This window comes from Micromonospora sp. NPDC049175 (genome assembly GCF_043197345.1).
GTDB lineage: Bacteria > Actinomycetota > Actinomycetes > Mycobacteriales > Micromonosporaceae > Micromonospora.
Genome location: NZ_JBICSY010000004.1, coordinates 519,044 through 574,555 on the forward strand (window position 1 = coordinate 519,044; position 55,512 = coordinate 574,555).

Annotated in this window: 54 protein-coding genes and 2 riboswitches (2 of these 56 only partly in view); of the genes, 27 read left to right on the forward strand and 27 right to left on the reverse strand. The window is 71.6% G+C overall.

Translation table 11 applies throughout. The features are described from left to right. The 3 genes in view from ACGFH8_RS19370 to ACGFH8_RS19380 are tightly spaced (each overlapping or abutting the next) and all read right to left on the reverse strand, a layout consistent with a single transcriptional unit that may run on beyond the window. Positions 1 to 421, reverse strand: the 5' portion of a protein-coding gene (locus ACGFH8_RS19370; RefSeq protein WP_393368680.1) for a histidine phosphatase family protein. Its footprint begins 164 nt before the window's first position; 421 of the gene's 585 nt are visible here — the first part of the coding sequence; its start codon is at positions 419 to 421; the stop codon falls past the left edge of the window. After that, on the reverse strand, positions 418 to 1,188 hold the full coding sequence (locus tag ACGFH8_RS19375) for a CbtA family protein (RefSeq protein ID WP_393368682.1): 771 nt from the start codon (positions 1,186 to 1,188) through the stop codon (positions 418 to 420). Before ACGFH8_RS19375 ends, ACGFH8_RS19370 begins: the two co-directional genes overlap by 4 nt. Then, the gene (locus ACGFH8_RS19380; RefSeq protein WP_393368685.1) at positions 1,179 to 1,382 is read right to left on the reverse strand and encodes a CbtB domain-containing protein; all 204 of its coding nucleotides are present in this window, start codon (positions 1,380 to 1,382) and stop codon (positions 1,179 to 1,181) included. The genes ACGFH8_RS19375 and ACGFH8_RS19380 overlap by 10 nt, the downstream gene beginning before the upstream one ends. Positions 1,383 to 1,439: 57 nt before the next feature. Further along, a riboswitch (cobalamin riboswitch) is annotated at positions 1,440 to 1,514 on the reverse strand. A gap of 292 nt (positions 1,515 to 1,806) precedes the next feature. On the opposite strand from ACGFH8_RS19380, the gene ACGFH8_RS19385 reads away from it, so the two are divergent. The 4 genes from ACGFH8_RS19385 (at position 1,807) to ACGFH8_RS19400 (ending at position 5,912) form a co-directional block, all read left to right on the forward strand. Then, positions 1,807 to 2,685 carry an amidohydrolase family protein gene (locus ACGFH8_RS19385; protein WP_393368688.1) on the forward strand — a complete coding sequence of 293 codons (879 nt, stop codon included), beginning with the start codon at positions 1,807 to 1,809 and terminating at the stop codon, positions 2,683 to 2,685. 308 nt (positions 2,686 to 2,993) lie between these two features. Next, positions 2,994 to 4,001, forward strand: coding sequence for an ABC transporter permease (locus ACGFH8_RS19390; RefSeq protein WP_393368691.1), 1,008 nt, complete (start codon positions 2,994 to 2,996; stop codon positions 3,999 to 4,001). 40 nt (positions 4,002 to 4,041) lie between these two features. Further along, entirely contained in the window at positions 4,042 to 5,094 is a 1,053-nt protein-coding gene (locus tag ACGFH8_RS19395; protein ID WP_393368693.1) for an ABC transporter substrate-binding protein, read from the forward strand. Next, a complete protein-coding gene (locus ACGFH8_RS19400) occupies positions 5,094 to 5,912 on the forward strand; it encodes an ATP-binding cassette domain-containing protein (protein WP_393368696.1) in 819 nt (272 codons plus the stop codon). Before ACGFH8_RS19395 ends, ACGFH8_RS19400 begins: the two co-directional genes overlap by 1 nt. A 104-nt stretch (positions 5,913 to 6,016) precedes the next feature. On the opposite strand, the gene ACGFH8_RS19405 is transcribed toward ACGFH8_RS19400, so the two are convergent. Then, positions 6,017 to 6,739: a FadR/GntR family transcriptional regulator gene (locus ACGFH8_RS19405; RefSeq protein ID WP_393368698.1), complete on the reverse strand. Its 723-nt coding sequence runs from the start codon at positions 6,737 to 6,739 to the stop codon at positions 6,017 to 6,019. 9 nt (positions 6,740 to 6,748) lie between these two features. After that, positions 6,749 to 8,143, reverse strand: a complete 1,395-nt coding sequence (locus tag ACGFH8_RS19410) for an L-fuconate dehydratase (protein ID WP_393368701.1) — start codon at positions 8,141 to 8,143, stop codon at positions 6,749 to 6,751. A gap of 555 nt (positions 8,144 to 8,698) precedes the next feature. Beyond that, positions 8,699 to 8,916: riboswitch (cobalamin riboswitch) on the forward strand. A 195-nt stretch (positions 8,917 to 9,111) separates the two neighbouring features. Here ACGFH8_RS19410 and ACGFH8_RS19415 point away from each other — a divergent pair. Together ACGFH8_RS19415 and ACGFH8_RS19420 are read left to right on the forward strand one after the other, a co-directional pair. Continuing rightward, positions 9,112 to 11,430 (forward strand): ribonucleoside-diphosphate reductase subunit alpha, encoded by a 2,319-nt coding sequence (locus ACGFH8_RS19415; protein ID WP_393369112.1) that lies wholly within the window; start codon positions 9,112 to 9,114, stop codon positions 11,428 to 11,430. Positions 11,431 to 11,477: 47 nt separating this feature from the next. Further along, a complete protein-coding gene (locus ACGFH8_RS19420) occupies positions 11,478 to 12,473 on the forward strand; it encodes a ribonucleotide-diphosphate reductase subunit beta (RefSeq protein WP_393369115.1) in 996 nt (331 codons plus the stop codon). On the opposite strand, the gene ACGFH8_RS19425 is transcribed toward ACGFH8_RS19420, so the two are convergent. Beyond that, complete coding sequence (locus ACGFH8_RS19425; RefSeq protein WP_393368703.1) at positions 12,470 to 13,384, reverse strand: MerR family transcriptional regulator; 915 nt, start codon at positions 13,382 to 13,384, stop codon at positions 12,470 to 12,472. The two genes, ACGFH8_RS19420 and ACGFH8_RS19425, sit on opposite strands and share 4 nt — an antisense overlap. Before the next feature lie 118 nt (positions 13,385 to 13,502). On the opposite strand from ACGFH8_RS19425, the gene eno reads away from it, so the two are divergent. The 3 genes from eno to ACGFH8_RS19440 all read left to right on the forward strand — a co-directional run bounded on the left by eno (position 13,503) and on the right by ACGFH8_RS19440 (position 18,237). Continuing rightward, positions 13,503 to 14,768: a phosphopyruvate hydratase gene (gene eno, locus ACGFH8_RS19430; RefSeq protein ID WP_393368706.1), complete on the forward strand. Its 1,266-nt coding sequence runs from the start codon at positions 13,503 to 13,505 to the stop codon at positions 14,766 to 14,768. A 94-nt stretch (positions 14,769 to 14,862) separates the two neighbouring features. Next, the gene (locus ACGFH8_RS19435; RefSeq protein ID WP_393368708.1) at positions 14,863 to 15,360 is read left to right on the forward strand and encodes a GNAT family N-acetyltransferase; all 498 of its coding nucleotides are present in this window, start codon (positions 14,863 to 14,865) and stop codon (positions 15,358 to 15,360) included. Positions 15,361 to 15,621: 261 nt separating this feature from the next. Continuing rightward, positions 15,622 to 18,237, forward strand: coding sequence for an ATP-binding protein (locus ACGFH8_RS19440; RefSeq protein ID WP_393368711.1), 2,616 nt, complete (start codon positions 15,622 to 15,624; stop codon positions 18,235 to 18,237). Between the two features lie 61 nt (positions 18,238 to 18,298). Here the strand turns inward: ACGFH8_RS19440 and ACGFH8_RS19445 are convergent, their stop codons facing one another. Continuing rightward, positions 18,299 to 19,813: a cellulose binding domain-containing protein gene (locus ACGFH8_RS19445; RefSeq protein WP_393368714.1), complete on the reverse strand. Its 1,515-nt coding sequence runs from the start codon at positions 19,811 to 19,813 to the stop codon at positions 18,299 to 18,301. A 129-nt stretch (positions 19,814 to 19,942) separates the two neighbouring features. Further along, a complete protein-coding gene (locus ACGFH8_RS19450; RefSeq protein WP_393368716.1) occupies positions 19,943 to 20,296 on the reverse strand; it encodes a TraR/DksA family transcriptional regulator in 354 nt (117 codons plus the stop codon). Positions 20,297 to 20,405: 109 nt separating this feature from the next. Here ACGFH8_RS19450 and ACGFH8_RS19455 point away from each other — a divergent pair, with 109 nt between their 5' ends. Both ACGFH8_RS19455 and ACGFH8_RS19460 read left to right on the forward strand, forming a co-directional pair. Next, positions 20,406 to 20,996, forward strand: a complete 591-nt coding sequence (locus tag ACGFH8_RS19455; RefSeq protein ID WP_393368718.1) for a TetR/AcrR family transcriptional regulator — start codon at positions 20,406 to 20,408, stop codon at positions 20,994 to 20,996. A 126-nt stretch (positions 20,997 to 21,122) separates the two neighbouring features. Next, positions 21,123 to 21,473, forward strand: a complete 351-nt coding sequence (locus ACGFH8_RS19460; RefSeq protein WP_393368721.1) for a DUF1330 domain-containing protein — start codon at positions 21,123 to 21,125, stop codon at positions 21,471 to 21,473. 63 nt (positions 21,474 to 21,536) lie between these two features. Here ACGFH8_RS19460 and ACGFH8_RS19465 read toward each other — a convergent pair whose 3' ends face one another. From ACGFH8_RS19465 to ACGFH8_RS19485, 5 genes are all read right to left on the reverse strand, one after another. Further along, complete coding sequence (locus ACGFH8_RS19465; protein WP_393368724.1) at positions 21,537 to 22,754, reverse strand: ferritin-like domain-containing protein; 1,218 nt, start codon at positions 22,752 to 22,754, stop codon at positions 21,537 to 21,539. Further along, positions 22,751 to 23,596: a phosphate/phosphite/phosphonate ABC transporter substrate-binding protein gene (locus ACGFH8_RS19470; protein WP_393368727.1), complete on the reverse strand. Its 846-nt coding sequence runs from the start codon at positions 23,594 to 23,596 to the stop codon at positions 22,751 to 22,753. The genes ACGFH8_RS19465 and ACGFH8_RS19470 overlap by 4 nt, the downstream gene beginning before the upstream one ends. After that, positions 23,596 to 24,765, reverse strand: coding sequence for an acyl-CoA dehydrogenase family protein (locus ACGFH8_RS19475; protein ID WP_393368729.1), 1,170 nt, complete (start codon positions 24,763 to 24,765; stop codon positions 23,596 to 23,598). Before ACGFH8_RS19475 ends, ACGFH8_RS19470 begins: the two co-directional genes overlap by 1 nt. A 76-nt stretch (positions 24,766 to 24,841) precedes the next feature. Beyond that, complete coding sequence (locus ACGFH8_RS19480; RefSeq protein ID WP_393368732.1) at positions 24,842 to 25,789, reverse strand: ion transporter; 948 nt, start codon at positions 25,787 to 25,789, stop codon at positions 24,842 to 24,844. A gap of 51 nt (positions 25,790 to 25,840) precedes the next feature. Next, a complete protein-coding gene (locus ACGFH8_RS19485) occupies positions 25,841 to 26,677 on the reverse strand; it encodes an alpha/beta fold hydrolase (protein ID WP_393368735.1) in 837 nt (278 codons plus the stop codon). Between the two features lie 62 nt (positions 26,678 to 26,739). On the opposite strand from ACGFH8_RS19485, the gene ACGFH8_RS19490 reads away from it, so the two are divergent. Together ACGFH8_RS19490 and ACGFH8_RS19495 are read left to right on the forward strand one after the other, a co-directional pair. Then, a complete protein-coding gene (locus tag ACGFH8_RS19490; RefSeq protein ID WP_393368737.1) occupies positions 26,740 to 27,438 on the forward strand; it encodes a TetR/AcrR family transcriptional regulator in 699 nt (232 codons plus the stop codon). A 142-nt stretch (positions 27,439 to 27,580) separates the two neighbouring features. Then, positions 27,581 to 27,940, forward strand: coding sequence for a hypothetical protein (locus ACGFH8_RS19495; protein WP_393368740.1), 360 nt, complete (start codon positions 27,581 to 27,583; stop codon positions 27,938 to 27,940). Between the two features lie 75 nt (positions 27,941 to 28,015). Here ACGFH8_RS19495 and ACGFH8_RS19500 read toward each other — a convergent pair whose 3' ends face one another. After that, positions 28,016 to 28,873 carry an SDR family oxidoreductase gene (locus ACGFH8_RS19500; RefSeq protein ID WP_393368742.1) on the reverse strand — a complete coding sequence of 286 codons (858 nt, stop codon included), beginning with the start codon at positions 28,871 to 28,873 and terminating at the stop codon, positions 28,016 to 28,018. 97 nt (positions 28,874 to 28,970) lie between these two features. Between ACGFH8_RS19500 and ACGFH8_RS19505 the strand changes: the two genes are divergently transcribed. Further along, entirely contained in the window at positions 28,971 to 29,366 is a 396-nt protein-coding gene (locus ACGFH8_RS19505) for a winged helix-turn-helix transcriptional regulator (protein ID WP_393369118.1), read from the forward strand. 3 nt (positions 29,367 to 29,369) lie between these two features. Here ACGFH8_RS19505 and ACGFH8_RS19510 read toward each other — a convergent pair whose 3' ends face one another. After that, positions 29,370 to 30,305, reverse strand: coding sequence for a phosphotransferase family protein (locus ACGFH8_RS19510; protein WP_393369121.1), 936 nt, complete (start codon positions 30,303 to 30,305; stop codon positions 29,370 to 29,372). Between the two features lie 139 nt (positions 30,306 to 30,444). Next, positions 30,445 to 31,407, reverse strand: a complete 963-nt coding sequence (locus ACGFH8_RS19515; protein ID WP_393368745.1) for a helix-turn-helix transcriptional regulator — start codon at positions 31,405 to 31,407, stop codon at positions 30,445 to 30,447. 428 nt (positions 31,408 to 31,835) lie between these two features. On the opposite strand from ACGFH8_RS19515, the gene ACGFH8_RS19520 reads away from it, so the two are divergent. The 3 genes from ACGFH8_RS19520 to ACGFH8_RS19530 all read left to right on the forward strand — a co-directional run bounded on the left by ACGFH8_RS19520 (position 31,836) and on the right by ACGFH8_RS19530 (position 36,329). Then, on the forward strand, positions 31,836 to 32,498 hold the full coding sequence (locus ACGFH8_RS19520) for a hypothetical protein (protein WP_393368748.1): 663 nt from the start codon (positions 31,836 to 31,838) through the stop codon (positions 32,496 to 32,498). A gap of 129 nt (positions 32,499 to 32,627) precedes the next feature. Beyond that, a complete protein-coding gene (locus ACGFH8_RS19525) occupies positions 32,628 to 34,622 on the forward strand; it encodes a Xaa-Pro dipeptidyl-peptidase (protein WP_393368750.1) in 1,995 nt (664 codons plus the stop codon). A 198-nt stretch (positions 34,623 to 34,820) separates the two neighbouring features. Then, a complete protein-coding gene (locus tag ACGFH8_RS19530) occupies positions 34,821 to 36,329 on the forward strand; it encodes a phosphoesterase (protein ID WP_393368753.1) in 1,509 nt (502 codons plus the stop codon). Positions 36,330 to 36,432: 103 nt separating this feature from the next. On the opposite strand, the gene ACGFH8_RS19535 is transcribed toward ACGFH8_RS19530, so the two are convergent. Then, a complete protein-coding gene (locus ACGFH8_RS19535; RefSeq protein ID WP_393368756.1) occupies positions 36,433 to 37,014 on the reverse strand; it encodes a MarR family winged helix-turn-helix transcriptional regulator in 582 nt (193 codons plus the stop codon). A gap of 115 nt (positions 37,015 to 37,129) precedes the next feature. Between ACGFH8_RS19535 and ACGFH8_RS19540 the strand changes: the two genes are divergently transcribed. The 3 genes from ACGFH8_RS19540 (at position 37,130) to ACGFH8_RS19550 (ending at position 40,815) form a co-directional block, all read left to right on the forward strand. Then, a complete protein-coding gene (locus ACGFH8_RS19540; protein ID WP_393368759.1) occupies positions 37,130 to 38,815 on the forward strand; it encodes an LLM class flavin-dependent oxidoreductase in 1,686 nt (561 codons plus the stop codon). A gap of 63 nt (positions 38,816 to 38,878) precedes the next feature. Further along, positions 38,879 to 39,538, forward strand: a complete 660-nt coding sequence (locus tag ACGFH8_RS19545; RefSeq protein WP_393368762.1) for an ArsR/SmtB family transcription factor — start codon at positions 38,879 to 38,881, stop codon at positions 39,536 to 39,538. Further along, the gene (locus ACGFH8_RS19550) at positions 39,535 to 40,815 is read left to right on the forward strand and encodes an MFS transporter (protein WP_393368765.1); all 1,281 of its coding nucleotides are present in this window, start codon (positions 39,535 to 39,537) and stop codon (positions 40,813 to 40,815) included. Before ACGFH8_RS19545 ends, ACGFH8_RS19550 begins: the two co-directional genes overlap by 4 nt. 71 nt (positions 40,816 to 40,886) lie before the next feature. Here ACGFH8_RS19550 and ACGFH8_RS19555 read toward each other — a convergent pair whose 3' ends face one another. The 3 genes from ACGFH8_RS19555 to ACGFH8_RS19565 form a co-directional block, all read right to left on the reverse strand. Beyond that, positions 40,887 to 41,582 (reverse strand): alpha/beta fold hydrolase, encoded by a 696-nt coding sequence (locus ACGFH8_RS19555; protein WP_393368768.1) that lies wholly within the window; start codon positions 41,580 to 41,582, stop codon positions 40,887 to 40,889. A gap of 40 nt (positions 41,583 to 41,622) precedes the next feature. Further along, positions 41,623 to 42,003, reverse strand: coding sequence for a VOC family protein (locus ACGFH8_RS19560; RefSeq protein ID WP_393368770.1), 381 nt, complete (start codon positions 42,001 to 42,003; stop codon positions 41,623 to 41,625). 71 nt (positions 42,004 to 42,074) lie between these two features. Beyond that, positions 42,075 to 42,497: an MmcQ/YjbR family DNA-binding protein gene (locus tag ACGFH8_RS19565; protein ID WP_393368772.1), complete on the reverse strand. Its 423-nt coding sequence runs from the start codon at positions 42,495 to 42,497 to the stop codon at positions 42,075 to 42,077. A gap of 153 nt (positions 42,498 to 42,650) precedes the next feature. Here ACGFH8_RS19565 and ACGFH8_RS19570 point away from each other — a divergent pair, with 153 nt between their 5' ends. Further along, complete coding sequence (locus ACGFH8_RS19570) at positions 42,651 to 44,453, forward strand: acyl-CoA dehydrogenase (RefSeq protein WP_393368775.1); 1,803 nt, start codon at positions 42,651 to 42,653, stop codon at positions 44,451 to 44,453. A 12-nt stretch (positions 44,454 to 44,465) separates the two neighbouring features. On the opposite strand, the gene ACGFH8_RS19575 is transcribed toward ACGFH8_RS19570, so the two are convergent. Both ACGFH8_RS19575 and ACGFH8_RS19580 read right to left on the reverse strand, forming a co-directional pair. Continuing rightward, positions 44,466 to 44,642, reverse strand: a complete 177-nt coding sequence (locus tag ACGFH8_RS19575; RefSeq protein WP_204945194.1) for a hypothetical protein — start codon at positions 44,640 to 44,642, stop codon at positions 44,466 to 44,468. A 129-nt stretch (positions 44,643 to 44,771) separates the two neighbouring features. Next, entirely contained in the window at positions 44,772 to 45,491 is a 720-nt protein-coding gene (locus ACGFH8_RS19580; RefSeq protein WP_393368778.1) for a spermidine synthase, read from the reverse strand. 125 nt (positions 45,492 to 45,616) lie between these two features. Here ACGFH8_RS19580 and eccB point away from each other — a divergent pair, with 125 nt between their 5' ends. Beyond that, positions 45,617 to 46,993: a type VII secretion protein EccB gene (gene eccB / locus ACGFH8_RS19585; protein ID WP_393368781.1), complete on the forward strand. Its 1,377-nt coding sequence runs from the start codon at positions 45,617 to 45,619 to the stop codon at positions 46,991 to 46,993. A 52-nt stretch (positions 46,994 to 47,045) separates the two neighbouring features. On the opposite strand, the gene ACGFH8_RS19590 is transcribed toward eccB, so the two are convergent. From ACGFH8_RS19590 to ACGFH8_RS19605, 4 genes are read right to left on the reverse strand one after another with little or no spacing between them, the layout of a single operon-like run. Then, the gene (locus tag ACGFH8_RS19590) at positions 47,046 to 47,651 is read right to left on the reverse strand and encodes a class I SAM-dependent methyltransferase (RefSeq protein WP_393368784.1); all 606 of its coding nucleotides are present in this window, start codon (positions 47,649 to 47,651) and stop codon (positions 47,046 to 47,048) included. A gap of 54 nt (positions 47,652 to 47,705) precedes the next feature. Then, the gene (locus tag ACGFH8_RS19595; protein WP_393368786.1) at positions 47,706 to 48,572 is read right to left on the reverse strand and encodes a carbohydrate ABC transporter permease; all 867 of its coding nucleotides are present in this window, start codon (positions 48,570 to 48,572) and stop codon (positions 47,706 to 47,708) included. After that, positions 48,572 to 49,531 carry a carbohydrate ABC transporter permease gene (locus ACGFH8_RS19600; RefSeq protein ID WP_393368788.1) on the reverse strand — a complete coding sequence of 320 codons (960 nt, stop codon included), beginning with the start codon at positions 49,529 to 49,531 and terminating at the stop codon, positions 48,572 to 48,574. The genes ACGFH8_RS19595 and ACGFH8_RS19600 overlap by 1 nt, the downstream gene beginning before the upstream one ends. After that, complete coding sequence (locus ACGFH8_RS19605) at positions 49,528 to 50,922, reverse strand: ABC transporter substrate-binding protein (protein ID WP_393368791.1); 1,395 nt, start codon at positions 50,920 to 50,922, stop codon at positions 49,528 to 49,530. The genes ACGFH8_RS19600 and ACGFH8_RS19605 overlap by 4 nt, the downstream gene beginning before the upstream one ends. 115 nt (positions 50,923 to 51,037) lie before the next feature. Here ACGFH8_RS19605 and ACGFH8_RS19610 point away from each other — a divergent pair, with 115 nt between their 5' ends. From ACGFH8_RS19610 to ACGFH8_RS19630, 5 genes are read left to right on the forward strand one after another with little or no spacing between them, the layout of a single operon-like run. After that, positions 51,038 to 52,075, forward strand: coding sequence for a zinc-binding alcohol dehydrogenase (locus tag ACGFH8_RS19610; RefSeq protein WP_393368794.1), 1,038 nt, complete (start codon positions 51,038 to 51,040; stop codon positions 52,073 to 52,075). Continuing rightward, positions 52,076 to 52,897, forward strand: a complete 822-nt coding sequence (locus ACGFH8_RS19615; protein WP_393368795.1) for a TIM barrel protein — start codon at positions 52,076 to 52,078, stop codon at positions 52,895 to 52,897. It abuts the gene before it with no gap. Beyond that, positions 52,894 to 54,249 (forward strand): hypothetical protein, encoded by a 1,356-nt coding sequence (locus ACGFH8_RS19620; RefSeq protein WP_393368798.1) that lies wholly within the window; start codon positions 52,894 to 52,896, stop codon positions 54,247 to 54,249. Before ACGFH8_RS19615 ends, ACGFH8_RS19620 begins: the two co-directional genes overlap by 4 nt. Positions 54,250 to 54,304: 55 nt before the next feature. After that, positions 54,305 to 54,703, forward strand: a complete 399-nt coding sequence (locus ACGFH8_RS19625) for an NUDIX domain-containing protein (RefSeq protein WP_393368801.1) — start codon at positions 54,305 to 54,307, stop codon at positions 54,701 to 54,703. A gap of 42 nt (positions 54,704 to 54,745) precedes the next feature. After that, entirely contained in the window at positions 54,746 to 55,285 is a 540-nt protein-coding gene (locus ACGFH8_RS19630) for a DUF2267 domain-containing protein (RefSeq protein WP_393368804.1), read from the forward strand. Positions 55,286 to 55,364: 79 nt separating this feature from the next. On the opposite strand, the gene ACGFH8_RS19635 is transcribed toward ACGFH8_RS19630, so the two are convergent. Next, positions 55,365 to 55,512: the end of a hypothetical protein gene (locus ACGFH8_RS19635; RefSeq protein WP_393368807.1), read on the reverse strand. The gene runs 1,079 nt beyond the window's last position; the window shows 148 of its 1,227 coding nt (coding positions 1,080-1,227); its start codon lies off the right edge, out of view; it ends in the stop codon at positions 55,365 to 55,367.

Genomic DNA, 55,512 nt, shown 5'->3' on the forward strand with positions numbered 1-55,512 from the left:
CGGCTGTGCGCTGCCCGTCCAGCCAGCGACCGACCCGGTCCCGCACCGTCGTGACCGACTCGCCCCCGTGTGGCGCGCGGTCCGGTGCGGACAGCCACTCGTGCAGCGCCCGCGGCTGCTCGGCGGCGATCTCCTCGAGTGCCCGTCCGGTCCAGTCGCCGTAGTCACAGTCGGCCAACGCCGGCTCGATGGTCGGCAGCAGGCCGAGGGCGTCGGCGGTCTGGGTGGCCGCCGCCGCCGGACTGGACAGGCAGGCGGTGCCGGCGCTCAGGCGCCCGGGTCGGTCCGCTCCGGCGTGGGCCAGGGCGCGGGCGGCGCGCAGGCCCCCCTCGTCCAGACCGTCGTCGGGCCCACCGAAGCGGGCCCGACGCAGGGCGACGGTGTGACCGTGGGCGACCAGCCGGAGGCTGGTGGCGGTCACCTGCTCGGCAGTGCGGTGGCGGTCCGGCGGCGCAGGTCGCGGTGCATCAGGGCCGCGAATACCAGGCCGATCCCGGTCCAGAGCACCACCTGAGTGCCGAGCGAGGCCAGCCGGAAGTCCCACAGCAGGGTCGCCGGGAAGTCCGCCGGAACCTCCTGGAAGGAGGGCATCACCACATAGGACACCACGGCGACCAGCAGGAACCCGCCGGCGGCCGCGGCGGCGCGCTGCCAGAGCGGCGCCGTGTTGCCGACCGCCCGATAGCCGAGGGAGCCGGCCCACACCGCCACCAGGCCGAGCACCACCATCAGCAGGTAGGTGACGGTGCGCTGGTTGATGGTGGCCGGGTCGCCGACGGCCGGCGGGTTCGCCGGATACTTCAGGAACGGCACGATCACCGCGCCGAGCAGCGCCGCGCCGGCCAGCAGCAGGCCCGAGCGGCCGTCGTCGTAGGTCCGCCTCCGGCGGGACAGCAGGACGTACGCCGTGGCCAGCAGGCCACCCATCGCGGCGCCGAACAGGCTGGTGGCCAGGAACAGGCCTCCGCGCTGGCCGGTCCGGCTGACCAGGGCGTCCTCGTGGTCGTGCCCACCGGTCGCGGGCTCGGCGTGCGTCGCCGCCTCCTCGATCGCGATGGCCGCCTCGACGCGCGGTTCGCCGGCGACATAGGCGAACACCCCGGCGAGCAGGCCGGCGAGCAGGCCGGCAAGCAATCCGCGGACGAGGACGGTGACGAACGACGGGGCGGTGGCCGACGTCAGTGGCACGGGACACCCAGCAGGTGCCGGCCGTCGTGCATCAGCTCGTGCAGGTACGTCCCGCTGCGCGAGACCGCTCCCTGATCGAAGGCGACGAGGTAGGCCAGCAGGCTGAGCAGGACGACAGTGGCGAGGACCGTCCACAGCAGACGGGTGTTGCCAGCGGGGTGCACCAACGGCTGGCTGGACGTGGAAGTAGACATCAGACACGAACCTCCCCGGGGATGACGCGTCCCCATCGCAAGGCTGCGGACGAGCGAGCGTCCTGGCTCGCGGCCCCATTGGGTCGGGACCGCTTACAGTGGCGCGACCGCGCCGGATTCACACCGGCTTCCCTCGCGTCGCCGCAGATAGTGGGTCGACGGTATCGGGGTCGCCGCAGGCGGTCAACCCGACCCCGTGAGCAGGGCGGCAGTCCACGGTGAGTAGTGGTATCGACAAGTTTGAATTCTAAAGATATGATGCTTGGTTGCGCTGAAGCACCCATTTGGCGGCCCCGCAGGCCTCCTGTTACCGCTAACATGGTCAAACTGCCGGATCGGTTCCGAATCATCGAGTCGACCCGGACGTCTGACCAATGACTGGGCGGGGTGGGGGAGAGCACGTGAGCACGCCAGGACATGTTCGATGACGAGCACCGAGGCCGCGTCGGACCGGGGCATCGTCGACGCGCACCATCATCTCTGGGTCCGCGCACGGCACCCGCAGCCCTGGATCGATCCGCACACCATGGCCGCGATCGACAACGATTTCACCCCGCTCGATCTCGCCCCGGTGGCCCGAGCCGCCGGAGTCACCCAGACCGTCGTGGTGCAGTCCATCGCAGCCCGGACGGAGACGCCCGAGCTGCTGGGCATCGCGGCCGACGATCCCCTCATCACCGGTGTCGTCGGCTGGGTCGACCTCACTGCCGACAACGTCGCTGATCGCCTCGACCGGCTCCGGGCGGCGCGCGGCGGAGAGCGACTGGTGGGCATCCGCGACCTCGTCCAGTCCGAGCCCGACCCGGCGTACCTCGACCGCCCGGACATCCGGCGGGGCATCGCCGCGGTGGGTGCCGCTGGCCTGGCCTTCGACCTGCTGGTACGCGACCACCAGTTGCCGGCGGCGACCCGGCTCGTCCGCGACCTGCCCGAGATGCGGTTCGTCCTGGACCACCTCGGCAAGCCCTCGCTCGGGCACGCCGGCCTCGGCGACTGGCCGCGCGACCTGCGGGCGCTCGCTGCCGAGCCCAACACGACGGCGAAGCTCTCCGGTCTGGTGACCGAGGTGGACGGCCCCTCCTGGACGACGGCGGACCTTCGGCCCGCGGTCGAGCACGCACTCGACGCGTTCGGCCCGGACCGGCTGATGTTCGGCTCCGACTGGCCGGTGTCTCTGCTCGCGTCCTCGTACCCGCGCTGGGTCGAGGCCCTCACCGAGCTGCTGGGCCCGCTGGGCGACGACGAGCGGGCGGCGATCTGGCGGGAGACGGCCCGCCGGGCGTACCGGCTGGACCCGGCCTGACCTCGCGGCGGCGCGCGGACTGACCGGCCGCACCTCGGGCCGGGCCTGCCGAGGAGCGGCGGTTTGATCTGACGTATGCCGTGGCCGAGCCGGGTAACGACGACAACACTCCCGTAAGACCTTGGCAACATGAGTCAATGCGTGGCAAGGTAACGCCTGATCGAGGGAAACATCCGACCTATCTCGACGGGTACGTGGGCACAAGCTCACGTACCCTGCCGGGAGGTTCGGTGGGTCAGAGGTTGCCGGCTCGTCGGGGACTCCCCCGTCCCGCGCTGGCGCCACGGTTGGGGAGGTCAGATCCGACGATGAGCACCGTCGAGGCATCCGCCGGCACGCAGCGCGGCGAACTCAGCGACTGGTTCCGCGAACGGATCTCCCACGCCGTCTCCGAGTTGACCGCCGCCACCGCGCTCGTCGTCCTGTTCGTCGCGCTGACCTTCGCCAGTCCCTATTTCCTGACCGCGGACAATCTCTTCAACATCGGAGCGCAGACCGCGGTGATCGCCATCATCGCCACGGCGCAGACGATGGTCATCATCACGAAGGGCATCGACCTGTCCGTGGGGTCGGTCGCCGCGCTCGCCGGCGTCGTGGGAGCGATGGTCGTGCGCGATCTCGGCTTCTCGCTCTGGGCGGCGACCGTGGTCGCGATAAGCGTCGGCGCGCTTGCCGGTCTGCTGAACGGCCTGCTGGTGACCGTGGCCCGGATCCCGCCGTTCATCGCGACACTGGGCACGATGTCCGTGGGCCGCGGTCTGGTCTTCATCATCACCGGCGCGGTCGGCGTCTACGGCCTGCCCCGATCCTTCCAGCTGCTCGGCAACGGCGAGATCCTCGGCATTCCGTTCGCCGTGCTGATCACCGTCCTGGTCGCGGTCGGGGTCGCCTTCCTGCTCTCCCAGACCCGCTTCGGTCAGTACACCTACGCGATGGGCTCCAACCTGGAGGCCGCTCGCCGCTCCGGGGTCCGGGTGGGGCGTCACCTGACCGGGGTGTACGTGCTGGCGGGTGTGCTGGTCGGGCTGGGCGGCATGATCGCCGCCTCCCGCGTCAACTCCGGCCAGCCCAACTACGGGATCTCGTTGGAGCTCGATGTCATCGCCGCCGCGGTCATCGGCGGCGCCAGTCTGTTCGGTGGTCAGGGCCGGATCGTCGGGACCATCATCGGCGCGTTCCTCATCGCCCTGGTGCGCAACGGCGCTGTCCTGCTCGACATCAGCATCCACTACCAGCAGGTGATCGTCGGCCTGATCATCTGGGCCGCCGTCTACTTCGACCAGTACCGCCGCCGGCGGCTGGAATCACGGGGTTGACATGCCATTCCGAGACTCCGAACGAGGAAGGACACACACCATGGCGCACACCACCACCAGCCGGCGGACGCGACGGTCGATCCTGGGCGTACGGGCGGTTCTGGCCGCGGCCGCGGCGACCGCTCTGCTCAGCGCCTGCGGCGGGGTCGAGGTCCGCGACGGGGGCGACGGCGCGACGAAGGACGCCAGCGGCCCGTTGAAGCTCGCCGTCGTGCCCAAGGCCGTCGGCGCCGACTACTGGAACACCGTGAAGGCGGGCGCGGAGTGCGCCGCGCAACGCGCGGGCGACGTCACCGTGCAGTGGGACGGGGTGACCACCGAGACCGATGTCGAGGGCCAGGTCAACCTGATCCAGAACTTCGTCACCAAGAAGGTCGACGGCATCGTCTACGCGGCGACCGACTCCAGCGCGCTGGCGCCCGCGACCGACCAGGCGCTCGCCGCGAAGATCCCGGTCGCGATGATCGACTCTGGCACCAGCCCGCAACCGTCGAGCGTGCCGCTGTTCGCCACCGACAACCGCGCGTCGGCCACCGAGGCGGCGAAGTTGCTCGCCACCGAACTCGGCCCCGGCAACCACCAGGTGGCGCTCGTGGAGTTCCAGCCGGGATCGCAGACCAACACCGAGCGCGTGGACGGCTTCAAGGCCGGCCTCGCCCAGTATCCCAACCTGAAGCTGGTCGGCCAGCAGCCCAGCCGCAGCGACGTCAACGAGGCGCGGCGCGTCACCGAGAACATCCTCACCGCCAACCCCAACCTCGCCGGCATCTTCGCGGCCAACGAGCCGAGCGTGCTCGGCGCCGCGCAGGCCATCCAGGCGGCCGGGAAGTCCGGCAAGGTGGTCATCATCGGGTGGGACGCCGCCCCGGACGAGATCGCCGGGGTGCGCAGCGGTCAGATCTCGGCGCTGGTCGTGCAGAACCCGTTCAAGATGGGCTACTTCGGCGTCGACAAGATGGTCAAGCACCTGCGGGACAAGGCCCCGCTGGCATCGGCCGACACCGGCGTCACGTTCGTCACCAAGGAGAACATCGACTCCGCGGAGATCAAGGCGGTGCTCGAGCCGAGTTGCGCCAACCCCCCGGTGCAGTGATGGGCACGACCCCGACGGCAACCGCCGACAGCGACACGCAACCGACCTCCGAGGATCCTCCGGTCCTCGAAGCCCGTGGCATCGTCAAGCGGTTCGGGCACGTCGAGGCGCTGCGCGGCGCCGACTTCACGGTCCACCGGGGCGAGGTCGTCGCGCTGATCGGTGACAACGGCGCCGGCAAGAGCACCCTGATCAAGACGCTGTCCGGTGTGCACCCGCCCGACGAGGGCGAGATCCGGGTGGATGGTCGTCCCGTCCAGTTCTCCACGCCTGTCGACGCCCGGCGTGCGGGTGTGGAGACGGTCTACCAGGATCTCGCCGTCGCCGACGATCTCAGCGTGGCCGCCAACCTCTACCTCGGTCGGGAGATCCTGCGCTCCGGGCCGCTCGGCCGGCTGGGTCTGCTCGACAAGCGCGCCATGCGGCAGGGCGCCGCCGCGGCTCTCGACGAACTGGGTGTGCGGATCCCCCGGGTCACCACCCCGATCGCGATGTTGTCGGGTGGGCAGCGACAGTGCGTCGCGGTGGCCCGCGCCATCATCTGGGCGACGAACGTGGTCATCCTCGACGAGCCGACCGCGGCGCTCGGCGTGGTCCAGACCGGGCGGGTGCTCGACGTCGTCCGGCGGGCCCGCGACGCCGGCATGTCGGTGGTGCTGGTCAGCCACAACATGCCGCAGGTGCTCGAGATCGCCGACCGGGTCGAGGTGCTGCGGCTCGGCCGCCGGGCGGCCCGGCTGCGCGCCGACGAGGTCACCACCGACGACCTGGTCGCGGCGATGACCGGGAGCACCGCCGGAGAGCGGGACGACCGCTGAAGTCGTCGACCGGGGCGCGCGCGATCACGTGATCGAGGGCGCGCCCCGGAGCCGCCGGGCCGGGGGCGGGTGCGTAGCGGGTCGCCGTACGCCGGAGTGGTTGTTCAGAACCGCGCCGGCTCGACGTTTGCCTCACCGTCGTCGGGTTGCCCGTGCAGCGATTCCTCCACCCCGATCAGGTGGTTGGCCATCCGGATCCGGGCGCGTTCCGGGTCCCGGGCCACGAGGGCCTTCAGGATCGCGACGTGCTCGTCGTGGGTACGCCGGTCCGCGCCCTCCTCGTGCAGGCTCCGCCAGAGCCGCCCGCGCAGCGTGCGCCCGGCGAACGCCTCGATCAGACCGACGAGCACCGGATTGTCGGCGTGCACCGCGATGATCCGGTGGAACGCGATGTCGATCTCCATGATCCGTTCGTGCTCCTGCGGCGACCGACCGGCGATCCGCGCGGCCTCGTCGAGGAGCACCCCCGCCTGGGCGAGGGCCTCGTCGGTGATCCTGGTCGCCGCCAGCCGGGCGGCCTCGCACTCCAGCAGCCGCCGGACGATGTGGACGTGCCGTGCGTCGCCCTGGCCCTGGAAGTCGACCACGAAGCCCATCGGGGCCAGCAGCTGCGGCGCGTCGAGGTTCGTGACGTAGGTGCCGTCACCCTGGCGGATGTTGACGATGCCGAGGATCGACAGAGCCGACATCCCCTCGCGCAGCGAGCCCCGCGAGACGCCGAGCGACTCGGCGAGGTCCTTCTCGATGGGCAGGCGGTCCCCGGGCTTGAAGTGCCCTTCGAGGATCATCCGCTTGATGCCGTTCACCACCTCGTCGGTGCGCGACATGACATCCCCCTAGCGGCCGGCGGGCGTGGCCGTCCCACCCGCGATCACGTACGACTCCGGAGAAGACACCGTAGTCGGGTCTGTCGTCGCCCAGTAGCCGCCGTCGGGGAACCGGTAGAGCTCGACCGACTCCTGGCGCATCCGGGTGGAGTAGCCGGGCTGGCGGGGCAGGACGTAACCGCTGCCCGAGCCGGTGTCCTGGATGATGCACGGGTCGGTGAAGTGCTCGTGCAGGTGGTCGACGAACTCGGTCACCCGGTTGGTGAGATCTCCGGAGATCGCGACGTAGTCGAGCACCGACACGTGCTGGACCATCTCGCACAGCCCGACACCGCCGGCGTGGGGGCACACGGGGATGTCGAACTTCGCGGCGAGCAGCAGCACGGCGACGATCTCGTTGATGCTTGCCAACCTGCCGGTGTCCAGTTGGCAGAAGTCGATGGCCTCGGCCTGGAACAACTGCTTGAACATCACCCGGTTGTGGCAGTGCTCGCCGGTGGCGACTCCGATCGGAGCGACGGCGCGGCGGACGGCGGCGTGGCCCAGGATGTCGTCGGGGCTGGTCGGCTCCTCGATCCACAGTGGCTCGAACTGGGCGAGGGCCTTGACCCACTCGATGGCCTGACCGACGTCCCACACCTGGTTGGCGTCGATCATCAGGTTGCGGTCCGGGCCGAGGATCTCCCGGGCGATGCCGCACCGGCGGATGTCGTCCTCGAGGTTGGCGCCCACCTTCAGCTTGACGTAGCCGTAGCCGGTGTCCACCGCCTCCTGGCACAGCCGGCGCAGCTTGTCGTCGCCGTAGCCGAGCCAGCCGGCCGAGGTGGTGTAGGCGGGGTAGCCCGTCCGGTCGAGCTCGGCGAGACGGGCCGCCTTCGTGCCCTCCTTGGCGCGCAGGATGGCCAGCGCCTCGTCCCGGGTCAGCGCGTCGGACAGGTAGCGCAGGTCCGCGATGTCGACGAGTTCCTCGGGGGACATGTCGACGAGCAGCCGCCACAGCGGCTTGCCGGCGACCCGGGCGACCAGGTCCCACGACGCGTTCAGCACGGCGGCCAGCGACAGGTGGACGACGCCCTTCTCCGGGCCGAGCCACCGCAGTTGCGAGTCGGAGGTGAGCAGGCGGTAGACCGCGCCCATGTCCGACGCCATCGTCGCGACGTCCACGCCCACGAGACGCTGTGCCTGGTGGACGGCCGCCGCGACGACGATGTCGTTGCCCCGGCCGATGGTGAAGGTCAGACCGTGGCCCGCGAGTGGCGCACCGGTGCTGTCGACGCCGTCGGTGTGCAGGACGACATAGGCCGCCGAGTAGTCGCCGTCCTTGTTCATGGCGTCGGAGCCGTCAGCGGTCAGGGAGGTGGGGAAGCGGACGTCCTCGACGGTGACGGCGGTGATCTGCGGCATGCGCTCCTCGCCCGGTTAGGCTAAAGATCAGATGATCTCTGGGAGTATACGGAGGGTCAATCCGACGCGTCAACGACGTCGATCACCCGGGAATCGAAGACATCTAATGTTTTTCCCGCGCCGCTGATTCGTCGACGTGCCGTCGGCGTGGTCGACGTGCCTGGTCCGCAGGCCCCGGCCGGGGCGATGGCGGTCTGTGTCGCGCTGGTAGACGCCCTGACTGCCGGCGACGCCGCGGGCTGCGGAGGCGCCCCGAGACCGATGGGGACGGTGACGCGAGAAGTGGATAGTGGTCCGGAAGATTGGATGTCCACTCCGGAAAGTTGCATTGACCGTCGAGTATGGGTAGGGGTCTTTACATCTAAAGACTTAATACATCACACCTTTCCGAATGTCGACACCCGCTCGGCCTGCCGCGTGCCGCGCGGGCGTTCGCCGGCCGCGCGTCGACGGGACCCGGCCCGGTAGGCGTGGCCGGTGACGACCATCACGGGCGTCGCCGTCGACACGCCCGAGACCGACATGTGGGGTGTGACAACGGCAGCGTCCCTATATATGGTGTCGAGCGCAGCTGGTTCGACCGCTCAGCCCGAGCGGTCGAGGCAAGAGGGAACCCGGTGGAAATCCGGGACTGTCCCGCAGCGGTGAGTGGGAACGACAGCCGTCATGAGCACTGGGCCACGAATCGGCCTGGGAAGCGACGGCCAGTAGGAGACCGGCCAACCCGGTCGTGCCCACGAGTCCGAAGACCTGCCAGCGCGCCGCGTACCCACACCCGGGTGAGCGGCGGTCCGAGGCCGCGTGGGACGGCCGACGCCACCTGACCCACGCCGTCCCGGCGTGGCGTCCGCCGGTGTCTGTCTCCACGCGTTCGAGGGGCCATCAGGTCTCGAACTCGCGAGGAGTGAGTGGTGACAGTCACCGAGGTAGTCCCGGCAGTCGGCGACCCGGCCGTACGGCGGACGCCGATGCAGGTCCGCAAGCGCAACGGCGCCACCGAATCCGTGGACGTCAACAAGATCGTCCGGGCGGTCGAGCGGTGGGCCGACGACCTGACCGACGTCGACCCCATGCGGGTCGCCACCCGCACGATCAGCGGCCTGTACGACGGCGCGACGACTGCCGAGCTGGACCGGCTCTCCATCCAGACCGCGGCCGAGATGATCGGCGAGGAACCGCAGTACTCCCGCCTCGCCGCCCGGCTGCTCTCCAGCTACGTCGGCAAGGAGGTCCGTCGGCAGGGCGTGACCTCGTTCAGCGCGGCGATCCGGATCGGCCACGCCGAGGGCCTGATCGGCGACGACACCGCCGCGTTCGTCGCCGCGCACGCCCCGATGCTCGACGACGCCGTCGATCCGGACGGTGACCGGCGGTTCGAGTACTTCGGCCTGCGCACGGTGTACGACAGGTACCTGCTGCGCCACCCCACCAGCCGCCTGGTGCTGGAGACCCCGCAGTACTGGCTGCTGCGGGTGGCCTGCGGGCTGTCCCAGACGCCGGACGAGGCCGTCGACTTCTACCGACTCATGTCCAGCCTGGCCTATCTGCCCAGCTCACCGACGTTGTTCAACTCCGGCACCCGGCACACCCAGATGTCCTCCTGCTATCTGGTCGACTCCCCACGCGACGAGCTGGACTCGATCTACCAGCGCTACGCCCAGGTCGCCAACCTGTCCAAGTTCGCCGGCGGCATCGGCATCGCGTACTCCCGGGTGCGCTCCCGGGGCGCGCTGATCCGCGGCACCAACGGGCAGTCCAACGGGATCGTGCCGTGGCTGCGCACGCTGGACGCGAGCGTCGCCGCCGTCAACCAGGGCGGCCGGCGCAAGGGCGCGGCCTGCGTCTACCTGGAGCCGTGGCACCCGGACATCGAGGAGTTCCTGCAACTGCGGGACAACACCGGCGAGGACGCCCGGCGCACCCACAACCTCAACCTGGCCAACTGGGTCCCGGACGAGTTCATGCGCCGGGTCGAGGCCGACGAGATGTGGTCGCTGTTCGACCCGCACGAGGTGCCCGAGCTGCCCGACCTGTGGGGGGAGCGGTTCGACGCCGCGTACCGCCAGGCCGAGGCGCAGGGCCGCCACGTGCGGCAGGTCCCGGCGCGGGAGCTGTACGGGAAGATGATGCGCACCCTGGCCCAGACCGGCAACGGGTGGATGACGTTCAAGGACGCCGCCAACCGGCTCTGCAACCAGACCGCCGAAGACGGCAACGTGGTGCACCTGTCCAACCTCTGCACCGAGATCATCGAGGTGTCCAGTGACGCCGAGACCGCCGTGTGCAACCTCGGCTCGGTGAACCTCGCCGCGCACCTCACCGACGGCGGCATCGACTGGGAGCGGCTGCGCGCCACGGTCCGTACCGCCGTCACCTTCCTCGACCGGGTCATCGACATCAACTACTACCCGACCGCGCAGGCGGCGGCGAGCAACCCCCGCTGGCGGCCGGTCGGGCTCGGGCTGATGGGTCTCCAGGACGTCTTCTTCGCGCTGCGGCTGCCGTTCGACTCACCGGCCGCCCGGGAGCTGTCCACCCGGATCAGCGAGGAGCTGTACCTGACCGCGCTGGAGACCTCCGCCGACCTGGCGCGCGAGTTCGGCGCGCACCCGGCGTACGCGCAGACCCGCGCCGCGCGCGGCCAGTTGCAGCCCGACCTGTGGGGCGTCCAGGGCACGCAGACCGCCAGGTGGGACGCGCTGCGCCAGCGGGTCCAGGCGGACGGGCTGCGCAACTCGCTGCTGGTGGCGGTCGCCCCGACCGCGACGATCGCGTCGATCGCCGGGTGCTACGAGTGCATCGAACCGCAGGTGTCCAACCTCTTCAAGCGCGAGACCCTGTCGGGGGAGTTCCTCCAGGTCAACACCGCGCTGGTCCGCGAGCTGAAGGCCCGCGGCCTGTGGACCGACCGGATCCGCTCGGCGATCAAGCGGGCGGAGGGGTCGGTGCAGGACATCGCGGAGCTGCCGGCCGGCGTCCGGGAGTTGTTCCGCACCGCCTGGGAGTTGCCGCAGCGTGCTCTGATCGACCTGGCCGCCGCCCGGGCCCCGTTCATCGACCAGTCCCAGTCGCTGAACCTGTTCCTGGCCGCACCGACAATCGGCAAGCTCTCCTCGATGTACCTGTACGCCTGGAAGGCCGGGCTGAAGTCCACGTACTACCTGCGCTCCCGCCCCGCCACCCGGATCCAGCAGGCCACCGTCGCGGTGCTCGCGCCGGTGGCGGCCGACGCGGAGGCGCTGGCCTGCTCGCTGGAGAACCCCGAGTCGTGCGAGGCCTGCCAGTGACCCCCGCCGACGCCACCACCGCCACCACCGACACGAGGACCACGCACATGCTGCTCGACCCCGGGATGGACCTCACCCTCCGCCCGATGCGCTACCCGCACTTCTTCGACAGGTTCCGCGACGCCATCCGCAACACCTGGACCGTCGAGGAGGTCGACCTGCACGCCGACCTCGCCGACCTGGACAAGCTGTCGCCGGCCGAGCGGCACCTGGTCAGCCGGCTGGTGGCGTTCTTCGCCACCGGCGACACAATCGTCGCCAACAACCTGGTGCTCAACCTCTACCAGCACGTCAACAGCCCCGAGGGTCGCCTCTACCTGTCCCGGCAGCTGTTCGAGGAGGCCGTGCACGTCCAGTTCTACCTCAACCTGCTCGACACGTACGTGCCGGACGAGGCCGAACGCTTCGAGGCGTTCGCCGCCATCGAGAACATCCCCTCGATCCGCCGTAAGGCCGAGTTCTGCTTCCGCTGGATCGACTCCCTGGGCGACCTGCGAGAGCTGCGGACCCGGGACGACCGCCGGACGTTCCTGCTCAACCTGATCTGCTTCGCCGCCTGCATCGAGGGGCTGTTCTTCTACGGCGCGTTCGCGTACGTCTACTTCCTGCGCTCCCGCGGCCTGCTGCACGGCCTCGCCTCCGGCACCAACTGGGTGTTCCGCGACGAGTCGATGCACATGGCGTTCGCCTTCGACGTCGTCGACACCGTCCGCGCCGAGGAACCGGACCTGTTCGACGACGACCTCGCCGACCAGGTGCGGCAGATGCTCGCCGAGGCCGTCGAGTGTGAGGTGCAGTTCGCCGAGGACCTGGTGGGCCACGGGGTGCCCGGCCTGACGTTGGCCGACATGCGGGAGTATCTCCAGCACGTCGCCGACCGCCGCCTGGCCCAGCTCGGCATCGCCCCGCACTACGGGTCGAGCAACCCGTTCGCGTTCATGGAGCTGCAGGACGTGCAGGAGCTGTCCAACTTCTTCGAGCGGCGGGTGTCGGCGTACCAGGTCGGGGTGGCCGGCACCGTCGCCTTCGACGACGACTTCTAGGCGGCGACCGATCCCGGGGCCTGGCGTCGCTTGGTGAGCCACCGCATCACGTGCAGCGGGTGCGACGCCGGGTCCGGAATCGGGTGGAAGACGTGTTCCACCTCGCCGTCGGCGATGATCAGGGTCAACCGCTCGTAGAGCGTCATGTCCCCCGCGGTGCGCGTCGGCAGCCGCAGCGCGGCGGCCAGGGTCAGCCGCGGGTCGGGGATCAGCGGGTAGGGCAGCCGCAGCCGGTGGGCGAGTTCCCGCTGGTAACCGGTCGACTGCGCGGACAGGCCGTACACCCGCGCCGCGCCGGCCGCGCGGAGTTCCGCGTGGTGGTCGCGGAACCACGCGGCCTGCTCGGTGCTGCCCCGGGCGCCATGGACCTCCAGCAGACCGTTGGGCAGATCGACGCCCGGCCGCCCGGTCAGGGGGTACACGAAGATGACGCTGCGTCCGACGCCGAGCGCGCCGAGATCGACAGGTCGGCCGTCGGTGCCGTAGAAGGACAGCTGCGGCAGGCGGGTCCCGACCAGCGTGGCGGGGTCGGCGCCGACCGTGTCACCGCCGGGGACGACCTGGGTCGCGGCCGCGTCGAGACGCGCGTCCAGTGCGTCCCGCTGGGCGGTCAACCTGCCGATCCGCTCCTGCAGGCCGGTGATGGTGCTGCGGTACGTGGCCACCGCCGCCGCGCACACGTCGGCGTCGTCGGCGCCACCGGCGATCGACTCGACGAACGGGCGGGTCTCCTCGACGGTGAGGCCGAGCGCCATCAACTCGCGGATCTGGGCCACCAGGCGCACCGCGATCGGGTCGTACTCCCGATAGCCGTTGCCCAGCCGTCGGGGCACGACCAGCCCGGCCGACTCGTAGTACCGCAGCGCCCGGACCGTCGTCCCGGTCCGTCGTGCCAGTTCACCCACCCGCATCCCGCGACCCTAAACCCGTACCCCGGGGTACGGGTCAACGTGTCGATCATCGCGGTGCCAGGACGGCCGTTTCCTGCCAGTCTGGCGATGAAAAGGCATCCTGAGCAGGGAGTGTGTGATGACGGCAATCAGCCGGGTACGGGGTCGGCAGATCCTCGACAGCAGGGGCAACCCGACCGTGGAGGCCGACGTGGTGCTCACCGACGGGTCGAGCGGGCGCGCGGCCGTGCCCTCCGGGGCGTCGACGGGAGCGAACGAGGCTGTCGAGCTGCGCGACGGGGATCACACGCGCTTCCACGGCAGGGGCGTCACGACGGCGGTCGCCGCCGTGAACGGTGCGATCGCCGACGCGGTGATCGGGCTCGACGCGGAGGACCAGGCGCTCGTCGACGAGACGATGATCGCTCTCGACGGTTCGACGGACAAGAGTCGACTCGGCGCCAACGCGATCCTCGCGGTGTCCCTGGCGGCGGCAAAGGCGGCGGCATCGGCGCACCGGCAGCCGCTGTACCGCTACGTCGGCGGGGTGGGGGCCCGGCTGCTGCCGGTGCCGATGATGAACATCATCAACGGCGGCGCGCACGCCGACAACCCGCTGGACTTCCAGGAATTCATGATCGCTCCGGTAGGGGCGCGGACGTTCGCCGAGGCGGTCCGGATGGGCGCGGAGGTCTTCCACACCCTCCGGAGGTCCCTGGCGGAGGCCGGGCACAGCACGAACGTCGGTGACGAGGGCGGCTTCGCGCCGACCTTCACCGACGCCGACGAGGCGCTGCGTTTCGTGCTGCGCGCGATCGAGGACGCCGGCTATGAGCCCGGCGCCGACCTGACGATCTGCCTCGACCCGGCCAGCTCGGAGTTCTTCACCGACGGCGTCTACGACTACGTCGGCGAGGGGCGGCGGCGCACCGTCGAGGAGCACGTCGACTACCTGCTCGACCTGGTCTCCCGGTACCCGATCAGCTCGGTCGAGGACCCGATGGCCGAGGACGACATCGCCGGGTGGAAGCGGCTGACCGCGCTGGCGGGGGAGCGGGTGCAGTTGGTCGGCGACGACGTCTTCTGCACCGACGTCGACCGCCTGCGTGACGGGATCGAGGGCGGCTACGCAAACGCGATCCTGGTCAAGGTCAACCAGATCGGCACGCTCACCGAGACCCTCGCGACGGTGGACGCCGCCCACAAGGCGGGCTACCGGGTGGTGATGTCGCACCGCTCCGGCGAGACCGAGGACACCACGATCGCCGACCTTGCCGTGGGCGTCGGCTGCGGCCAGATCAAGACCGGCTCGCTGTCGCGCTCCGACCGCACCGCCAAGTACAACCAGCTCATCCGCATCGAGGAGGAGTTGGGCGACCGCGCCGTCTACGCGGGAACGCGCTGACCCCGGCGGCCCCCTGCTCCGTGGGTGGGGCGTCTCGTGGGTGACGGGCCTAGGTTTACGTGCAGACAGCCTCTGATCTGGAGGGAACCTGCTGATGGCTGAGATCACCGTGCGTTCCATGACTGTCGCCGACGCCGACCGGGTGCTGGCGATCTACCAGGCCGGCCTCGATGCCGGCAACGCCAGCTTCGAGACCACCGCGCCGACCTGGGCGGCATTCGACGCGACCCGGTTGACCGGGCACCGGTTCGTGGCCGTCGACCCCGACGGCACCGTTCTCGGCTGGATCGCCGTCTCGCCGACCTCGACCCGCGCGGTCTACGCCGGTGTGGTCGAGCACTCCGTCTATGTGGATCCAGCCGCCCAGGGCCGCGGCGTCGCCCGGCTGCTGTTGGAGGCGCTCGTCGCCTCCACCGAGGCCGCCGGCATCTGGACGATCCAGTCCGGGATCTTCCCGGAGAACGCCGCCAGCCTGACGCTGCACCGGCGGGCCGGGTTCCGGGTCGTCGGCGTACGCGAGCGGGTCGGTCGCCACCACGGCCGCTGGCGTGACGTCGTCCTGCTGGAACGCCGCAGTCCCGCCATCACCTGACGGCAGGCGTCAGTCGCCCGGGCTCGTCGGTACGGGTCAGTCCGGCAGGGCCACCCCCGGGCGGGAGGCTTCCTCGCGCCCGGGGGCGCGGCGACAGGGCCGACTGGGCCGGTCGGATCGACCAGACGACAGCGTGGGCGAGGACCGCCGGATCCGCCATGGTGATACTCACACTCGGTGCACAGCGGGCCGCAACTCGTCACGTACATGCGACCATCGATGCACGTTACGTAAGTGCGGGCGCTGGGTGGGTGGGGGAGCATGCCCAAGAGTCAGGTGCGGCGTGACCATTTCGGAGGTCTCCTCAGGACCCTCCGCCTGGAGCGGCGGCTGACCCAGGAGGAGCTTGCCGAAGCGGCCGGTTCCAGTGTCCGTGGCATCCGGGAGATGGAGCGCGGCCGGGTGCGCAGCCCGCAACGACGGACTGTGGTTCTGCTCGCCGACGCCCTGCGGCTGGCCGGGGCGGACCGCGACCATTTCGTCGCCCTGGCCCGGGTCGAGCGGCAGCCGCACGACCGAGCGGCGGTGCCGGAGGACCACGCGGAGGTGCCGGAGGACCGCGTGAAGGTGCCGGAGGACCGCGTGGCGGTGCCGGAGGACCGCGCGGCGGTGCCTGACCACTGCGCGGAGGTGCCGGAGGACCGCGTCAGGGTGCCGGGCGATCACGCCGAGGTGCCGGAGGACCGCGTCACGGTGCCTGGCGACCGCGCGGAGGTGCCGCACGATCGCCTCTCGGTGCCGCACGGCCGCCCGGCGGTGGTCGTACCCGGGGAACTGCCCGCCGCCGTTCCGGACCTGGCCGGCCGGGCGGAGATCCTGGAACGGCTCTCGGCGCTGGCCGCCGACGTCACCGCGGGACGGCCGGACAGCGCCTCGGTGGTGGTGCTGCACGGGCCGCCGGGGATCGGCAAGACCAGCCTCGCCGTCGCCGCTGGACATCGGCTCAGCTCGGCCTTCGCCGGCGGTCAGCTCTTCGTCGACCTGCAGGGCGCCTCGCCGGACGGCCCGATCGACCCGTCCGAGGCGTTGGCCGGATTGCTGCGGTCGCTCGGGGTGCCGGACAGCCGGGTGCCGGTGTCGCCGGCCGAGCGGGGTGGTCTGTTCCGCACCCTCACCCGGGACCGGCCGCTGCTTGTGGTTCTGGACAACGCGGCAAGCGAGGCACAGATACGCCCACTGCTGCCGGCCGGGCGGGGATGCCTCGCGCTGGTCACCTCCCGGCGTCCACTGACGGGTCTCGCCGGCGCGGTCCGCCTGCCGCTCGACCTGCTCGCCCCGACGGCCGGTCGACTGCTGCTCGAGGCGATCGTCGGTGCCGACCGGATCGCCGCCGAGCCGGCCGCGGCCGACCACATCGTCAAACTCTGCGGCCGGCTGCCGCTGGCCGTCCGGATCGCCGGCAACCGCCTCGCCAGCCGTCCGCAGTGGTCGGTCGGCTGGCTGGTGGACCTGCTCCGCGACCAGCGTCAGCGGCTGACCGTGCTGACCGCTGGGGACCTGGGCGTCCGCTCCGCGTTCGAGGTCTCCTACCGGCAACTGGACCCGACGACCGCGCGGGTGTTCCGGCGGGCCTCGCTGATTCCCGGCACCGACTTCGAACCCGCGCTGGTCGCCGCCGTGGCCGGCACCGACGAGGAGACCGCGGCGGCGGCCCTGGAGGAGTTGGTCGAGGCCAGCGTCCTCCTGACCATGGGGGACCGGTACCAGTTCCACGACCTGGTCCGGCTCTACGCCCAGGAACGCCTCGACGCCGAGGAACCGCAGGCCAGCCGGACAGCGGCGCACGAGCAGATGGTCGGCTGGCTGCTGCGGCGTACCCGGGAGGCCGGCCTGATGTTCGAGCCGGTCGCCCGTCGGGTCGACTCCCCGTTCGACGACGACCGGGCGGCGGCGTACTGGTTGGATCGGGAGTCCGGCAACTGGCTGGCGGCGCTGCGCGACGCGGCCCGGAGTGGCCGGCACGCGGACGTGGTCGCGGTCACCAGGGCTCTGCACTGGTACTCGGACGCCAACAGTCACCGGCACTCCTGGGACGAGATCTTCTCGCTGGGAGTGGCCGCGGCCCGGGCTGCCGGTAGCCCCCGCGACGAGGCCGTCCTGTTGAACTTCCTGGGCTGGGCCCGGTACTTCTGCCGGGACCGCAACACCGACGGGCTGGCCGCCCTGGCCCGGGCGCTGGAACTGGCCCGCCGGATCGGGGACCGCCGGGAGGAGGCGTGGGCACTCGCCTACACCGCCGCCATCCTGATCCGCATCGGCCGCGGCGGGTCGGCCGTCGAGAGTGCCCGCCGGGCCATGAGCCTGTTCCGCGAGATCGGGTACGCCCTCGGCGAGCACAGCGCGGCGAGCGTGCTGGGCGGAGCGCTGGCCGCACTCGGCCGGTTCTCCGAAGCGGCCGAGTTGCACCGCGACGTACTGGCGTTCTACGCCCAGGGCAACGGTCTCAGCCGTACCGGCGCGGCGGTGGCCCGGGCCGGCGCGATGATGAGTCTCGGCGCGGACCTGGCCGGGTTGGGCCGGTGGCGGGCCGCCGCCGACGAGTACGCCCGCGCCCGGCAGGTGTTCAACCGGTCCGGCGCGACGTTCAGCGAGGCCGTCGCCATCCACCGGTACGGGCTCGCGCTTCAGGCGTTGGGCGAGGTCGACGCTGCGGCCGAGGCGCTGCGGGCGGCGCTGGCCCTGTATGCCGTGCTGTCCTGCCCGTGGTGGGAGGCGCAGACCCTGTCCGCGCTCGCGGCGCTGGCCGGCTCGGCTCCGGGCCGGGCCGCCGACGCCCGCCTGCTGCGCGAGCGGGCGCTCGACAGGTGCGGCGAACTGGATGCCCCGGAGGTGCGGACCCTGCGCGCCACCCTGCGACGCGAGCTTGCCGAGTCCTGATCCCGGACACGGACCGGGCCCCGCCGACGGTGCGGCGGGGCCCGGTGTGCAGGGACAGGGGTCAGTTGCAGGTGGTGCCGTTGAGGGTGAACGGTGCCGACGTGGCGGGGGGGCCGCTCGCGGTGAAGCCGAAGTTGACGGCGCCGCCGGTCGGGATGCTGGCGTTGTGGTTCTCGTTGGTGACGGTCACCGCCGAGCCGGCCTGCTGGAAGAGGCCGTTCCAGTGGCCCTCGACGAGTTGTCCACCCGGGAAGGTGAAGCCCAACGACCAGCCGTTGGCGGCCGGGCCGTCGTTGTAGACGGTGACGCTGGCGCTGTAGCCGGTGACCCACGAGTTGGTGACGACGAAGGAGACCCGGCAGGTGCTGGCGATCTTCGTCGCCGGGACGATGTTGCCGTAGTCGTCGCGGGCGGTGGCGAAGTCCTGGAAGCCGAAGCCCCGACCGGCCGATCGGGTGGTGGTGCCGGCGGCGAGCACGGTGCCGTTGGCGTTGACGGCGTAGACCGGGCCGCCACTGTCGCCGCCCCGTGCGGCCTCGTTGCCGTCGAGCTGGGTGGCCTCGACGAGGTCCTCGATGTCGTCGTAGTGGTAGTCGACCCGCAGGTTGCAGACCGGACCGCCGATGGCACCCGCGGAGGTGTAGCCGGACTGGCACAGCAGTTGGCCGGGGAAGACCTCGGTCCAGCCGATGACCTGGGCGCGGACCTCGTCCTGCTGGCCGCCGACGTAGAGGTGGTTGCCGGGCGTGGCCGTCGAAATGATCATCGTGTCGTGGTCGTCATTGCTGTCCACCGCGTAGCCGACCAGGGTGCCGGTGCCGGTTTTCTTGTTCCAGCCGACGTGCCAGGGTGAGCCGATGGCACCGCAGTGTTCGGCGGTGAGGATGTAACCGGCGTTGGTGTCGGCGTTGCGTACGCCGAAGCCCGCGGTACACCCGGGCGTGGTGAACCCGATGCCGGCCCCGCCGTCGAACGGCGCGGCGTCGTTGGCCCGTGACCGTTCGACCATCTGGTCGCGTTCGACGAGGCTGGTACGCACGCCGGTGACCGGTAGCTTCGGCAGCTTGGCGCTCGGGGTGCGGTCGACGGCGATCTCGATGCCGCTGCCGTCTGTGCGTAGCCGGACCGCGTGGCTGGCGTCCGTCGGGTCGGCCTCCACCACCGGCGTGAGTCTGGTGGCCGCCTTGCGCAGTTCGGCGCGGGAGTAGGTGGCGTTGGCCACCTCGACCGGCGCGGCGCGGCGGGCGGCGGTGACGGCCGCGGCGATGTCGGTGGGCGGCGCACCCTTCCACCACAGGGTGACGTGGTCGTCGACCAGGCCGATGCCCGCATAGCCGCGTGCCGGCGCGCGGTCCACCGCGGTGCGGATGACATTGGCCGCGTCGACAAGTGGGGCCTGGGCGACCATCTGGTCCAGGGTCTGTGCCGGGATGATGTCGAGGAGGGACTTGGCGGCCCCGGCGGCCCCCGGTTGGCCGGACTCCGCGTACGCGGAGGTGGGACCGGTGAGCGCCGTCGCGCCGACCAGTGCCCCGACGACCACCGTATGGGTGATCGCTTTCCGAAGTGATGTCATGCCGCTGAGTCAAGCAACGGCCGCTGCCGGGAGACAGGCAGGACGCCCGGCAGGAGTCAACATGCCGGCGGTCCTGCCGGCAGTCGTGCCGGGCGGTGTCGACGCCGTCGGGTGGGGCCGCCGGCACCGTCACCGCCGGCTGGCGCAGGCCACGCAGGTCCGCGCCGACGGGCGGGCCAGCAGGCGCTCGGCGGGAATGGGACGGGCGCACCGTTCACACACGCCGTAGCTGCCGTCGTCGACCCGGCCCAGCGCGACGTCCAGCTCGGCCAGGCGGCGGCGGGCCGCGCCCAGCACGGCGGTGAGCTGCGCGCGTTCGAAGGCGATGGTGCTGCCCTCGGGGTCGTGTTCGTCGTCGGCGTTCGACGACCGGGACGCCTCGAAGAGGCTCCGCAGGTCGCCCTCCAGGGCGGTGGCCTGGGCCTCGGTCTGCTCGCGCAGCCGCAGCAGTGCCTCGCGGACCGCGCTGGAGTCGCTGGTCATGGCCCTCCACGGTACTGCGGGATGACAGCGGTCACATCGCTGGCATTTCGAGACGACCGGTCATATCGTAGTGGTGTCAGCCAGGGCCCGAGCGAAGGAGCGTCACGACATGCCACGACCCAAGTCGTCGACCTCGGCCGGGACCAGGCAGCGGTTGTCCGACGCCGCGTTGGATCTGTTCCACATGCGCGGTTACAACGGGACGAGCGTTCAGGACATCGTCGCCGCCGCCGGTGCGCCCAAGGGCACCTTCTACAACCATTTCGCCAGTAAAGAGGATCTCGCCCTCGACTCGGTGGCGAGATACTCGGCGGCAATGGGGCTGGAGATGCTCGACGAGAAGCGGGGTGGGACGCCGCGCGAGCGGATCGTCGGCCACCTGCGATACATCACCGGCCTTGGCGACACGATGGGGGATCGCGGTTGCCTGCTGGGCAACTTCGCCAGTGAGATTCCCGCGCACAGCGACGTCTTGCGGGCTGCCGTCGACGCCGGTCTCAGTCGCTGGGTCGCCGTGCTCGCCGTGGCGATCGAGCAGGCGCGAGCTGCCGGTGAGATGCACGGTGACGAGCCCGCCGGTGACCTGGCCGGCTTCATCGTCTCCAGCTACGAGGGTGCGGCGGCGCGGGCGAAGGCCTCCGGTGACCTGACCGCCCTCCACGAGTTCCTCACGATCACCACGGGGCGGATCCTCACCTGATCCGTGTCGGTCCCCACCCGCACTGATGCGCGTGTCCGGCCAGTTCGCGCGGCGTGCATCCAATTTAAGACGACCGGTCGTACGCCTTCGACCGGAGACCCATCACCTACCCGCAAGGAGTGCGACATGAGCACCTATCTGATCAACCACCTGCGTATCCCGGGCGGAGTGCCGACCGAGGAGTCCCTGCGTTACCTGGAGCAGGTGGAGGCCACCACCAAGCCGTACGGCGCGAAGTGGCTCGTCCTGGACGCCCAGGTGCAGGTCATCGAGGGCTCCTGGGAGGGCTCGGCGGTCCTGATCGAGTTCCCGGACGCGGAGACCGCGAAGGCCTGGTACAACTCCGCCGAGTACCAGGCGATCCTGCCGCTGCGCGTCAACCACACCATCAACGACCTGATCCTGGTGGACTCCGTCAGCCCCGACTTCACGGTGGCCGGCTACGCGCGTCAGATCCGGACCCTGCTCGGCCAGTGACAACCACTCGCTGACCTGCCGTCGGGCGATCCCCGCGCACGCCGTGGCATGCGCGGGGATCGCCTACATGAAGTTGCGGGTGTGCAGGGCCGAGAGCGCGGCGGCCTCGTCGGCCCGGAAGCCCAGGCGGACGAGCCGGCGCTGGCGGCCCTGATCCATCGCGTGTTGCAGGGCCTGCACCCGGTCGAAGCCGGCGGACACCTCGTCCGGATGCCAACCACCCGACGCGAGCACCACGAGCGCGTCGAAGACGTCCGCGTTGAGGCCCGCGGTGTCGACCAGCGCGTCGTGGCGGCGGTGGATGGCCGCCCGCAGCCGATCCCGCAGCAGCGGGTCCAGTTGTGCCTGATGTTCCAGGTGCGCCATGCCGAACAGCACGTGCCGGCGCTCGTCCTGCATGGCGAGCCAGCAGATCCGGCGCGTCACCCGGTCGGGGGCGAACTGGTGCAGGAACGACAGCAGATCGACGAAGCTGCCCTCGCCGAGCACGGAGAGCAGGAACGAGGCGAGTGCGAAGTCGGACTCCGCGACGAGCGTGAAGAGCGACTGCCGGCCGCCGGCCGACGACGTGCCCAACTCGACGCCGCGCAGGAGTGCCCGTCGGCTGAACACCTCCATGTGCCGCGCCTCGTCGGCCATCTGCACGGCCAGAAGCTGCACCACCTCGCGAAAGTGCGGGTGGATGCGCCCCACGAACCGGGCCGGTACGACGAGCGCGGCCTGCTCGTTCTCCACCAGGTAGGTCATCACCTGCACCACCGCGGCCTCGACGTCGGCCGGCAGCACGAACGGATCGTTCCACGGCACCGCTGCCTGCGGATCCCACTGTCGTGCCGCCGCCTGCGCGTACAACTGCGGGGCGATCTCGGCCCACACCAGGTCCCGGTCGTCCAGGTCGAACCGGGCCTCGGGGCCGCCGGCCTCGAGCAGCGCGCCCCGGGCGCCGAGCCCCCAACGCGCCGGTGGGCGGCTGCTCAGCGCCGACGGCAGCGCGGGCCCGGCCCGTTCCGCGCCGAACCAGCGGTCGTCGTCCGCCGTCCCCCGTACGACCACCGCCACCAGATCACCGCTGTCGCCCCGAGCCGGCGACTCGACCCGATGACCCCGACCACGGCACCAGGCGGGCAGGTGGACGGGCAACGCCGGGTCGCGACCGAGCACCGCCACCCGGCCTCCGGGTGGCAGGCCGGCCAGGGCGCGTTGCACGAGCAGGTGCGCTCCCCGGCCGAAGCCCAGATCGCCGAGGTGGACCTCGACGTCGGCGGCCGGCGGGCCGCTCACGGGCGATAGTCCGTGGCCGTCACCCGCCCGTCGGGAGAGTAGAAGCCGCTGACGTCGACCGCCCTGGCAAGCAGGGTGTATCCGCTGGTGCGACCGTCCTTCCAGGCCGTCAGCCCCTCCAGGTCGAGCAGCGGACGCACCTGCGGATCGGCGTACGACATGCCGAGCAGCAGTGTGCCGAAGAGCTGGACCCCGGCGGACTCCGGATCGCGGACCGTCATGTTGCAGTGGTCGTAGGGCGCGGTCTGCCCGACGATCCGGGTGCCCTCGGGCGGCAGCGTGCCCTCCCGCACGAACCCGAGGTGGTTGGCGTCGATCATGCAGGCGGCGTCGACCTCCCCGCTCAACAGGGCGCGGGCCGCGTCGCGCTCCCCGCCGACGTGGTCGCCGTGCAGGCCGACACCGACGTCGAAGCGGCGGACGTCGACGTCGACGCCGGCGGTCGCGAGGTGGTCCAGCGGGAGCAGCGTTGCTTGTGGACTGTCCACCGCGCCGACGGCCACCCGCCTCCCGGCGAGATCCGCGACCTGTCGCACCGGGGAGTCGGCACGCACCACCACGACCGAGGTGAGGTCCTGGTCGGTGTCGCGCATGGTCAGCGCGTGGACGGCGGTGCCGGTGGCTGCCGCCAGCCGTTCGGCCCGCAACCAGGCCAGCGGCGAGTTCCAGGCCGCGTCGATCCGGCCGGCGACGAGATCCTCGACCTGTCGCTCGTAGTGCGAGTAGAGGACGAAGTCGAAGTCCAGGCCCCGCCCGCGCAACCAGGCTCGGAAACCCTCCCAGATGGTCACCACCTTGGGGTCGTACGCGACAGCGCCCATCAGGACCCTCGGCGCCGGCATCAGCGGTTGGCCTCGTCGAACAGGGGCAACCCGGTGGCGACCCGACCGACGAAGTCGTGCAGGGCGTCGGTGGTCGGTGCCATCACCCGGGCCGCGCGCGCGTCGCGGAAACGGCGCTCCAGGCCCAACTCCCGGCGGAACGCGCTGCCGCCGCAGAGCTGCATCGCGCCATCTGTCACGTCGGCGACGGTCTCGCCGGCGAGGGCCTTGACCTGCAATACCCGCAGCATCGCGTCGTCGCGGCCGGTCTCCAGCGCGGTGAGGGTGTCGCCCAGGAAAGCGCGCAGAGCGTCGGTGCGGATCATCAGTCGGGCGAGGTCGCGGCGAGGAACTGGCGCGTCGCGCAGGGCGGCGCCGGTGTGCGTGAGCGTCGTCCCGGTGAGATGCCGGCAGGCCTCGGCGACCGCGCTGTCGGCCAGACCCAGACAGAACGCGGCGTTGAGCACCAGGAACCAGGGGAGAACAGCGCCCAGTGCGGTGTCCAGCCCCGCGCCGTCGGCCGCCATCATCGCCGTCGACGGGACGCGGAGCCCGTCGGCGGTCATCGGCCGGGAGCCGTTGCCGCGTAGGCCGAGCCCGTCGAAATCGCCGGTCACGGTCAGGCCGGGGCTGTCGGCGGGCACGAGCCAGAGCGTCATCGGCCCCGCGTCGCGGGACAGCGGGAGGCTCGACCAGACGTAGCTGTTGGCCTCGCCGGCCGAGGTGACCCAGCTCTTGCGGGCGTCGAGGCGGACCGTGCCGTCGTCGGTGGTGCTCGCGGTGCCGGTCGGTGACCAGAAGTGGCTGCGCGAACCGTACTCGGAGAAGGCCAACGTGGCGAGATGGCCGCCGGTGGCGATGGCCGCGCGGACCTCGCGCGGGCCGTGCGCCTCGATGACGGCGGTCGCCGCGTAGTGCATCAGCACCACCATCGCGGTGGACCCACACTCGGCGGCCAGCCGCTCGACGACCTCGGCGACCACACGCATGCCGTGACCGCCGCCACCGACCTCGGTCGAGGAGGCCAGGCCGAGCAGGCCGGCCGCGGCGAGGGCGTCGACACCCGGTCGGGGGAAGGTCCCCTCCCGGTCGACGATCGCCGACCGCGGGCGGATCACCTCGTCGACCACCGTGCCGAGCGGATCTGCCACGGCGGCGTCGGGATGGGCGCTGTCGACAGTCGTCGTCATGGCGGTGCCCTTCGGCCGGAGCGGTGGGACCGCCGTCGACACTATCCGAAGGGGAGCACGGAGCGCGAGGGTCGGATCACCGTCTGGTGCGGCTGCCGTCCCGGTGCGGCCGGCCGTGCCCGTCGTCCCGGTCGATCCGCAACTCGCGTTCCAACTCGGCGATGACCGCCCGCAGGTCGTCCAGCCGCTGGGTGAGCGCGATGCGGTCCACCTCGTCCGGTACGCCGTCGCCGTCCTCGTCGTAGTCGGGGGCCAGCCGCTCGGTCATCTCCAACCGGCGTGCCTCCTCCATCGAGTTGACGATGACGGCGATGAGGATGTTGAGCAGGAGGTTGACGGTGATGACGACGTAGCTGACGTAGTAGAGCAGCGTCCACGGCGAGATGGCCATGCCCTGCTCGATGAGGTCCGGCAGCGTCTCCAGCGACAGCAGCACGAACAGCGTCAGCAGCGACTTGCCGATGTCGCCGTACTCGTCCGGATACCGGCTGCCGAAGATCAGCCAGCCGGCCATCCCGTACACGTAGAGGGTCACCACGGCCAGGGCGAGGAAACCGGTGACGCCCGGCAGGCTGCGCCACAGCGCGGAGACGATGGTCCGCAGGCCCGGCGAGAACCGCACCAACCGGACCATGCGGGCGACCCGTACGACGCGCAGCAGCGCGGGATCGCCGTGCAGGCCCGGTATGAAGATCGCCGCGATCACCACGAAGTCGAAGACGTTCCAGCCGTGCCGGAAGAAGTCCTGCGGACGCCTGCCGTACGCCGCCAGCCGGACGCCGATCTCGACGACGAAGACGGCGCGGAAGACCAGCTCCAGCCAGTGCAGCGCGGTGCCCGCCGGAGTCAGGTCGTCGTACGTCTCCAGGCCGAGGACGACCCCGTTGGCGAGGATGACCACCACGATGACGATCTCGAAGGGGCGTGACCCGGCGAGCCTGGCGCAGTGCGCGGTCCAACGGGATCGGTGCTGCTCGGGTGGGCCCGGCTCACGCCGCTGGGCGGGCACGGGGCTGGCGGGCATGCCCGCCAGCCTAGCCAAGATCAATGATCGCGGGCGACCGTGTGATCCCGCTCAGGCGTGGCTCGTCCGCTCCGGCGTCACCGGGGCCGCGAAGAACTCGGCGAGCGGGTCGACAATCCTGGGGTACGCCCGGTTGACGGCGTCATGGCCGCTGCGCGGAACCGTCAACGTCCGCGCTCGCGGCAGTGCGCGGGCCAACGCCGCGTTCAGGTCCCGGTAGTAGGGCGGACCATCGGCGCCGTAGGCCAGCAGCACGTCGGCGGTCACTCCGGCCCACTGGCTGGCCGGGCCGTCGTGCGCTCGGATCAGCGCCGATTCGTCAAGCGTCAACGGCAGCAACTCGGCCATCGTCCGGCCGATCGGGGTGCGCATGAACGCGCGGATGATCGCGATCCGTACGCCGAGCGGGAGCTTCCCCGCTGCCATCTGTGGGTTGATGCCGGCGGCCGTGATGGCGAGGCCCCGAGCGATGTCACCGGCCCGCAGCGCCGCCTGGGCGGGTGCGAGCCACGCCGACGGAAATCCGCCGTCGATGGAGACCGCGGCGTCGTAGAGGGCGAGTCGGTCGATCGGCAGCCGGAGTGCTGCCTCGAGCGCGATGAAACCGCCGGAGCTGTGGCCGATGACGTTGCCGGACCCGGTGTGCTCCAGCACCACGGCGAGGTCGTCGATCTCCTGCTCCACCGTGTAGGGCATCGACCTGGGTGGTGCGTCGGCCCGTCCCCGTCGGTTGTAGAGGTGCACGGTGAACCGGTCGGCGAGCGCCGTGGCCAGCCGGCGGTAGACGTCGATGGTGACACCGCCGCCGTGCACCACGACGATGCCGGGCCCCTCTCCCGTGGAGTGCAGCACGACGCTCGCGCCGTCCCGTGCGCTGATCCGTTCCATGATCGTCCACCCTTCTGCCACGACAACAACTGCGAACGACGTTTGCAGTTTACAGTAGATCAGTGAGCGACGCATCCACCGGAGCCGGCGACGGCGACTCCGCTCGGCAGCCGATCTGGGGCAGGCCCGAACGCGGCAGCCGCGGCCCCGCCCCGGCGCACAGCCGGGACGCCATCGTCGTGGCCGCCATCGCCCTGGCCGACAGCGAAGGGCTTGCCGCGGTGTCGATGCGTGCTGTCGCCGGCGCGCTCGGCACCGGCGCGGGATCCCTCTACCGCTACCTGTCGTCGCGCGACGATCTCCTGGACCTGATGACCGACCGGGTCGTGGGGGAGTTGCGGCCCTATCCGGAGGCCCAGGGAGACTGGCTGGACTCGATGCTGCTGTTGGGCCGCCGGCAGTTGGCTCTGCACCGTGCGCACCCGTGGCTGATCGAGGTGAGTCACCGGACCTCCGGCATCGGCCCCGAGAGCCTGGCCTGGTTCGACAACTGCATTCGGATCCTGGAGCCGGTGCCGGCAGTTGTCACCGCGAAGTTCGAGGCGATCGCGATGATGAACGGCGTGGTGACCCTCTTCGCCCGCAGCGAGGCCGCCTCCGGGGCGTTCAGCTTCGCCGGTGCCGACCTCGCGGCGTACCCGCACCTGGTCGCGGCGTTCCGCCAGCCCCCCGCGCCCGCGCCCCGAACGGATCTCTTCGAGCGGGCCCTGCGCGGTCTGCTGAGCGGTCTGCTGCTCGCCGAGCCGTCCGAGGCGGGCTGACCGGGCTGGCGCCGAGGTGGGGTCGACCGTTCCGTTCCCCGACGCGGTCCCTACTGGTCTAGGTTTTCGGTGGTGGCGAGACCGGTCGGTGAGCGCCGACGGGCGACGAGAAGGTCGCACGTGCGCTGGTGAGAGGTGTGCGATGGCAGATTCTGATCTTGCCGACCTGCGGGAACGGGCCGCCGGCGGTGACCGGGACGCGATCGACCAGCTCGTCGAGCTTGCCGGCGAACGGGGTGACCTGGCGGAGCTGCGCCAGCTCGCGGAGAGCGGCAACGCCGACGCGGCGGCGCAACTCGTCGAGCTCGCCAGCGAACTCGGCGACATGGACGAGCTGCGGCGTCTCGCCGATCGGGGCGACCGGGACGCGGTCGACCAACTCGTCGAGGTGGCGGCGGAGCGGGCCGACGTCGGTGAACTTCGACGGCTCGCCGACGCGGGCAATCGCGACGCCGCCGACGTGTTGGCCGAGCTCGCCGACCAGGAGGACGAGGCGGAGTAGACGCCGTACGCCGGGCGGGCGACGGGGGAGTGTGCCCCGTCGCCCGCCCGACATCACCCCGCGTGGTGGCCAGGGTCAGGCCCGCGCGGCCCGGACGGCGTCGCGCAGCGGGGTGCTCGGCCGGCCGAGCAGCCGGCTCAGGTCGTCGCTGTCGGTCGCCAGCTCACCGAGGGCGATCGAGTGGTCGAGTGCGGCGACGAACCCGGCGGTGCCGGCGTCGAGCCCCACGTTCTCCAGGGTCGAGGCCAGCTCGGCGGCCGACAGGTCCCGGTGGACGACCGTCGTGCCGGTGACCTCCGTGACGGCCTCGGCCAACTCGTCGAAGGTGAACGCGGTCCCGCCCAGTTCGTAGACGGCGTTACCGTCCTGGGGGCGGGTCAGCGCCGCGACGGCGGCGCCCGCGTAGTCCGCCCGGGTCGCGGCGGAGATCTTGCTGCCCCCGCTGGCGCCGAGGATCGTGCCGGTCTGCAGGTACTGCGGCAGTTGGTCGGTGTAGTTCTCGATGTACCAGCTGTTGCGCAACACGGTGTGGGTCAGACCCGACGAGGCGAGGACCTCCTCGGTGGCCCTGTGCTCTGGGGCGAGCGGGTTCGTGGTGGTGTCGGCCTTCAGGATGCTCGTGTAGATCAGGCGTTCGACCCCGGCGAGCGTGGCCGCCTCGATGACCGCGGTGTGCTGTGCGACGCGCTGACCGGGAGTGTCGCCGGAGATGAGCAGCAGGCGGCGTACGCCGGCCACGGCGCCGGGCAGCGTCGACGGGTCGTCGTAGGTGGCCTGGCGGATCTCGACCCCGCGCGCGGCCAGGTCGGCGGCCTTCTCCGGACTGCGGACGATGGCGGCGATCTCGGCGGCGGGTACGCCGGAGTCGAGCAACTGCTCGATCACGAGGCGGCCCAGCCGGCCGGTGGCGCCGGTGACGGCATAGGTGGGCATGGGAACCTCCGGTTGGACGGTGACGATTTGCCAGCACTTACGAATCTACAGCACGAGCTGATAGGTAACCGTCGGGTAGGCTGGTGAGGTGAACGACATGCCGGCCCAGGACCCGGCGGGGCCTACCCAGGAATTCGTCAGCGATGTCTTCGCGCGGGGGTGCACCTCCCGCGCCGCCTTCGAGGACGTCACCTCGAAGTGGGCCTCGCTCGCCCTGCTGGCGCTCGGTGAGAGCCGCTACCGGTTCAACGCGCTGCGTCGCCGCATCGACGGCATCAGCGAGCGAATGCTCTCCCAGACCCTGCAGACCCTCGAACGCGACGGAATGCTTACCCGCGAGGTGCTCACCGCGATCCCACCGCGCGTCGAATACTCGCTGACCCCCCTCGGCGCTCGGGTCGCCGAGCAGTTGCGCGGCCTCGCCGACCTGCTGGAAGCCTCGGTGCCCGAGGTGCAGACGGCCCGCGACACCCACGAGCGCGACCGGGCCTAGCCGTCAGAGCGGGGCGAGTGCTTTGGCGATGTTCCGCTCGGCGAGGTCGAGCATCCACTGCCGGTTGGGGAAGTCCGTCTCCGCGATCCGCAGCGGGCCCTCGATCAGGGACAACACCTGCGCGTACCGGTAGAACTCGAGCCGGTGCGGGTCGAGGTCGACGGGGCGCAGCGCCGGGTACGCGTCGCCGAAGCGCAGCCGGAGCCAGGCGTGCTCCCACTCGACGTCGAAGTACGTCAGGCCCTCGATGTCGATCAGGGCGGGTTCGTTGGCAGGGGTGACGAAAACGTGATCGGGCCCCAGTTCACCGTGCACCAGCCCGTACACCTGTCGTGCGGTAACCGCGCCGCGCAGGTGACGCACATGGGCGACCACCCGGTCGTGGGCGTCCGCGAGTCGCGCGTCGCGGGTCGCCACCGCGTCGAGATGGCCGAGTGCTCGGTCCGCGACGACGTCCTCCGCGCATCGCGTCTGGGCCGCCTCGCCGCCGCTGATGGCCGCGAGTTTGCCGTAGTGCGAGCCGAGCGTGGTGTGCATGCGGCGCAAGGAGTCACCGAGCGCGGACAGCGGAGCGGCGGCTGCGACCGGGTCGCGGGCCATCAGCGCTTCCAGGGTCACGTCCCCGACGTCCTCGACGAGCGCGATGTCGGAGGGGAGATAGCGGCCGCCCCGATCGAGCATCAGCAGCCGCGGGACCCGTACGCCCGCGGCGGTCAGGGCCGCGTGACTGATGACGAACAGGTCCGCGCCCGACGCGTCGGTGAACGGGTCGTCCGGGACGGTCGGCGACGCGGGCCAGAAGTTCTCGTCAGCCGCCCACACATAGAGAATCACGCTCGCGTGATCGTCCAGTCGAAGTCGGTAGACACCCTTCTTGCTGCCACCGGTGAGCCGGTCCACGGTGGTGAGTCTGCGGGCGCTGCCCAACTGATCCGCCACCAGGTCGCGTACATCGTCGCGCTGGAGGAAGCGGCGCCGCTCGACAGCCGCCTCGTCCCTGGGTGTCGTCGCCGGGACGGGGCTCTCCGGTCCACCGGGGACCGGCGTCCCGTACCCGTCGGGCTGGCCCGTGCCCGTCTCAGGCATGGAGCGTCTCGCGGGGCGGCACGCCGTAGCTGGCGTGGTACCGGGCCGTGAACCTGCTGTGGCTGGCGAACCCCCACCGACTGGCGATCGCCGAGACGGTCTCCTGGCGCGGGTCGGCGCGCAGCAGGTCGTGGTGTGCCCGGGCGAGCCGGATCCGCCGCAGGTACGCCATCGGGGTGGTGCCGCGATGACGGCGGAAGGCCAGTTGCACCGCCCGCAGCGAGACGCCCGCGGCAGCGGCGATGTCGGCCGCGCTGATGTCCCGGTCGGCGTGGTCCTCCATGAAACCAATCGCCCGTCGCAACGTGGCGGTGCTGGCGTCGTGTCGGTCGGCTGCGGTCGGCTCGGTGAACGCGGTGTTCGGAAAGACCGCGAGCGCCGCCGCGGCGAGCATCCGCGCGGCGTTGCCGATCACCAGCGGTTGCGCGCTGACGGTCGGGTTGTTCAGGACGACGTCGCTGACGAAGCTCGTGGTGGTGCGCCACTGTCGGGCCAGGGCCTCGTCGGCGGGACCCAGGTCGGTGAATCGGATCCGACCGGGTCGCCGGGCCGGCGCGGCGGTGGCCACCTGCTCCAGCACCGCCAGATCCAGCACGCAGAGCTCCACCTCGCCGGGATGCCAGCGTACGGAGCAGGCCTCCTCCGGCTTGGTGACGAGGAAGACGTCGCCGGGGTCGAACCGGTTGACCGATCCGGCGCAGACGCGATCGACGCGGGCGGTGCGGGTGCTCCCGAGGACCAGCCCGTCGAGGGTGCTGGCGCCGATGTCGAGGTGCCCGGTCTGCCGGGTGGTCGCGATGGCGAAGGGGCCGGCGTCGACGCGCTGATGTGTGAGCCGGAACCGGTTCCTGCTGTCCAGGCGCAGTTTCGGGTCGTACGTCGCGGACAGGAACTCGTGGATGGCCACCGGGTCGCGGCTGTCGAAGTGTCGGGTCTGCAGTGGTGCTGACGTCATCCGCTGTCTCCGTCCGGTGGAGGTGCCGCCGGGAGGTGAGCTGGTGCCGGCGGCCAGGTCGCAACGTGCCGAGGTGTTCGGCGGTGACTCGGCATGGCGGTGGCCGGCGGTGCAGTGAGGTGGAACGTCGCGAGCGGGACGGCAGCGACCGGTCGAGGTGGCGTCGTGACTGGCTGGTCGGCGAGAAGCTAAGTGGACACAATATCCGTAGATGGGAATGTCACCATACGACAATCACCGTCAGTCGTCCTACCAATCACCGCAGTGTGTCGGCCTGTCGACTTCGCTTTCCGACTAGCCCGTCCGCGGGTTCTGCGTCCACTGTCCTAGCCATCGTCGCGGGCGACAGCGAAATCTTGTTCATGATTCCCCGGCGTCGCTGGCGATCGGGCCGCCGCCGGGTGACCCGCCGACGAGAGGGGTGCGCCTTGGACAGTACTGATCCGGACCGCGTCGTTCGACTGGCCGTGGCGGAGGCGCTGGCCCGGGTGGTGGACGAGGACAGCCTGGGGCTGGGTGAGAGCGACGTCGTGCAGCGACTCGGGGCCGACCTGCGCGAGGTGCTGCGCCGCGCGCTCGACAACCGTGTGCCGCTGACCACGCCGGGCTTCGTCGACCTCTGCCGTGACCTCGGTCTGACCCGCGAGGCGTTCGACCTGCTGGGGCACTACCTGATGACCGCTCTGCTGGCCCACCACGTCGGGCCGGACGCCCTGATCCGGGTGGGGGTGCTGCTCGGCACCGTCGGGCGTTACCTGCCGGGGGCCCGGCCGAGCGCACCCCGCAACGGGCGCCCGATGCCGCGCCGCCGCGACGTACGCGCGGACAACAGCGTCGTCGGCCGGTACCGCCGCGCGAAACTGCCGGAGCACCTGCCCAACCCACCGAGCTGGACCTGCACCGGATGTGGTCGCGAGTGGCCCTGCGCCACGAAGCAGAGCCAGCTGCTCGCCGAGTTCGGCGGAGCGCGCACCGCCCTCGCGGTCTATCTGGGCTCCTGCCTCGTGGCCGCCGCCCAGGATCTGCCCGCCGTGCCGCTGCCCCGGGTCCGGCTCCGATTCCTCGGTTGGCTGCCCCGCGCCCGGATCTGAGCAGTGCGTCAGCCCGCGCGGTCGTCCGAGGACTGTTTGTCCGGCACCGGGGCCCGCCGCGGGCACTAAGCTAGACACACATCGATTCGATGGAACGTGTTACGTGTGTCGCTCCCTGGGAGGACATCGATGAGGTTCGCACCGCTGTCCGCCGGTGCCCCCGCAGGGGTCGCCGGTGTCCTGGCCGGCCTGCTGGTGGCGGCACTGCCCGCCGCGTCGGCGGTCGCCTCGGGCCCGACACCCGTTCCCGCGGTCGAGACGGCGGCGCGGCACCGCCCGCTCCCGCCGCACGTGGTGGGCGACCAGACAGTCCCCGTCTACTCCTATGCCGACGCCATCCGGGAGAGCGTCTGGGTCCAGACCCGCGCCGACAGCGACGGTGACGGCGTGCCAGACCGGGTGGCGGTGGACCTCGTCCGGCCCCGGGAGGCCGCCAACGCGGGCGTACGCGTGCCGGTCATCATGGACGCCTCGCCCTACTACCTCTGCTGTGGTCGGGGCAACGAGGGCGAGCTGAAGACGTACGACGCGGCCGGCGTGATCGCCAAGGTCCCGCTCTTCTACGACAACTACTTCGTCCCGCGCGGGTACGCCTTCGCCGCCGTGGACCTGGCGGGCACCGCCCGGTCGACCGGCTGCGAGGACGTCGGCGGTCCCGCCGAGGTGGGCAGCGCCACCGCGGTGATCGACTGGCTCAACGGGCGGGCCCGCGCGTACGACGCCGCCGGGCGGCCGGTCAGCGCCGCCTGGAGCACCGGGCGGGTCGGGATGATCGGCAAGTCGTGGGACGGCTCGGTCGCCAACGGGGTCGCCGCCACCGGCGTGCCGGGGCTGGCCACAATCGTGCCGATCTCGGCGATCTCCAGCTGGTACGACTACATGCGCTACCGGGGGACGCTTGTCGCCACCGACTATCCCGGCTATCTGCACTCCGTCGTCAACGGCCGCCCCGAGGAGGCCTGCGCGCAGGTGTTGGCACGGCTGCGGGCGGACAGCGCCGAGGAGACCGGCGACTACAACGGGTTCTGGGCGCGGCGGGACTACCGGCCCTCGGCCGACCGGGTCCGGGCCAGCGTCTTCCTGGCACACGGCCTCAACGATCTGAACGTCACGACCAACCAGTTCGGCCGCTGGTGGCAGGAGTTGGCCGAGCAGGGTGTGCCCCGCAAGCTCTGGCTGCACCAGACCGGTCACCAGGACCCGTTCGACGTTCGACGCGCCGAGTGGGTGGCCGCCCTGCACCGCTGGTTCGACTACTGGTTGCAGGGGCTGCGCAACGGGGTGATGGACGAGCCGCGGGTCGACCTGGAGACCGCGCCGGGCACGTGGACGACGCAGCGCGACTGGCCCGCTCCCGGCACCCGGGACGTGCGGGTGGCCCTCGGCGCCGGTGACGGTGTGACCGGGACGCTCGGCGGGCGCGGCGCGCGGCCGGGTCAGGAGCAGGAGTACGTCGACGAGTCGTTGTTCGAGGACGAGTTGGTCGCGACCCCGAACACGGCGACCGCCGGCCGGTTGGTCTTCCTCTCCGCCGCGCTGCCCACCGCGCTGCGGATCTCCGGCAGCCCGTCGGTGCGGCTGCGGATCCGCGTGGATCGGCCCACCACCGAGCTGACCGCCCGCCTCGTCGACTACGGGACCGCCGAACGGATCCTGCTCGACGGTGCGGGGGGAGTGCGGACACTTGACACCGAGTCCTGCTGGGGCGCCTCCACCGACGTCGACGACGCCTGTTACCGGGACACCGAGGAGGTCACCGCCGTCTCCGACCACGCCGTGCTGACCCGGGGATGGCTCGACGCCGCGCACCACCGCTCGCTGCGGTTCACCACGCCGCTGCGACCGGACCGCTGGTACACGGTGACGGTCCCGTTGAACGCGTACGACGCGGTGGTGCCCGCCGGGCACGTGCTCGGGCTGGTCCTCGGCCAGAGCGACCCGCAGTTCACCGAGGCCGCCGACCGGGACGCCACCGTCCGGGTCGACCTCGGTCGCAGCACGCTTGTCCTTCCGGTCACCGGTCGTGCCGTGCTGCCCGCCGTCGACGTCGCACCGCCGGTGGTGACCGCGCCGACCGGCCCGTCGGCCGCGCGGACGCCCCACGACACCCGGCAGGTGCCCTGACGGTCCCGTCCAGGCCGCCGGCCCGGACCGGAACGCCCTGCGGTCGACAGGTGACCCGCTGCTATCGTCGACAGGTCTTTTGGCAGGTCAGGCCTGGGTGTTCATCGTGGACCCGCTCTCCGTACGACGGATGTTCACGACGTTCTTCGAGGCTTCTTGATCGAAAGAGCAATTCGCTTGATCGAGGAGAGGCCCGCAGTGCGAGACAAGCAACCCGAAGAGACCGAACACGCGCAGCTGTCCCGGCGCAAGCTGGTCAAGTACGCGGGCGTCGGCGCGACGCTGGCCGCGGCCAGCCCGCTGGTCGGCGCCAGCGCGGCGTGGGCTGACGAGGATCGTCGGCCGGGCGACGACGCGGGCGACCGGGGCAACTCCAAGAACCGTGTGTGGCGCGCTGGCGACCACCACGTCCACTCGGAGTACAGCGGCGAGTTCGACACCACGAAGAGCCCGATCGTCTTCCACAAGGGCGCGGACGCGGTCTACCCGATCGTCACCAACGCCATCATGGCGAAGCACTTCGGTCTGACCTGGGCGATGTGCACCGACCACGGTGGACCGACCCACTCCAAGGTGAACATCGAGCAGGCGTACCCCGACCTGTTGCGTTCCCGCAAGCTGGTCCCCGAGGTGCTCCAGTTCTGGGGGATGGAGTTCGACGCGCCCTCGCTGGACCACCACACGCTGATGATCCCGCGCCACGACGACGAGGCGAAGCAACTCTTCGAGCTGGAGAGCCGGTTCGCCAAGTACGACGCGTTCCCCACCGACCCGGCCCGGGACACAGAGGCCAAGATGGTGGAGTTCCTCAAGGTCGCCCGGGGGATGCCGCACAAGCCGCTGGTGATCGCCCACCACGCGTCCCGCTCGGCGCCCGGGCTCGGCGTCTACGGCCAGGACACCCCGCGGGAGTTCCGCAACGGCAACAACGCCGCTCCGGACGTCTACATCGGCTTCGAGGGCGCGCCCGGGCACCAGGCCGGCCCCCTCAACGGTGGCAAGCGCGGCGGTTACGGCAACCACCCCACCTACGGCGGCTTCGACCAGATGACCGCCCGGGTCGGCGGGTTGTGGGACTCGCTGCTCGGTGAGGGGCGGCGCTGGTGGATCACCGCGACGTCGGACTCGCACGTGCACTGGACCCGCGGCGGCTCCGACTTCTGGCCGGGCGAGTACAGCAAGACCTACGTCCACGCCCGCCAGGATTACGGCGACATCATGGACGGTCTGCGCAACGGCCGGATCTGGGTCACCACCGGCGACCTGATCCGCAGTCTCGACGTCACCGCCAAATCCCAGGGCAAGACCGCCGAGGTGGGCGAGACCATCACGGTCAGCCGTCGCAGCCGTACCGATGTCGAGATCGAGATCACGTTCCGTCCGTTGGGCGGCGTGAACGGGAACGGGGACCGTCCCGAGGTTCGTCGGGTCGACCTGATCGTCGGCCAGATCACCGGCCCGAGCGCCAGCCTGGACGCCGACACCAACCCCACCACGAAGGTGGTGGCCCGGTTCGGCCCGCGCGACTGGCGTCGGCAGGGCCAGGACTACGTCATCCGGCACACGCTGCGCAACGTCGAGGCCGACACCTACGCGCGGGTGCGGGGCACCAGCACCGACGAGGCCGAGCCGCTCGCCGACGGGCTGGAGAGCCCGTGGGACGACCTGTGGTTCTACTCGAACCCGGTGTTCGTGCACGTGCGCTGATCCCACGCGCCATCCAGCGGGTCCGTCCGGCCGCGCTCGACGTACCTCGTCGGGGTGCCGGGCGGGCCCGCGTCGCGTTTCTGCCCGGCGGCCGTCGCCGGGGTCAGTCGGTGGCGCGGCGACGGCTTCGGGGGGCGGCGCTCCGCCCGCCGCGGCCGGCCGGGGCGTCGGTCTGGTGCGGCGTGGGTTGCACCTGCGACACCACCTCGCAGAGGTCCCGCAGCGGGTCCGTCGCCTGAACGGAGCAGGCGACCCGCTGGAGCAGTGCCCGCAGCGTCGCCGACTCGGCCGGCGTGAGCGTGCCCAACAGGCGCGACTCGACCTGCCGCAGCGCCAGACGCCGTTGCTCCCAGGCGGCGCGGCCGACGTCGGTGACGTCGACGAGCCGGTTACGCCGGTCTGCCGGGTCCGCCCGACGGGCGACGAACCCGGGCCGTTCCAGGTCGTCGATCAGGTACGTCAGGACGGTGCGGTCGATGCCCAGCTCCTCCGCGATCGCACCCTGGTTTCGGGCCGGCCCGGTGATCGCGGCGGTGAGCACCTGGTAGCCGCGTGGGCCGCCGGGAAAGTCGGTGAGCGTGTGCTCGGCCACCCGGACATAGCCACGGAAGACGATCCCGAGCATCCAGCCCAGGTCGTCGTCGAGCGGATCGGGCCGGTCCGGCCAGTGCGGGGCACCCGTCATCCCCCGACAATAGCGCAGTGACGAAGACCTTGTTGGCAGCAGATGTTCTGTCTGACATAAGGTTCTGGTCATGACGCTTCGATCGGGGCGTCGCGTGACATCGGGAGGCTCGCAGATGAGCGACTACGGCCATGACCTGGTCTTCGGATCGTTCGTCACCCCCAGCGGTGACAACCCGACCCGTACGGTCGACCTCGCCGTCCTGACCGAGCAGGTCGGGCTGGACCTGGTCACCTTCCAGGACCACCCGTACCAGCCCGCGTTCCTCGACACCTGGACCCTGCTGAGCTTCGTCGCGGCCCGGACCAGCCGCGTGCACGTGGCGGCCAACGTGACGAACCTGCCGCTGCGCCCGCCGGCGGTGCTCGCCCGCAGCGTGGCCAGCCTCGACCTGCTCAGCGGCGGCCGGGTCGGTCTCGGTCTCGGCGCGGGAGCGTTCTGGGACGCCATCGAGGCGATGGGCGGCCGACGCCTCACCCCCGGCCAGGGCGTACGCGCGTTGGCGGAGGCCATCGAGGTCATCCGCCAGGTCTGGGACGCCGAGGCGCGTGGCGGCGTACGTGTCGACGGCGAGTTCTACCGGGTGCGAGGCGCCAAGCGCGGGCCGGCGCCGGCGCACGCGGTGCCGATCTGGTTGGGCGCGTACAAGCCCCGGATGCTCCAGCTCACCGGTCGCCGGGCCGACGGCTGGCTGCCGTCGCTGAGCTATCTCCAGCCGGGCGACCTGACCAGGGGCAACGCGACAATCGACGACGCCGCGCGGAAGGCCGACCGGTCACCGCGGGACGTGCGCCGGCTGCTCAACATCTCCGGGGAGTTCTCGGCCGCCGGGCGCGGGCCACTGAACGGGCCCGCCGAGCAGTGGGCGCGGGAGCTGGCCGAGCTGGCGCTGGGGGAGGGCGTCAGCGCCTTTATCCTCGGCAGCGACGACCCCGACGACCTGCGCCGGTTCGCCGGTGAGGTGGCTCCGGCGGTACGCGAGCTGGTCGCGGCCGAGCGTGATCGTGGTACGAAGCCGGAGCCTGCGCGGCAGTCGGAATCGGAGCGTGCGTCGCAGTCGGGGTCGGGGCGTGCGCTGGAGCCGGAGCGTGCGCCGGAGCCGGGACGTTCGCCGCAGCCCGGGGCGGGACGTGCGTCGGAGCCCGGCGCCGGACGTGCGTCGCAGCCGGGGGTGCGGCCGAGCCGCGCGACGGTGACCGGTGGCGCGTTCGCCGTGGTGCCGACCCCTGACGACGGCGTGCGGCGCAGCGACCAGCAGGTCTGGGACGAGTCGACCCGGCCGACCGGGCCCGCGCCCGACCCGGACCGCACGTACACCCCGCACGAGCAGGCCACCGGAGCGCACCTGGTGCAGGTCCACGACGGCCTGCGTGGCGAGCTGGCCCAGATTCACGATCTGATCGAGCAGGTGGCGGCCGGTGAGATCGACGCCGGCGCGGCCCGGTCCCACATCAACACCATGACGATGCGACAGAACCGCTGGACGCTCGGCGTCTACTGCGAGTCGTACTGCCGGATCGTCACCACCCACCACACCATCGAGGATCAGTCGTTCTTTCCTCGGTTGCGGGCGCGGGACCCCCGACTCGGCCCGGTCGTCGACCGGCTGGAGCAGGAGCACCACGTCATCCACGACGTGCTGGAGGGCGTCGACCGGGCGCTTGTCGCGTACGTCGGGTCTCCGGACGGTCTCGCCGAGTTGCGGGCGGCGGTGGACCTGCTGACCGACGCCCTGCTGTCGCACCTGAGCTACGAGGAGCGGGAGCTGGTGGAGCCGTTGGCGCGGCTGGGCATCGCCTGATCGCCGGGCGGTCGCGCGCGGCTCGGGGTTGCCGGAGCCAACGTGAGAGACTACTTTCGAAACATGTCTCTCAAGAATCCGTACGGGGATTTCGAGATCAGCGAGCCCCAGGCGTTGCGGGCGCTGGCCCATCCGGTGCGGCTGGCGATCCTCGAACACCTGCAGCGGCACGGCCCGGCCACCGCGACCGGGCTGTCGCCGCACGTCGGCGCCACACCGTCGGTGGTCAGCTGGCACCTGCGGCACCTCGCGACGTTCGGTCTGGTCACCGACTGGGACGGCGCCACCAGCAAGCGGGAACGCTGGTGGCAGGCCGTCGCCCGGGGATTCCGATTCACCGTGCCGGACAGCGCCGAGGGGCAGTCCGCCGGCCAACAGCTGCGCGGCGAGATGTTCGCCCGCAACGCCGACGCGCCCCAGCAGTGGCTGCTGCGCGAGGAGCCCCGGCTGGACCCCGAGTGGCGCGCTCTGGCCGGCATGGCCGACACCCGGTTCGTGGCCACCGCCGACGAGTTGCGGCAGCTTGAGGAGTCGATCGAAGAGCTGATCGCTCCGTACGTGCGGCGCAAGGAGGAGTCGTCCCCGGACGGCGCGCGGATCGTCCGGATGCTGCGCTACCTCCTGCCCGAGCCCGGCGACGACGCCCCGGCCGAAACGGACGACCCCCCGTCCGGGGTCGGCGACGGCCCGGCCGAAACCAGCGACGGCCCGGCCGCGTCGTGAACGCCACCGGCGCCGAGACCGTGTGCGCCACCGACGCGGTGCCCCCGCCGGCCCTGCTTCGCGACAGGCGGTTCCGCACCTTCTGGATCGGTCAGACGATCTCCGATTTCGGTGATCGGATCAGCGAACTGGCCCTGCCACTGATCGCCGTCACCCTGCTCACCGCGACGCCCGTGCAGGTAAGCGTCCTCACCGCGTTGATCTGGCTGCCCAACCTGCTGGGCCTGTTCCTCGGCGCCTGGGTGGACCAGCGCACCCACAAGCGGCGGCTCCTGATCATCGCGGACCTGGTCCGCGCCGCGGTGCTGTTCAGCCTGCCGGTGGCCTATCTGTTCGGCGCGGTCACCCTGACCCAGCTCTACCTGGTGGCGCTGCTCACCGGCGCCTCGGCGGTGCTGTTCGCCATGGCCCGGCAGGCGTTCTTCGTGGCCCTGGTGCCGCGATCGGCGTACGTGGACGCGACGAGCAAGCTGAGCATGAGCCGGTCACTGTCGTTCCTCGCCGGGCCGGCCGTCGGCGGCGGACTGGTGCAGGCGCTGAGCGCGCCGGCCGCGATCGTCGTCGACGCGGTGTCCTTCCTCGGCTCCGCGCTGCTGCTGCGCCGCATCCCGGTGACCGAACCGCCTCCGCCGCCGCGCCACACGTCCACCCTCGGCCTGATCCGCGAGGGGCTCGTGCTGGTGCTGCGGCACCCCGTGCTGCGGGCCGCCCTCGGTTGCACCAGCACGGTCAACTTCTTCACCTTCATCGCGAGCGCCCTGCTGGTGCTCTACGCCAGTCGCGAACTCGACCTCTCGGCCGGCGCGATCGGCATCGCCCTCGGATTCGGGGCAGTCGGTGGACTCGCGGGGGCGGCGCTCGCGCCACGGATCTCGCGTGCCATCGGGCTGGGTCGTACCGCGATGATCGGCGCGGTGCTCTTTCCCGCGCCACTGGCGCTGACCGCCCTGGTGTCCGGGCCGACCTGGACGAAGGTGGCCACGCTGGCGGCCATCGAGGCGGTCTCCAGCGTCGGGGTGATGCTGATGGACGTCAACCTCAACGCCCTCCTCACCGCGGTGACGCCCGACGACGCGCGCGGACGCCGCGCCGGTGCCTACAGCGCGGTCAACTACGGCGTCCGACCGCTCGGCGCGCTCGTCGGTGGCGCGTTGGGCACCACCATCGGGCTGCGACCCACTCTGGTCGTCGCCGGCCTCGGTGGTGTGCTGGCCGTGCTGTGGCTGCTCGCGTCACCGGTGCGCCACATCAGGACCCTGGACGACCAGACGGCCTGATGTGGCCCGGGGTGGCTCGCCGTGGCCCGGATGCGCAAGCGCCGCGGCGGTCGTTGGGCGTGGCGGGCCGGTCAGCTGGTTTCCGCCAGCAGCAGTCCGGCCAACTCGGTGGGCTGGGAGATCATCGGCCAGTGGCCGGTGGCCATCGTGGCCAGTCGCCACGTGTCGCTGGTCAGCAGCTTGGCCACGGTGTCGTTGGGCTCGGGCCCGTCGAGCAGGCATTTGACGTACGTCGCCGGAAGCTCGCCCAACGGCCGGGTCAGCACGGCCGGCTCGCTCAGCGTGGCACCCGGGTGCGGCGTGGAGCCCTCGATCAGGCGGGTGACCTGCTCGTCGGTGAGCCCCTGACCGTCGAAGTCGGCCGCGGCGAGCGGCGGCCAGTAGCCGCCGTTGTCGGCGATCAGCGTCTCGAACGCCGCCTGCCCCTGCCACCAACCGGACGCGAACGACCCGCCGTCGACAGGCACCTCCGAGTCGACGAAGACCACCCTGGTCAGCCGGTCGCCGATCCGCTCGGCGGCCTGACCCGCCGGGATGCCCGAGTAGCTGTGCCCGACCAGCACCACATCGCGCAGGTCGCGCCGCTCGACCTCGTCGACGATGTCCCGCACGTGGGTCTGCTGGCCAGCGGTCACGCCCTGCCGCTCGGCGAGACCCGAGAGGGTCAACGGGTAGGTGTCGTGCCCGGCGGCACGCAGTGGCGGCACGACCTCGTCCCATGCCCACGACCCCAGCCACGCCCCTGCCACCAACACGAAATCAGCCATGGGGCGGGACCCTAGCGCCACCCTGTGACAGTCTGGCGGTTCAGGGCCACGTGCGGGCCTGCGCCGCGAAGACCTCCGGTGCGCTCGCCACCGGCAGCACGCACAGGAGATGCCCACCGGGGGCCCGCAGGATCCGACACTCCAACCACCGCGACACCTCGGTGGCGCCCAGGTCGATCAGGCGGGCCGTCTCGGCCGACACGTCGTCGGTCTCGATGTCGAGGTGGTAGCGCGGCGCGTCGTCCACCGCCTGCACGGCCGTGACCAGCCCCGGCAGCGCCTCGTGCAGGCCGACGAACTGCGGCTCCGTCGGATCGGACCGGGTGCTGACGCCGAGCGCCGCCGACCAGAACTCCGCCGCCTGCGCGGCCTCCGCCTCGGGGGCATCGATCAGCAGGGCGTAGACGCGGCTCCGGTGCATGCGAGGCAGCATATCGGCGGGTGTGCGCTCAGTCGTGGCCCAGTGCCGGGACAGAGGGATGCTCCCGGCGCTCAGCCGACCGGCGGCGTCGGGGGCCCGACCTGGGCGGCGAGCCGCTTCGGGGCCATGATGCGGTAGCTCTCGGTGAGCAACTCGCCCACCTCCTCCCAGTCGGTCTGCCCGTCCAGGATCATGCCCAGCACGTTCGGGCTCCAGTCCGGTTTGTAGAAGGGGTGCCCCGTGGCGAGGAGACCGGCGATCTCGTCGAGTGGCGACCGGAAGATCAGCAGGCAGGCGGGCTCGTCGAGTGCGGCGGCCCGGGCGAGGAGCGGCTGGCGATCGGGGTCGACGGTGAGCACGTGGGCGATGGTCCGCTTGCGGATCCGCCAACGGGTCCCCACCCAGGCGGGCTCCTCGTAGGTCTCCGGCAGCCCCAGGCAGATCGGCCGCAGCCGGCCGAGGACCTCGGGCGGGACGTCTCCGGGTTCGGTCACGAGCAGCGACCCTAGTCGGCCGGTGTGACACGTTCCGCTCGTCGACCCCCGCCCGGCCCGGTGGTGCGCGCCCCGTCGATCCGCCAGGATGGGCCGTGGCGACCCTGGGCCGTCGTCCAGGCTCGACCCACCCCCGTGCCCCTGAGGAGTGCCGTGCCATCCACCCTGCTCTCCCGCCGAGATCTCGACTTCCTGTTGCACGACTGGTTGGGGGTGTGCCAACTCGTCGAGCGTCCCCGCTACGCCGAGCACTCCCGGGAGACCTTCGACGACGCCCTGGACCTCGCCGAGCGGGTGGCCACCGAGCAGTTCGCCCCGCACAACCGCGCCGCCGACCTCGCCGAGCCCACCTTCGACGGGCAGCGGGTGCGGCTTCTCCCGCAGGTCCGCGCGGCGCTCGACAGTTTCGCCGAGACGGGCCTGCTCACCGCCGGGCTGGACGCCTCGGTCGGTGGTCTGCAACTGCCGCACGCCGTCGCGGCGGCGTGCTTCACCTGGTTCCAGGCGGCAAACGTGGCCACCTCGGCGTACCCGTTCCTCACCCTGGGCAACGCCAACCTGCTGCTGGCACACGGCAGTGCCGAGCAGGTGGACACCTACGTCCGGCCCATGCTCGACGGCCGGTTCTTCGGCACCATGTGCCTGTCCGAGCCGCACGCCGGCAGCTCACTCGCCGACATCACCACCCGGGCCGAGCCTCAGGCGGACGGTACCTACCGGCTCTTCGGCACCAAGATGTGGATCTCCGGTGGCGATCACGAGCTGGCCGAGAACATCGTCCACCTGGTGCTGGCGCGGATCCCCGGCGGCCCGGCCGGCGTGAAGGGCATCTCGCTGTTCATCGTGCCCAAGGTGCTCGTCGGCCCGGACGGGTCACTCGGCGAGCGCAACGACGTCGTGTTGGCCGGGCTCAACCACAAGATGGGTTTCCGGGGAACCACGAACACCCTGCTCAACTTCGGCGACGGCGGGCACACCCCGGGCGGTCGCGCGGGCGCGGTCGGCCACCTGGTCGGCGCGCCGCATCAGGGCCTGGCCCAGATGTTCCACATGATGAACGAGGCCCGGATCGGGGTCGGGGCCGGCGCCACCGCGCTGGGTTACACCGGCTATCTCAAGAGCCTGGCGTACGCCAGGGAGCGGCCGCAGGGCCGTCCGGTCGGTGCGAAGGACCCGGCGACGGCGCAGGTGCCGATCATCGACCACCCCGACGTACGACGGATGCTGCTGGCGCAGAAGAGCTACGTGGAGGGCGCGCTGGCGCTTGTGCTCTACTGCGCCCGGCTGCTCGACGAGCAGCAGACCGCCCCCGCCGAGCCGGACCGCGAGCGCGCGCACCTGCTGCTGGACGTGCTCACCCCGATCACCAAGAGCTGGCCGTCGCAGTGGTGCCTACATGCCAACAACCTGGCGATCCAGGTGCTCGGAGGCGCCGGTTACACCCGCGATCACGACGTGGAGCAGCACTACCGGGACAACCGGCTCAACCCGATCCACGAGGGCACCCACGGCATCCAGGCGTTGGACCTGCTGGGCCGCAAGATGACCATGCGGGGCGGCGCCGGCCTCGCCGAGCTGACCGCGACGATCGGCGACACCGTCGAGCGGGGCCGAAAGGTCGGCGGCGAGGTGGCCGACCTGGCGGACCGGCTGGCCGCCGCGGTGGACCGGACGACCGCGGTCACCCGTCGGCTGTGGGCCGACGGCGACCCGGTGCTCGCGCTGGCCAACGCCACCGCCTACCTGGAGGCGGTGGGGCACGTCGTGATCGCGTGGATGTGGTTGGAGCAGGTGCTGGCGCTGCCGCCGGAGGAGGCCGGCGACGCGTTCCACGCCGGCAAGCGCCAGGCCGCGCGCTACTTCTTCCGCGTCGAGTTGCCCCGCACCGGCCCGCAGTTCGACCTGCTGGACAGCCGGGACCGGACGACCCTCGACATGAGCCCGGACTGGTTCTGAGCGTGCCGACTGTCAGCGTCGGCGGCTCTGGTGCTGCATCGCCTGCCGCCCCTTGACCACACCCAGGATGATCACGATCACCAGTGCGATCAGACCGATGATGATCAGCCAGCGGACGGCCTCGAGGATCAGCCCGAGCAGGATCAGCACGCCGGCGACCACGCCGACGACCCAGAGCAGTGCACGCATGTCCACCTCCGGTAACCGGCCGCGCCTGGTGCGGCGGGCACGGGGTCACCTTTCCCGATCCGGCCGCCACCATGCCCGCGTGAGGTGAGACGCGCTACTTCCGATCGACTCGGGGTCCGTCCGGCCGGCTCAGCCTTCGGCGCGCGCCACGTAGACCGTGTTGGCGGACTCACCGCCGGTGAGCGGGTTCGCGAACGGCACGACGTGCGCCCGTACGCTCGGGAACACCTCGGTGAGCGCCGCGGTGAACTCGGCGTCCGGCGGGTCGTCCGACCAGAGCGCGAAGACCCCCTCGGGGCGCAGCAGGGCGGCCAGCCGACGCAGCCCGGCCGGCGGGTAGAACGCCGCGTGGCTGGGGTGCAGGACGTTGCGCGGGGAGTGGTCGACGTCGAGCAGCACGGCGTCGAACCGCCGCCCGGGCACGTCGGCGTCGAACCCGGTGGTGCCGGCCACCGCCGCGAAGAAGTCGGCCTGCACGAACCGGGTCCGCGGGTCCTCGGCGAGCCCCGCCGCGAACGGCAGCAGACCCCGACGGTGCCAGTCGATCACGTCCTCGATCGCCTCGACCACCAGCAGCGAACGCACCCGTGGGTCGCCGAGCGCCGCGCAGGCGGTGTAGCCCAGCCCGAGACCGCCGACCACCACGTCGAGCGAGTCACCGGCCACCTCGGCGAGGCCCAGCCGGGCCAGCTCGATCTCCGCGACCGGGAACAGGCTGGACATCAGGTACTCGTCGTCGAGCTTGACCTCGTACACCTCGACCTGGAGGGCCGGATCCCGGCGTCGGCGCAGGCTGATCGCGCCGATCGGGGTCTCCCGCCAGGCCAGCTCCTCGAAACGCGCGCCCACGGGTGCCCTCTCGCCGCCGGATTCGTCCCCGGATGGTACCGGTTGCCCCGTGCCGGACACGCAGGGTCCCGAGACATCGACGCAACGCTTATTCTGTGCCCGGCCGATCCACCGGAAGGGACCCCATGCCGTCGCGGCAGGACCAGCTGCACTCGTACCAGTTCAGCGTTCAGCGGGCGGTCGCCGCTCTGGTCATGCGGGAGACCGACCCCGCGCAGTCGCCGTTTCGACGGCTGGCCGGGGCCGGCCTCGCCAGCGTCCTGGTCGCGGCGATCGGGCTCGGCGGCTTCGCGCTCTACGGCCTGTTCGCCGGGGGTGGCAAGGGCTGGCGCGACCCGGGTGCGGTGATCGTGGAGAAGGAGTCCGGTGCCCGGTTCGTCTATCGCGAGCAGAAGCTGCACCCGGTGCTCAACTACGCCTCCGCGCTGCTGATCGTCGGCGCGGACCGGTCCAAGACCGTGCTTGTCTCCCGCCGCACGATCGACGGCGTGCCGCGCGGGCTGCCGCTGGGCATCGCCGACGCGCCGGATTCGCTGCCCGCCCCCGGCCGGCTGGCCACGGCGGGGTGGACGGTCTGCTCGACGGCCCCCGCAGGTGAGACGCCCCGCTCCGCGCTGCTGATCGGCACCGAGGCCGGCGGTGGCCGGCTGCTGGGCGACGAGGCGTTGCTGCTGCGGCACCCCGACGGCGGGCTGCACCTGGTCTGGCACCAGCGGCGCTACCTCGTCCGCGATCCCAGCCGGGTGCTGGCGGCGCTCGCCACCACCCGCGCGCAGGCGGTGGCGGTGGCGCCCGCACTGCTCAACTCCCTGCCCGCCGGCAGCGATCTCGCCCCGCTCGACCTGCCCGGGCTGGGTCAGCCCGCCTCCCGGGTGCCGGGCGCCGCGATCGGCACGGTCTACCTGGTGAGCAACTCCGGTGGCGGCCGGCAGTACGCGGTCGCCGTCGACGCCGGCGTGGCCGGCATCACCGAGTTGCAGGCCGGGCTGTTGCTGGCGCGCACCGGGCAGGGTGAGCCGGTGCCGATGACGTTGGGCCGATTCGCCGCGCTGCCCATGGTGCCCGACCTCGCGCCGAGCGGCGCGAACGCCCCACCGCCGACCCCGCCCCGGCTCGCGGCCGGCGACGACGGGGACCTGTGCACCCGTGTCGCCGACGACGGCGGGGTTGCCGAGGTGCGCTGGGGCGTACCGCTGCGGGACCTGGCGGCCACACCGCGGACCGCGCCCGGCGGCGGCGCGGTGCTGGCCGACCACGTGGTGGTGGAGCCGGGTCGTGGCGCGGTGGTCGAGGCCGCCGCGGCGCCCGGCGCGTCCGGCGGCGCGGTGTCCGTGGTCACCGACCTGGGCCGACGCTACGTGCTGGCCGACCGGGAGGTGCTGCCGATGCTCGGCTACCGCGAGGTGCGCCCGGTGCGGCTGCCCGCCGGGCTGGTCAGCCTGGTGCCCGCCGGCGCCACCCTCGACCCGGCCGCAGCCCGCGCCGTCGCCGCCCCGGACTGAGGGGCGATGCCGCCCGCCCGACCGGGCCGGGGCCGCCCGACCGGGCCGGGTGTCAGTCGGCCGGGCGGCGCAGAACGCTCACCGCGAACGGGGCGTCGTCGCGCCACGGGCGCAGGTCCCAGGTGGCGAAGCGCTGCTCCACACGCAGCCCGGCGGCCACCGCGTCGGCGTCGAACGCGGTCAGCGGGTAGCCGCGCTCGGTGCCGAAGCCCACGGTCAGCACGCCGTCGGGCCGCAGGTGCTCGGCGACCCGGCGCAGAACCTCCGGTTCGGTGCCGACGGCGACGAAGGCGAGGACGTTGCCGGCCAGCACCGCCCCGTCGAACGGCTCCGCCTCACCCATCGCCGGCAGGTCGAGCTCGGCCAGGTCGGCGACCAGCCACGTCGGGCCGGGATAGTCGACGCGGGCGGCAGCCACCAGGGCGGGGTCGGCGTCCACCCCGACCACCGTGTGGCCGCGCTGGGCCAGCGCGGCACCGACGCGGCCGGTGCCGCTGCCGGCGTCGAGAATCCGGGAGCCGGGCGCGACAAGGGTGTCCACAAGTCGAGCCTCGCCGGCCAGGTCCGCGCCCTCGGCCGCGAGTTTCCGGAACCTGTCGATGTACCACTGCGAGTGCTCGGGGCCGGTGTCGGTCGCCCAGCGGGTCGGGTTGGCCATACGGCCACCGTAACCGGGCCGGTGGGGACGCGGCCGGTGACCCGGGGGAGACGGTCATCCCTTCTCCGCGCCGCTGGTGAGCCCCTCGGTGAGCAGCCGCTCGCTGGCGAAGAAGAGGATCACGATGGGCAGGGTGAGCACGACCGACCCGGCCATCAGCACCGTCTTGGGCACCTCCACCCCGTCGGAGAGCAGGGACAACCCGAGCGACACCGTCCAACGGTTGGGTTTGTCGATAAGGAACAACAGGGCGAAGAGGAACTCGTTCCAGGCGATCATGAAGTCGTAGAGCGCGACCGCCATGATCGACGGCATCGCGAGGGGCAGGCTGACGCGGCGGATGATGCCGAGTCGACCAGCGCCGTCGATGGCGGCGGACTCCTCCAGACTGACCGGGATGGTCTCGAAGTAGTTCCGCAGCATGTAGACCGACACCGGCAACGTCTGCGAGATGTAGACCAGCACCAGGCCGAACAGCGAGCCGCGCAGGTCGACGAGGCTGAACGCCACGAACAGCGGGATCGCGATGACGATCGACGGGAACAGGTAGACCGCCAGGAACAGGAAGTCGACCTGCCGTCGGCCGAAGAACCGCAGCCGGGCCACCGCGTACGCGCCGGGGATCGCCACCAGCAGGGTGAGCACGGTCGCCGCGACCGCGACCAGCCCACTGTTGCGGATGAAGGTGAGGAACCCCTGGCCACCGTCGTCGGTGGCCTTGAGGACCTCGGCGTACGTGGCGACGGTCAGCTCACCGAAGCCGACGAGCAGCGCGCCGGGGTCGAGCAGCAACTTCTCGATGGGGCGCACCGACAGCACGAGCATGTAGTAGAAGGGGAAGACGGTGACCACCAGGAACGCGGCGATCACCAGGCGGCGCAGCCAGCGCAGGCTGACCGTCTCGACCATGTCCCGGTCCATCAGCTCACCCTCCGTCCGAAGAAGCGCAGATAGATCACCACGAACACGATGAGCACCACGGCCAGCACGACCGCCTGCGCGGAGGCCGCGCCGATGTCGGTGCGGGCGGTGAGGAACTCGTACACCCGCACGCTGACCACCTCGGTGCCGGCGGCGCCACCGGTGAGCAGGTAGACGTCGTCGAACTTGTTGAACGTCATGATGAAGCGCAGCACGCCCAGCAGGGCGATCACCGGCAGCAGTTGCGGCAGCAGGATGTGCCGGAACCGCTGGGTGGGCGTCGCGCCGTCGACCCGGGCGGCCTCCTCCAACTCACCTGGCACCGCCTGGAGCCGGGCCAGCAGGAACAGGAACGCGAACGGGAAGTATCGCCACGCCTCGAAGGCGATGACGGTGCTCAGCGCCGTCGACTCCTGGGACAGGAACGGCACCGGAGTGTCCCAGCCCAGCAGGCGCTGGCCCCACGCGTTGACGATGCCGAGCTGCGGGTCGAGCATCACCTGCCACACGAACGTCACCGCGACCACCGGCGCCACGTACGGCAGCAGCATGGACGCCCGGACCAGCGTGCGGCCCCGGAACGGCCGGCGGACCACGAGGGCCGCCACCAGACCGAGCAGGATCGAGCCGACGGTGCCGCCGATGCTGTAGATCAGCGTGACCCACAGCGTCTCGGCGAAGCCGGGGGTGTGCAGCACCCGGTCGAAGTTGTCCATCGTGAAATCGCCGAACAGACCGGTCTTGCGCAACGTGGCGAGCCGGACCCGCTGGAAGGCGAGCACCACGGTCCACACGATCGGAATGCCGATGACCGCGATGGTGACGAGCAGGGTCGGTGCGACGAGCGCGAGCCCGGCACGGGATTCGCGGCGGCGCAGGGTCAGTGGGCGACGGCGGGCGGCCCGTCCCGGCCGCTCCCCGCTGGGGGAGCGGCCGGTCTCGGGCGCGGTGGTGGTCAATTGACGCCCGCCTTGATGGCCTCGACGTCCTTCTTGGCCCGGCTGGCCGCAGCCGCGGCGTCGGACTTGCCGGAGTAGACGTCGGTCAGCGCCTTGGGCACCGGTAGCTCACCGAGCATGGCGCCGACCAGCTTGCCCTGCCCCTGGGTGAGCCCCCACCGCTGGAAGGTGTCCGGGCTGCGGCGCAGGGTGGCGAGCACCTCCTCGCCGTACACGTCGGTGAGGGGCTTCTTCGCGTCCACGCCGGCCTGGCTGGTGTTCCAGGCGGTGAGGTACGCCTCGGGCTCGGCCGTGGTGCCCTTGCGGACCGGGAAGCGGCCCTCGGGGGACATGCCGAACCAGCGCGGGTAGCCGTCGCTGAGCATGTACTCCACGAAGGACTTGGCCGGGTCGGCCACGGCGCCGTCGAGCACCGCCCACGAGCTGATCTCGCCGTACTGTGCCGGCTCGGTGCCGTTCGGGCCCTTGATCGCGGTGACGAACCCGCTGTTCTTCGCGAGGAACGCCGGGTCGGTCTGACACTGTGGGCAGGTCGGCTTGGCGTCGTTGCGCAGCCCGGCCAGCTCGTCGAGGATGAACGGCGACCAGATGACCATGGCCGCCTTGCCGGCGAAGTAGGTGGCCCGGGTGGTGTCCACGTCCTGGGCGCCCTTCACCGAGCTGGTGCGGATCAGGTCGCCGTAGAAGCGGATCGCCTCGACGCACTGGGGTGAGTCGAGGGTGACCTTTCCGGAGTCGTCGGTGAGCTGGCAGCCGTTGGCGAGTGCCAGGTGCTCGAAGGTCTGCTGGGTGAACACGTCACTTGCGGAGGTCGCCGCGGTGATCCCGGCGACGCCGCCGGTGTTGAGTTTCGCCGCGGCGTCGGTGATCCGCTCGTACGTGTCGGGGGCGGGCAGGCCGGCGGCGGCGAACAGGTCCTTGCGGTAGACGAGCAGCTGCCCCCACCCGTCGCTGGGGACGGAGAGCTGCTTGCCGTCGTCGGAGGTCAGCTCCAGCGCCCGGGGGGAGAACGTCTGCTTGCCCAGCTTGTCGACGACCTCCGCGTTCGCCGATGCGTGCAGCAGCTCGTTGCCGGCGAGCGTACGGATGCCGGCCAGGGAGACCGAGCCGACCACGTCGGGCAGGTCGCCGGCGGCGGCGTTGGCGGCGATCAGGGAGGGGAACTGGTCCTCGTTGACGGTCACGAGGTCGACCTGGATCCCGGTCTTGGCGGTGAAGTCGGCGATGATCGCCTTGGTGGCGGTGACCCGGTCGGCGACGTCTTCCAGGCTCCAGACGGTGATTTTTTTGCTGTTGCTGTCCGGTTCGTCGTCGCCGCAGGCCAGCAGGGTGGACGCTGTCAGTGCCATGATCAGGGTGGTGGCGAGTATCCGCCTCGGAGGTGCTGACATCGGTGGCACTCCTCTCGAAGGGTACATGACGGATTCAACACGTTCGATAGATCAGTAACAAGACATATGGATATTTTTTGCTATCCTGGAGCCCAGTGCTACCGGGATGTGACACATGGGCAACTGGGTCGTCTCTCTCGCCGGGCCTCGACGGATCAGCCTCGAGCCCTGCCCGCCGGATCCGCTCGGCCCCGGTCAGGTCCGGGTCCGCACCTGCTACTCGGGCATCTCCGCCGGCACCGAGTTGACCCTCTACCGGGGCAGTAATCCCCGGCTCAGCAAGGACTGGGACGACACCGCCCGGATGTTCGTCCCTCGGCAGACCCCGGTTCCCTACCCGCTGATCGGCTTCGGCTACGAAGAGGTCGGCGAGATCATCGAGGTGTCCCCGGAGGTCACCGACCGGCACCCGGGGCAGCTCGTGTGGGGCATCTGGGGGCACCGGGCCGAGGCGGTGCTCGCCGCCGGCGCGGTCCGTGCACTCCCCGCCGGGCTGGACCCGCTCGCCGCCGTCTTCGCCCGTCCCGGCGCCATCGCGCTGACCGCAGTGCTCGCCGGTGACCTGCACCTCGGCGACTGGGTCGGTGTCTTCGGGCAGGGCGTCATCGGGCTGCTCGCCACCCGGCTCGCCGTGCTCTCCGGCGCCCGGGTGGTGGCCGTCGACCCGGTGCCCGGCCGGCTGACGCACGCCGCCGACTACGGCGCGAGATCCACCGTGGACGCCCGGACCGAATCCGCGGCGGCAGTGCTACGTCTGGCCACCGGCGGCCGGGGCGCGGACGTCTGCCTGGAGTTGTCCGGCGCGTACCCGGCGCTGCACGAGGCGATCCGGTCCACCGCACACGCCGGACGGGTGGTGGCCGCCGGCTTCTACCAGGGCCAGGCCGATGCGCTCGGCCTCGGCGAGGAGTTCCACCACAACCGCATCCAGCTGGTGGCCGCCCAGGTCTCCGGACCCACCCCCGCGCCGAGCATGGCCGGCCGGTGGACCGGCGACCGGGTGGCGCAGACCTTCATGGATCTGGTGGCTGAGCACAGCCTCGACCCGATGCCGCTGGTCAGCCACATCGTCGACGCCAGCGCCGTCGCCGACGCCCTCGCGCTGCTCGACCGCGGCGCCGGTGACGTCCTCCAAGTGGTGCTGAGGTTCTAGATGACCACCATCGCGCTGGCCTGCCAGGAACAACTCCTGCCGGGCACCGACCTGACCCAGAAGTACGCGCTCGCGCTCGCCCTCGGCTACCAGGGCATCGAGTTACGCGGGCGTGGCGACCTCGCGTTCGCCCGCCGCCTGCCGGAGCTGCGCCGGGCCCGCGCCGGCGGGGCCGTGCTGCCCACCGTCTGCGTCGAGATGGACCACTTCATCGGCGACTTCGACCCGGCCCGCTCCGCCGACGCCGTCCGTAACCTGCGCTCGCAGCTCTCGGTGATCGCCGAGCTGGGCGGCGTCGGGGTGATGACCCCGGCGTCCTGGGGGATGTTCTCCCGCCGGCTACCACCGTTCGAGCCGCCGCGTCCGCCGGCCGGTGACCGGCAGGTCCTCCTCGACGCCCTCGGCGAGCTGGGCGAGCACGCCAGGTCCGAGGGGGTCACCCTCTTCCTCGAACCCCTCAACCGGTACGAGGACCACATGGTCAACCGTCTCGACGAGGCGGTCGCGCTCTGCGCCGCGCTCGGGATGCCGTCGGTCCGGGTGGTCGCCGACACCTTCCACATGAACATCGAGGAGGACGACATGCACCGCGCGCTGCGTGCCGCCGCGCCGTACCTCGGGCACGTGCAGGTCAGCGACTCCAACAGGTGCCAGCCCGGTGCCGGGCACCTGGACTGGCCGGCGCTGCTGCGGACCCTGCTGGAGCTGGACTACCGGGGCTGGCTGGCCCTGGAGTGCCGGCTGCGCGGCGACCCGGTCCGGGCCCTGCAACAGGCTGCGACGGTCCTGCGACACGCGCAGCCCCGCGAGGCCGCCGCGTGACCGCCGGCGGTGTGACGGCCGACGCCGACCCCGCCCGCACCGGCGGGCCGGCCGACGTCGCCGGGCTGCGCCAACTCGCCGTCGACACGCTCGACGCCAACTGGGAACGGGACCACACCGTGCCCTCGCGCACCCTCTACCCGCACCAGTGGAGCTGGGATTCGGCCTTCATCGCCATCGGGCTGGCCCAGGTCCGCCCCGAGCGCGCCTGGCGGGAGCTGGCGAGCCTCTTCCGGGCGCAGTGGGCCGACGGGCGGGTGCCACACATCGTGTTCAACCCGGCGATGCGGGTCGGCACGTACTTCCCCGGCCCGGAGCTGTGGCGCTCGGCGAGCGTCGCGGGCACGCCCGCCGTGGACACCTCAGGCCTGGTCCAGCCACCGGTGCACGCGCTCGCGGCGTGGCTGGCGTACCAGCGGGCGCCCGATCCCACCGGCCTGGCCGCGCTGCGCCGGCTCTATCCCGCGCTCGTCGCCCAGCAGCGCTACCTGGCGACGCGGCGGGACGTGGCAGGTGACGGGCTGGTCTGCATCGTGCACCCCTGGGAGTCCGGGTTGGACAACAGCCCGGCCTGGGACGAGCCGATGGCCGCCGTCGCGGCGGAGGCGGCCGTCATGCGCGCGTACCGTCGGCACGACACCGCGCACGCCGACGCCGCGCACCGCCCCACGGACCTGGACTACGCGCGCTACCTGGCGATCGTCGCGGCCTACCGGGACCACGGCTACTCCGACCGCCGACTGGCCGACGATCATGCCTTTCTGGTGGAGTGCCCGCTGTTCAACGCGGCGTTCGGGTCCGCCGAACACGCCCTCGCCGAGATCGCCGTGCTCGTCGGCGCCGATCCGGGACCGCACCGGGCTCGCGCGGCCCAGGTCACCGAGGCGCTGCTCCGCCGGCTCTACGACCACGACACCGGGACGTTCCAGCCCCGTGACCTGCGCACCGACCGGTTGGTAAGCGCCCGTACCGTGCTCGGGTTGACGCCGCTGATCCTGCCCGACCTGCCCGCGCGGCAGGCCGACGCGCTGGCCGTCGAGGCCCGCTCGGCGCGGTTCGGGGTTGCCCGGCGGATGGACCGGCCGTTGCCCACCTACGACCGCACCGCCGGTGACTTCGAGCCCCTGCGCTACTGGCGCGGACCGAGTTGGCTGAACATCGGCTGGCTGGTCCGGCGTGGGCTGCTCGCGCACGGGCACCCGGAGCTGGCCGCCGGACTGCGGCGTTCGATGATCGACCTGGTCAGCGGGGCCGGCTGCCACGAGTACTTCCACCCGGACACCGGCGCCGGGCTGGGCTCGCCGGCGTTCAGTTGGACCGCCGCGCTGCTGCTCGACCTGCTGGCCGAGTGATCGCGCCCCGGCCACCTGTTGGTAGCGTGCCCGATCTTCGACCGGAAGGGGCGGCGTGCGCGAGATCGACAAGGTGGCCTGGATCCTCATCGAGGACGGGCGGGTGCTGAGCACCCGGTCGGCGGGCAAGGACGTCTGGTATCTGCCGGGCGGCAAGCGTGAGCCGGGAGAGACCGACCTGGAGACCCTGCGCCGGGAGATCGACGAGGAGTTGAGCGTCGACGTGGACGTGGACCACGCCGTGCACGTGGGCACCTTCACCGCGCAGGCGCACGGGCACGCGGGCGGTGTCACCGTACGGATGACCTGCTACCGGGCCGGTTACCAGGGACGGCTGCGGCCAGCCAGCGAGATCGCCGAGATGGCCTGGCTCGGCTACGCCGACCGGCACCGTACCTCGCCTGTCGACCACCTCATCTTCGACCACCTGCGGGCCGAGGACCTCCTGCGCTGACGGCGCCGTTTGTCGCGCCCGGCCGGGGGTAACCGCCCCGACGTGACCGACCGCGACGGGTTCCCGTACTTCATCGACGCGGTGTCCCGCCGGTCCGGCCTGCCGGCCGAGCAGGCCGCCGCACTCGCCCGCGCCGTACTCCAGACGTTGGCCGAGCGGGTGACCGGCGGCGCGCCCGACGACCTCGTCGGGCACCTACCGAACGAGGTCGACGGCTACCTGACGGGCCCGGCCCCGGACCTGACGGGACCTCTCCCGGACCTGCCCGGCTCTGTCCCGAATCGGGCCGGGGCGATTCTGGACCCGGCCGGGTTCGGCGGACCGGGTGACGGTGTGGACGGGCTGGACACCGGCGTCGGGCTGGAGGTCGGCGGGGCCGCCCCGGTTTCTCCGCCACCGGACGCCGGCCCGGCGGAGTTCCTACGTCGGGTGGGAGAGCGCGCCGGAGTGGACCCGGCCACCGCTCGAGCGGGAACCGGCGCGGTCTTCGGCACCTTGCGGTCGGCGATGACCGTACGGGAGTTCCGGCAGTTGGTGGCGCGACTGCCGCGCGACGGCGACGCTCCGCGATACCTGCCCTGAGCCGCCCCGCGCCGTGCTGCCCGGAACACGAGCCAATCATCGCGCCGACGGCGCCGTCCGCGCGCATCTGATCGCGGGCTCACGTCGCGGAGTCGGACAGCTCCTCCGGCTCGGTGACCCAGGCGGAGAACACCGGCACCCCGTGCCACGGCCCGGTCGTCCCGTCCGGCCGGGCGTCGGTGGCGAGGGCCACCACGGCGTACGGATGGCCGAAGCGCAGCTCCGCG

Coding starts and splice junctions, on each gene's coding strand:
- ACGFH8_RS19450 (WP_393368716.1), bottom strand. CDS start 20,296: ATGACCAGCGACTCCAGCGCGGTCCGCGAGGCACTGCTGCGGCTGCGC.
- ACGFH8_RS19415 (WP_393369112.1), top strand. CDS start 9,112: ATGCAGGTCCGCAAGCGCAACGGCGCCACCGAATCCGTGGACGTCAAC.
- eno (WP_393368706.1), top strand. CDS start 13,503: ATGACGGCAATCAGCCGGGTACGGGGTCGGCAGATCCTCGACAGCAGG.
- ACGFH8_RS19405 (WP_393368698.1), bottom strand. CDS start 6,739: ATGTCGCGCACCGACGAGGTGGTGAACGGCATCAAGCGGATGATCCTC.
- ACGFH8_RS19435 (WP_393368708.1), top strand. CDS start 14,863: ATGGCTGAGATCACCGTGCGTTCCATGACTGTCGCCGACGCCGACCGG.
- ACGFH8_RS19515 (WP_393368745.1), bottom strand. CDS start 31,407: ATGACGTCAGCACCACTGCAGACCCGACACTTCGACAGCCGCGACCCG.
- ACGFH8_RS19455 (WP_393368718.1), top strand. CDS start 20,406: ATGCCACGACCCAAGTCGTCGACCTCGGCCGGGACCAGGCAGCGGTTG.
- ACGFH8_RS19470 (WP_393368727.1), bottom strand. CDS start 23,596: ATGCCGGCGCCGAGGGTCCTGATGGGCGCTGTCGCGTACGACCCCAAG.
- ACGFH8_RS19575 (WP_204945194.1), bottom strand. CDS start 44,642: ATGCGTGCACTGCTCTGGGTCGTCGGCGTGGTCGCCGGCGTGCTGATC.
- ACGFH8_RS19545 (WP_393368762.1), top strand. CDS start 38,879: ATGTCTCTCAAGAATCCGTACGGGGATTTCGAGATCAGCGAGCCCCAG.
- ACGFH8_RS19395 (WP_393368693.1), top strand. CDS start 4,042: ATGGCGCACACCACCACCAGCCGGCGGACGCGACGGTCGATCCTGGGC.
- ACGFH8_RS19440 (WP_393368711.1), top strand. CDS start 15,622: ATGCCCAAGAGTCAGGTGCGGCGTGACCATTTCGGAGGTCTCCTCAGG.
- ACGFH8_RS19525 (WP_393368750.1), top strand. CDS start 32,628: ATGAGGTTCGCACCGCTGTCCGCCGGTGCCCCCGCAGGGGTCGCCGGT.
- ACGFH8_RS19460 (WP_393368721.1), top strand. CDS start 21,123: ATGAGCACCTATCTGATCAACCACCTGCGTATCCCGGGCGGAGTGCCG.
- ACGFH8_RS19425 (WP_393368703.1), bottom strand. CDS start 13,384: ATGCGGGTGGGTGAACTGGCACGACGGACCGGGACGACGGTCCGGGCG.
- ACGFH8_RS19590 (WP_393368784.1), bottom strand. CDS start 47,651: ATGGCCAACCCGACCCGCTGGGCGACCGACACCGGCCCCGAGCACTCG.
- ACGFH8_RS19555 (WP_393368768.1), bottom strand. CDS start 41,582: ATGGCTGATTTCGTGTTGGTGGCAGGGGCGTGGCTGGGGTCGTGGGCA.
- ACGFH8_RS19560 (WP_393368770.1), bottom strand. CDS start 42,003: ATGCACCGGAGCCGCGTCTACGCCCTGCTGATCGATGCCCCCGAGGCG.
- ACGFH8_RS19535 (WP_393368756.1), bottom strand. CDS start 37,014: ATGACGGGTGCCCCGCACTGGCCGGACCGGCCCGATCCGCTCGACGAC.
- ACGFH8_RS19500 (WP_393368742.1), bottom strand. CDS start 28,873: ATGCCCACCTATGCCGTCACCGGCGCCACCGGCCGGCTGGGCCGCCTC.
- ACGFH8_RS19475 (WP_393368729.1), bottom strand. CDS start 24,765: ATGACGACGACTGTCGACAGCGCCCATCCCGACGCCGCCGTGGCAGAT.
- ACGFH8_RS19380 (WP_393368685.1), bottom strand. CDS start 1,382: ATGTCTACTTCCACGTCCAGCCAGCCGTTGGTGCACCCCGCTGGCAAC.
- ACGFH8_RS19390 (WP_393368691.1), top strand. CDS start 2,994: ATGAGCACCGTCGAGGCATCCGCCGGCACGCAGCGCGGCGAACTCAGC.
- eccB (WP_393368781.1), top strand. CDS start 45,617: ATGCCGTCGCGGCAGGACCAGCTGCACTCGTACCAGTTCAGCGTTCAG.
- ACGFH8_RS19595 (WP_393368786.1), bottom strand. CDS start 48,572: ATGGACCGGGACATGGTCGAGACGGTCAGCCTGCGCTGGCTGCGCCGC.
- ACGFH8_RS19410 (WP_393368701.1), bottom strand. CDS start 8,143: ATGCCGCAGATCACCGCCGTCACCGTCGAGGACGTCCGCTTCCCCACC.
- ACGFH8_RS19420 (WP_393369115.1), top strand. CDS start 11,478: ATGCTGCTCGACCCCGGGATGGACCTCACCCTCCGCCCGATGCGCTAC.
- ACGFH8_RS19480 (WP_393368732.1), bottom strand. CDS start 25,789: ATGCCCGCCAGCCCCGTGCCCGCCCAGCGGCGTGAGCCGGGCCCACCC.
- ACGFH8_RS19385 (WP_393368688.1), top strand. CDS start 1,807: ATGACGAGCACCGAGGCCGCGTCGGACCGGGGCATCGTCGACGCGCAC.
- ACGFH8_RS19445 (WP_393368714.1), bottom strand. CDS start 19,813: ATGACATCACTTCGGAAAGCGATCACCCATACGGTGGTCGTCGGGGCA.
- ACGFH8_RS19485 (WP_393368735.1), bottom strand. CDS start 26,677: ATGGAACGGATCAGCGCACGGGACGGCGCGAGCGTCGTGCTGCACTCC.
- ACGFH8_RS19605 (WP_393368791.1), bottom strand. CDS start 50,922: ATGTCAGCACCTCCGAGGCGGATACTCGCCACCACCCTGATCATGGCA.
- ACGFH8_RS19495 (WP_393368740.1), top strand. CDS start 27,581: ATGGCAGATTCTGATCTTGCCGACCTGCGGGAACGGGCCGCCGGCGGT.
- ACGFH8_RS19400 (WP_393368696.1), top strand. CDS start 5,094: ATGGGCACGACCCCGACGGCAACCGCCGACAGCGACACGCAACCGACC.
- ACGFH8_RS19615 (WP_393368795.1), top strand. CDS start 52,076: ATGACCACCATCGCGCTGGCCTGCCAGGAACAACTCCTGCCGGGCACC.
- ACGFH8_RS19540 (WP_393368759.1), top strand. CDS start 37,130: ATGAGCGACTACGGCCATGACCTGGTCTTCGGATCGTTCGTCACCCCC.
- ACGFH8_RS19505 (WP_393369118.1), top strand. CDS start 28,971: ATGCCGGCCCAGGACCCGGCGGGGCCTACCCAGGAATTCGTCAGCGAT.
- ACGFH8_RS19610 (WP_393368794.1), top strand. CDS start 51,038: ATGGGCAACTGGGTCGTCTCTCTCGCCGGGCCTCGACGGATCAGCCTC.